This window comes from Microbacterium sp. LWH12-1.2, assembly GCF_040675825.1.
In the GTDB taxonomy this organism is placed as follows: Bacteria; Actinomycetota; Actinomycetes; order Actinomycetales; family Microbacteriaceae; genus Microbacterium.
In genome coordinates this window covers 1,972,209-2,025,661 of record NZ_JBEGIJ010000001.1, presented here as the reverse complement: position 1 = coordinate 2,025,661, position 53,453 = coordinate 1,972,209, and the positions used below count along the sequence as shown (strand labels likewise).

Annotated in this window: 67 protein-coding genes (2 of these 67 cut by a window edge); 61 read left to right on the top strand and 6 right to left on the bottom strand. The window is 67.0% G+C overall.

Annotated features, from left to right (window positions below; all coding sequences use genetic code 11):
• The 46 genes from MRBLWH12_RS09865 to rplQ form a co-directional block, all read left to right on the top strand.
• A protein-coding gene (locus MRBLWH12_RS09865; protein ID WP_363548532.1) for an MFS transporter crosses the window boundary here: on the top strand, positions 1-1,036 show its 3' portion. Its footprint begins 233 nt before the window's first position; 1,036 of the gene's 1,269 nt are visible here — the last part of the coding sequence; its start codon lies off the left edge, out of view; it ends in the stop codon at positions 1,034-1,036.
• Complete coding sequence (locus MRBLWH12_RS09860) at positions 1,033-2,091, top strand: hypothetical protein (protein ID WP_363548530.1); 1,059 nt, start codon at positions 1,033-1,035, stop codon at positions 2,089-2,091. Before MRBLWH12_RS09865 ends, MRBLWH12_RS09860 begins: the two co-directional genes overlap by 4 nt.
• Positions 2,092-2,172: 81 nt before the next feature.
• The gene (locus MRBLWH12_RS09855) at positions 2,173-2,499 is read left to right on the top strand and encodes a PadR family transcriptional regulator (protein WP_363548528.1); all 327 of its coding nucleotides are present in this window, start codon (positions 2,173-2,175) and stop codon (positions 2,497-2,499) included.
• 2 nt (positions 2,500-2,501) lie between these two features.
• Positions 2,502-3,146 (top strand): HAAS signaling domain-containing protein, encoded by a 645-nt coding sequence (locus MRBLWH12_RS09850; protein WP_363548526.1) that lies wholly within the window; start codon positions 2,502-2,504, stop codon positions 3,144-3,146.
• Positions 3,147-3,328: 182 nt separating this feature from the next.
• On the top strand, positions 3,329-3,481 hold the full coding sequence (locus MRBLWH12_RS09845) for a hypothetical protein (RefSeq protein ID WP_341973746.1): 153 nt from the start codon (positions 3,329-3,331) through the stop codon (positions 3,479-3,481).
• Positions 3,482-3,605: 124 nt separating this feature from the next.
• Positions 3,606-4,577 (top strand): ABC transporter, encoded by a 972-nt coding sequence (locus tag MRBLWH12_RS09840; RefSeq protein WP_363548524.1) that lies wholly within the window; start codon positions 3,606-3,608, stop codon positions 4,575-4,577.
• 80 nt (positions 4,578-4,657) lie between these two features.
• On the top strand, positions 4,658-5,077 hold the full coding sequence (locus tag MRBLWH12_RS09835) for a hypothetical protein (RefSeq protein WP_363548522.1): 420 nt from the start codon (positions 4,658-4,660) through the stop codon (positions 5,075-5,077).
• 78 nt (positions 5,078-5,155) lie between these two features.
• Positions 5,156-5,803: a spermidine/putrescine ABC transporter substrate-binding protein gene (locus tag MRBLWH12_RS09830; RefSeq protein ID WP_341973749.1), complete on the top strand. Its 648-nt coding sequence runs from the start codon at positions 5,156-5,158 to the stop codon at positions 5,801-5,803.
• A 126-nt stretch (positions 5,804-5,929) separates the two neighbouring features.
• A complete protein-coding gene (locus MRBLWH12_RS09825; protein ID WP_363548519.1) occupies positions 5,930-6,406 on the top strand; it encodes a DUF2975 domain-containing protein in 477 nt (158 codons plus the stop codon).
• Positions 6,406-6,633: a helix-turn-helix domain-containing protein gene (locus MRBLWH12_RS09820; protein ID WP_341973751.1), complete on the top strand. Its 228-nt coding sequence runs from the start codon at positions 6,406-6,408 to the stop codon at positions 6,631-6,633. Before MRBLWH12_RS09825 ends, MRBLWH12_RS09820 begins: the two co-directional genes overlap by 1 nt.
• Complete coding sequence (locus MRBLWH12_RS09815) at positions 6,633-10,490, top strand: SCO7613 C-terminal domain-containing membrane protein (protein WP_363548517.1); 3,858 nt, start codon at positions 6,633-6,635, stop codon at positions 10,488-10,490. The genes MRBLWH12_RS09820 and MRBLWH12_RS09815 overlap by 1 nt, the downstream gene beginning before the upstream one ends.
• 221 nt (positions 10,491-10,711) lie before the next feature.
• Positions 10,712-11,080 carry a 30S ribosomal protein S12 gene (gene rpsL / locus MRBLWH12_RS09810; protein ID WP_046013400.1) on the top strand — a complete coding sequence of 123 codons (369 nt, stop codon included), beginning with the start codon at positions 10,712-10,714 and terminating at the stop codon, positions 11,078-11,080.
• A gap of 5 nt (positions 11,081-11,085) precedes the next feature.
• Complete coding sequence (rpsG, locus tag MRBLWH12_RS09805) at positions 11,086-11,559, top strand: 30S ribosomal protein S7 (RefSeq protein ID WP_028502477.1); 474 nt, start codon at positions 11,086-11,088, stop codon at positions 11,557-11,559.
• A 96-nt stretch (positions 11,560-11,655) separates the two neighbouring features.
• Complete coding sequence (fusA, locus tag MRBLWH12_RS09800) at positions 11,656-13,770, top strand: elongation factor G (RefSeq protein WP_341973753.1); 2,115 nt, start codon at positions 11,656-11,658, stop codon at positions 13,768-13,770.
• 147 nt (positions 13,771-13,917) lie between these two features.
• The gene (tuf, locus tag MRBLWH12_RS09795; protein WP_102191654.1) at positions 13,918-15,108 is read left to right on the top strand and encodes an elongation factor Tu; all 1,191 of its coding nucleotides are present in this window, start codon (positions 13,918-13,920) and stop codon (positions 15,106-15,108) included.
• A gap of 150 nt (positions 15,109-15,258) precedes the next feature.
• Complete coding sequence (locus tag MRBLWH12_RS09790) at positions 15,259-15,483, top strand: hypothetical protein (RefSeq protein WP_363548513.1); 225 nt, start codon at positions 15,259-15,261, stop codon at positions 15,481-15,483.
• Between the two features lie 837 nt (positions 15,484-16,320).
• Positions 16,321-16,629, top strand: coding sequence for a 30S ribosomal protein S10 (gene rpsJ / locus MRBLWH12_RS09785; protein ID WP_030147986.1), 309 nt, complete (start codon positions 16,321-16,323; stop codon positions 16,627-16,629).
• Positions 16,630-16,637: 8 nt separating this feature from the next.
• Complete coding sequence (rplC, locus tag MRBLWH12_RS09780) at positions 16,638-17,297, top strand: 50S ribosomal protein L3 (RefSeq protein ID WP_341973755.1); 660 nt, start codon at positions 16,638-16,640, stop codon at positions 17,295-17,297.
• Positions 17,298-17,300: 3 nt separating this feature from the next.
• Positions 17,301-17,963, top strand: a complete 663-nt coding sequence (gene rplD, locus MRBLWH12_RS09775) for a 50S ribosomal protein L4 (protein ID WP_341973756.1) — start codon at positions 17,301-17,303, stop codon at positions 17,961-17,963.
• Entirely contained in the window at positions 17,960-18,283 is a 324-nt protein-coding gene (gene rplW, locus MRBLWH12_RS09770; RefSeq protein WP_102191658.1) for a 50S ribosomal protein L23, read from the top strand. The genes rplD and rplW overlap by 4 nt, the downstream gene beginning before the upstream one ends.
• 20 nt (positions 18,284-18,303) lie before the next feature.
• Positions 18,304-19,143: a 50S ribosomal protein L2 gene (gene rplB, locus MRBLWH12_RS09765; RefSeq protein WP_341973757.1), complete on the top strand. Its 840-nt coding sequence runs from the start codon at positions 18,304-18,306 to the stop codon at positions 19,141-19,143.
• 12 nt (positions 19,144-19,155) lie between these two features.
• Positions 19,156-19,437: a 30S ribosomal protein S19 gene (gene rpsS / locus MRBLWH12_RS09760; RefSeq protein WP_102191660.1), complete on the top strand. Its 282-nt coding sequence runs from the start codon at positions 19,156-19,158 to the stop codon at positions 19,435-19,437.
• A 25-nt stretch (positions 19,438-19,462) separates the two neighbouring features.
• A complete protein-coding gene (rplV, locus tag MRBLWH12_RS09755; RefSeq protein WP_341973758.1) occupies positions 19,463-19,861 on the top strand; it encodes a 50S ribosomal protein L22 in 399 nt (132 codons plus the stop codon).
• A complete protein-coding gene (rpsC, locus tag MRBLWH12_RS09750) occupies positions 19,861-20,619 on the top strand; it encodes a 30S ribosomal protein S3 (RefSeq protein ID WP_102191662.1) in 759 nt (252 codons plus the stop codon). Before rplV ends, rpsC begins: the two co-directional genes overlap by 1 nt.
• Positions 20,619-21,038, top strand: coding sequence for a 50S ribosomal protein L16 (gene rplP, locus MRBLWH12_RS09745; RefSeq protein ID WP_053097481.1), 420 nt, complete (start codon positions 20,619-20,621; stop codon positions 21,036-21,038). The genes rpsC and rplP overlap by 1 nt, the downstream gene beginning before the upstream one ends.
• On the top strand, positions 21,038-21,355 hold the full coding sequence (gene rpmC, locus MRBLWH12_RS09740; protein ID WP_270409973.1) for a 50S ribosomal protein L29: 318 nt from the start codon (positions 21,038-21,040) through the stop codon (positions 21,353-21,355). Before rplP ends, rpmC begins: the two co-directional genes overlap by 1 nt.
• Complete coding sequence (gene rpsQ, locus MRBLWH12_RS09735; protein ID WP_341973759.1) at positions 21,355-21,699, top strand: 30S ribosomal protein S17; 345 nt, start codon at positions 21,355-21,357, stop codon at positions 21,697-21,699. Before rpmC ends, rpsQ begins: the two co-directional genes overlap by 1 nt.
• Positions 21,696-22,064, top strand: a complete 369-nt coding sequence (gene rplN / locus MRBLWH12_RS09730) for a 50S ribosomal protein L14 (protein WP_102191664.1) — start codon at positions 21,696-21,698, stop codon at positions 22,062-22,064. The genes rpsQ and rplN overlap by 4 nt, the downstream gene beginning before the upstream one ends.
• Positions 22,065-22,066: 2 nt before the next feature.
• Positions 22,067-22,426: a 50S ribosomal protein L24 gene (rplX, locus tag MRBLWH12_RS09725; RefSeq protein ID WP_102191665.1), complete on the top strand. Its 360-nt coding sequence runs from the start codon at positions 22,067-22,069 to the stop codon at positions 22,424-22,426.
• Positions 22,426-23,016 carry a 50S ribosomal protein L5 gene (rplE, locus tag MRBLWH12_RS09720; RefSeq protein WP_341973760.1) on the top strand — a complete coding sequence of 197 codons (591 nt, stop codon included), beginning with the start codon at positions 22,426-22,428 and terminating at the stop codon, positions 23,014-23,016. Before rplX ends, rplE begins: the two co-directional genes overlap by 1 nt.
• A gap of 154 nt (positions 23,017-23,170) precedes the next feature.
• Positions 23,171-23,569 carry a 30S ribosomal protein S8 gene (gene rpsH / locus MRBLWH12_RS09715; RefSeq protein ID WP_341973761.1) on the top strand — a complete coding sequence of 133 codons (399 nt, stop codon included), beginning with the start codon at positions 23,171-23,173 and terminating at the stop codon, positions 23,567-23,569.
• 6 nt (positions 23,570-23,575) lie between these two features.
• Positions 23,576-24,112: a 50S ribosomal protein L6 gene (rplF, locus tag MRBLWH12_RS09710; protein ID WP_341973762.1), complete on the top strand. Its 537-nt coding sequence runs from the start codon at positions 23,576-23,578 to the stop codon at positions 24,110-24,112.
• Positions 24,113-24,114: 2 nt separating this feature from the next.
• On the top strand, positions 24,115-24,474 hold the full coding sequence (gene rplR / locus MRBLWH12_RS09705) for a 50S ribosomal protein L18 (RefSeq protein ID WP_017201578.1): 360 nt from the start codon (positions 24,115-24,117) through the stop codon (positions 24,472-24,474).
• Positions 24,471-25,187, top strand: coding sequence for a 30S ribosomal protein S5 (gene rpsE, locus MRBLWH12_RS09700; protein ID WP_341973763.1), 717 nt, complete (start codon positions 24,471-24,473; stop codon positions 25,185-25,187). Before rplR ends, rpsE begins: the two co-directional genes overlap by 4 nt.
• On the top strand, positions 25,187-25,372 hold the full coding sequence (rpmD, locus tag MRBLWH12_RS09695) for a 50S ribosomal protein L30 (RefSeq protein ID WP_102191670.1): 186 nt from the start codon (positions 25,187-25,189) through the stop codon (positions 25,370-25,372). The genes rpsE and rpmD overlap by 1 nt, the downstream gene beginning before the upstream one ends.
• A complete protein-coding gene (gene rplO, locus MRBLWH12_RS09690; RefSeq protein WP_363548506.1) occupies positions 25,372-26,025 on the top strand; it encodes a 50S ribosomal protein L15 in 654 nt (217 codons plus the stop codon). The genes rpmD and rplO overlap by 1 nt, the downstream gene beginning before the upstream one ends.
• Before the next feature lie 103 nt (positions 26,026-26,128).
• On the top strand, positions 26,129-27,451 hold the full coding sequence (secY, locus tag MRBLWH12_RS09685) for a preprotein translocase subunit SecY (RefSeq protein WP_341973765.1): 1,323 nt from the start codon (positions 26,129-26,131) through the stop codon (positions 27,449-27,451).
• Positions 27,448-28,044 (top strand): adenylate kinase, encoded by a 597-nt coding sequence (locus MRBLWH12_RS09680; RefSeq protein ID WP_363548503.1) that lies wholly within the window; start codon positions 27,448-27,450, stop codon positions 28,042-28,044. The genes secY and MRBLWH12_RS09680 overlap by 4 nt, the downstream gene beginning before the upstream one ends.
• Positions 28,045-28,053: 9 nt before the next feature.
• Positions 28,054-28,902, top strand: coding sequence for a type I methionyl aminopeptidase (gene map / locus MRBLWH12_RS09675; protein WP_363548501.1), 849 nt, complete (start codon positions 28,054-28,056; stop codon positions 28,900-28,902).
• Positions 28,903-29,035: 133 nt separating this feature from the next.
• Positions 29,036-29,719, top strand: a complete 684-nt coding sequence (locus MRBLWH12_RS09670) for a DsbA family protein (protein WP_363548499.1) — start codon at positions 29,036-29,038, stop codon at positions 29,717-29,719.
• Between the two features lie 204 nt (positions 29,720-29,923).
• The gene (gene infA / locus MRBLWH12_RS09665) at positions 29,924-30,145 is read left to right on the top strand and encodes a translation initiation factor IF-1 (RefSeq protein ID WP_102191677.1); all 222 of its coding nucleotides are present in this window, start codon (positions 29,924-29,926) and stop codon (positions 30,143-30,145) included.
• Positions 30,146-30,213: 68 nt separating this feature from the next.
• Positions 30,214-30,330, top strand: a complete 117-nt coding sequence (gene rpmJ / locus MRBLWH12_RS09660) for a 50S ribosomal protein L36 (RefSeq protein WP_005050492.1) — start codon at positions 30,214-30,216, stop codon at positions 30,328-30,330.
• Between the two features lie 131 nt (positions 30,331-30,461).
• Complete coding sequence (gene rpsM, locus MRBLWH12_RS09655) at positions 30,462-30,836, top strand: 30S ribosomal protein S13 (RefSeq protein ID WP_341973769.1); 375 nt, start codon at positions 30,462-30,464, stop codon at positions 30,834-30,836.
• A 32-nt stretch (positions 30,837-30,868) separates the two neighbouring features.
• Positions 30,869-31,267 (top strand): 30S ribosomal protein S11, encoded by a 399-nt coding sequence (gene rpsK, locus MRBLWH12_RS09650; RefSeq protein ID WP_033106075.1) that lies wholly within the window; start codon positions 30,869-30,871, stop codon positions 31,265-31,267.
• 121 nt (positions 31,268-31,388) lie between these two features.
• Entirely contained in the window at positions 31,389-32,378 is a 990-nt protein-coding gene (locus tag MRBLWH12_RS09645) for a DNA-directed RNA polymerase subunit alpha (RefSeq protein ID WP_341973770.1), read from the top strand.
• Positions 32,379-32,412: 34 nt separating this feature from the next.
• Complete coding sequence (rplQ, locus tag MRBLWH12_RS09640) at positions 32,413-33,090, top strand: 50S ribosomal protein L17 (RefSeq protein ID WP_341973771.1); 678 nt, start codon at positions 32,413-32,415, stop codon at positions 33,088-33,090.
• A gap of 72 nt (positions 33,091-33,162) precedes the next feature.
• On the opposite strand, the gene MRBLWH12_RS09635 is transcribed toward rplQ, so the two are convergent.
• Together MRBLWH12_RS09635 and MRBLWH12_RS09630 are read right to left on the bottom strand one after the other, a co-directional pair.
• Positions 33,163-34,737, bottom strand: a complete 1,575-nt coding sequence (locus tag MRBLWH12_RS09635) for an AMP-binding protein (RefSeq protein WP_363548496.1) — start codon at positions 34,735-34,737, stop codon at positions 33,163-33,165.
• Positions 34,738-34,838: 101 nt separating this feature from the next.
• On the bottom strand, positions 34,839-36,074 hold the full coding sequence (locus tag MRBLWH12_RS09630; RefSeq protein WP_363548494.1) for a hypothetical protein: 1,236 nt from the start codon (positions 36,072-36,074) through the stop codon (positions 34,839-34,841).
• A gap of 161 nt (positions 36,075-36,235) precedes the next feature.
• On the opposite strand from MRBLWH12_RS09630, the gene MRBLWH12_RS09625 reads away from it, so the two are divergent.
• From MRBLWH12_RS09625 to MRBLWH12_RS09565, 13 genes are all read left to right on the top strand, one after another.
• Positions 36,236-37,255, top strand: coding sequence for a Bug family tripartite tricarboxylate transporter substrate binding protein (locus MRBLWH12_RS09625; RefSeq protein ID WP_341973774.1), 1,020 nt, complete (start codon positions 36,236-36,238; stop codon positions 37,253-37,255).
• 1 nt (position 37,256) lies between these two features.
• Positions 37,257-37,820, top strand: coding sequence for a tripartite tricarboxylate transporter TctB family protein (locus MRBLWH12_RS09620; RefSeq protein ID WP_363548492.1), 564 nt, complete (start codon positions 37,257-37,259; stop codon positions 37,818-37,820).
• Complete coding sequence (locus tag MRBLWH12_RS09615) at positions 37,820-39,367, top strand: tripartite tricarboxylate transporter permease (RefSeq protein ID WP_341973776.1); 1,548 nt, start codon at positions 37,820-37,822, stop codon at positions 39,365-39,367. The genes MRBLWH12_RS09620 and MRBLWH12_RS09615 overlap by 1 nt, the downstream gene beginning before the upstream one ends.
• A gap of 63 nt (positions 39,368-39,430) precedes the next feature.
• On the top strand, positions 39,431-40,228 hold the full coding sequence (locus tag MRBLWH12_RS09610; RefSeq protein WP_363551342.1) for a sulfite exporter TauE/SafE family protein: 798 nt from the start codon (positions 39,431-39,433) through the stop codon (positions 40,226-40,228).
• An 80-nt stretch (positions 40,229-40,308) separates the two neighbouring features.
• On the top strand, positions 40,309-40,569 hold the full coding sequence (locus MRBLWH12_RS09605; protein ID WP_363548490.1) for a hypothetical protein: 261 nt from the start codon (positions 40,309-40,311) through the stop codon (positions 40,567-40,569).
• Positions 40,562-42,124, top strand: coding sequence for a sensor histidine kinase (locus MRBLWH12_RS09600; RefSeq protein ID WP_363548488.1), 1,563 nt, complete (start codon positions 40,562-40,564; stop codon positions 42,122-42,124). The genes MRBLWH12_RS09605 and MRBLWH12_RS09600 overlap by 8 nt, the downstream gene beginning before the upstream one ends.
• A 1-nt stretch (position 42,125) precedes the next feature.
• Positions 42,126-42,785 carry a response regulator transcription factor gene (locus tag MRBLWH12_RS09595; protein WP_363548486.1) on the top strand — a complete coding sequence of 220 codons (660 nt, stop codon included), beginning with the start codon at positions 42,126-42,128 and terminating at the stop codon, positions 42,783-42,785.
• Complete coding sequence (locus MRBLWH12_RS09590) at positions 42,782-44,455, top strand: SLC13 family permease (protein WP_363548482.1); 1,674 nt, start codon at positions 42,782-42,784, stop codon at positions 44,453-44,455. The genes MRBLWH12_RS09595 and MRBLWH12_RS09590 overlap by 4 nt, the downstream gene beginning before the upstream one ends.
• Before the next feature lie 99 nt (positions 44,456-44,554).
• A complete protein-coding gene (locus MRBLWH12_RS09585; RefSeq protein ID WP_363548480.1) occupies positions 44,555-45,757 on the top strand; it encodes a glycerate kinase in 1,203 nt (400 codons plus the stop codon).
• 83 nt (positions 45,758-45,840) lie between these two features.
• Positions 45,841-46,302 carry an FAS1-like dehydratase domain-containing protein gene (locus MRBLWH12_RS09580; RefSeq protein WP_341973782.1) on the top strand — a complete coding sequence of 154 codons (462 nt, stop codon included), beginning with the start codon at positions 45,841-45,843 and terminating at the stop codon, positions 46,300-46,302.
• Positions 46,302-46,700: a MaoC/PaaZ C-terminal domain-containing protein gene (locus MRBLWH12_RS09575; protein ID WP_363548478.1), complete on the top strand. Its 399-nt coding sequence runs from the start codon at positions 46,302-46,304 to the stop codon at positions 46,698-46,700. Before MRBLWH12_RS09580 ends, MRBLWH12_RS09575 begins: the two co-directional genes overlap by 1 nt.
• Before the next feature lie 3 nt (positions 46,701-46,703).
• Positions 46,704-47,849 (top strand): UDP-N-acetylmuramate dehydrogenase, encoded by a 1,146-nt coding sequence (locus tag MRBLWH12_RS09570; protein ID WP_363548476.1) that lies wholly within the window; start codon positions 46,704-46,706, stop codon positions 47,847-47,849.
• 33 nt (positions 47,850-47,882) lie between these two features.
• Positions 47,883-48,278, top strand: coding sequence for a VOC family protein (locus MRBLWH12_RS09565; protein ID WP_363548474.1), 396 nt, complete (start codon positions 47,883-47,885; stop codon positions 48,276-48,278).
• A 140-nt stretch (positions 48,279-48,418) separates the two neighbouring features.
• Here the strand turns inward: MRBLWH12_RS09565 and MRBLWH12_RS09560 are convergent, their stop codons facing one another.
• Both MRBLWH12_RS09560 and ald read right to left on the bottom strand, forming a co-directional pair.
• A complete protein-coding gene (locus MRBLWH12_RS09560) occupies positions 48,419-49,618 on the bottom strand; it encodes a pyridoxal phosphate-dependent aminotransferase (RefSeq protein WP_363548472.1) in 1,200 nt (399 codons plus the stop codon).
• Positions 49,619-49,720: 102 nt separating this feature from the next.
• On the bottom strand, positions 49,721-50,815 hold the full coding sequence (gene ald, locus MRBLWH12_RS09555; RefSeq protein WP_363548470.1) for an alanine dehydrogenase: 1,095 nt from the start codon (positions 50,813-50,815) through the stop codon (positions 49,721-49,723).
• Between the two features lie 126 nt (positions 50,816-50,941).
• On the opposite strand from ald, the gene MRBLWH12_RS09550 reads away from it, so the two are divergent.
• Positions 50,942-51,445, top strand: a complete 504-nt coding sequence (locus tag MRBLWH12_RS09550) for an Lrp/AsnC family transcriptional regulator (RefSeq protein ID WP_363551340.1) — start codon at positions 50,942-50,944, stop codon at positions 51,443-51,445.
• Between the two features lie 37 nt (positions 51,446-51,482).
• On the opposite strand, the gene MRBLWH12_RS09545 is transcribed toward MRBLWH12_RS09550, so the two are convergent.
• A complete protein-coding gene (locus MRBLWH12_RS09545) occupies positions 51,483-51,848 on the bottom strand; it encodes a hypothetical protein (RefSeq protein ID WP_363548468.1) in 366 nt (121 codons plus the stop codon).
• Positions 51,849-51,923: 75 nt separating this feature from the next.
• Positions 51,924-53,351: a PLP-dependent aminotransferase family protein gene (locus tag MRBLWH12_RS09540; protein ID WP_363548466.1), complete on the bottom strand. Its 1,428-nt coding sequence runs from the start codon at positions 53,349-53,351 to the stop codon at positions 51,924-51,926.
• A gap of 68 nt (positions 53,352-53,419) precedes the next feature.
• On the opposite strand from MRBLWH12_RS09540, the gene MRBLWH12_RS09535 reads away from it, so the two are divergent.
• Positions 53,420-53,453, top strand: partial view of an aldo/keto reductase gene (locus MRBLWH12_RS09535; protein WP_363548465.1) — the 5' end (the start) only. The gene runs 965 nt beyond the window's last position; the window shows 34 of its 999 coding nt (coding positions 1-34); it begins with the start codon at positions 53,420-53,422; its stop codon lies off the right edge, out of view.

Sequence of the window (53,453 nt, the reverse complement as noted above, 5' to 3'; positions counted from 1 at the left end):
CACCGCCTTCGTGCGGCTTCTCGGCGGGCATCTCGCTGACCGCTGGTCGCAGCACAAGCTCGTCGCCGGCATCGGCTACGGGCTTTCCGCCGTCTGCAAGCCGTTCCTTCTACTTTCTGGTTCCTCGACGACGGCGCTCTCTGCGACGCTGGCGATCGACCGGATCGGCAAGGGCATCCGTACCGCTCCGCGCGACGCGCTGATCTCGCTGTCGGTCGATGACGCGCACCAGGGGCGTGCCTTCGGTGTGCACCGTGCCATGGATACGGCCGGTGCGCTGATGGGTCCGCTCGTCGCGTTCGCCCTGCTGTGGTTCGTGGCGGATGCCTTCGACGCGGTCTTCATGGTGAGCTTCTGCGTCGCCACTCTCGGCGTGATCGTGCTCATCGCGTTCGTGCCGGGGCGCAAGTCGATGCCGGTCGGAGCGCCGCGTCCGACGCTGCGAGAGACGCTCGGCCTCCTGGCGGAGCCGAAGTTCCGTCGGCTCCTGATCGCTGCGACGATCCTCGGGCTCGCGACGATCGGCGACGGTTTCCTGTACCTCGGTCTGCAGGAGCGGCTGCAGCTCGACGTCGCGTTCTTCCCGCTGCTGCCGCTCGGCAGCGCCCTGGTCTACCTTCTGCTCGCGGTGCCGATGGGCAAGCTCGCCGATCGCATCGGTCGTCGACTCCCGTTCCTGCTGGGCAACCTCGCCCTGGTCGGCGCGTACTCGACGCTGCTGCTGCCGATCGAGGGCCCGATCCTGCTCGTGATGCTGCTCGCGCTGCTCGGTATCTTCTACGCAGCGACCGACGGTGTGCTGATGGCCCTCGCCGGCCCCGACATCCCGCGGGAGCGCCGTGCCGGCGGTCTCGCGCTGCTGCAGACAGGGCAGGCCACCGGTCGGCTCTTCGCCGCGGTCATGTTCGGTGCTGCCTGGACCTTCTGGGGCGTGGCGACGGCGCTCGCGGCCGCGGCAGTCGTCCTGCTGCTGGTCCTGATCGCCGCAGCCGTGCTGATCCGGCCCGAGCCGCGCGTGCAGGAGGTCGCCGAATGACCACGGAAACGGATGCTCTCGCGCCCGACGTTACGGAGCCGGCACCGGAGACCGAACCCGACGGGCGCTCGCTGAAGAAGCGGCTGTTGCTCGTCGGTGTCGCGGCGCTCGCGCTCGCGGCCGTCGGCATCGGGTACACCGTATGGGCCGGTGCTCGTCCTTCGGACAGCGCGTACGCGTCGGGGGATGCTGCGCCGGCGAGCGATCCCGGCCTCTACCTGCACGACCAAGGCGGCTATGTCGTGCTCCAGGATGGTGGGGGAAAGGTCAGTGTCGACGACGGTTCGACGACGCCGGCGCGCACCGGCACGGGTGTGGACTGCCTCCGCTTCTACGCGGCTGGAGAGAACGCCGTGTGCGTCCGTCCGCAGGGCGGGCTGAAGCCGATGACGACCGTGGAGATCATGGACAGCGGGCTCAAGGTCAAGGAGACGTTCAAGTTCGAAGGCGTGCCGAGCCGCGCGCGGGTATCGCCGTCCGGGAAGATGGTCGCGTGGACGGTGTTCGTCACCGGCGACAATTACGCCGGGACGAACTTCTCGACGAGGACGGGTCTGTACGACGTCGACTCGAACTATCTCGTCGACTCCATCGAGGAGATTCAGTTGTACATCGACGGCAAGCGTGTGCGCCGACCGGATGTGAACTACTGGGGCATCACCTTCGCCGCCGACGACAACACCTTCTACGCGACGGTTGCGACCGGCGGGAAGACCTATCTCGTCAAGGGCGACTACGAGAACTGGACGGCGACAGCCGTGCGGGAGAAGGTGGAGTGCCCGTCTCTCTCCCCGGATGAGACCCGGTTGGTCTTCAAGAAGCGCGTCAACGAGGGCGTCGAGGATCCCTGGCGTCTGTACGTCCTCGATCTGGAGACGATGCAGGAGAAGCCGCTCGCCGAGGATCGGAACGTCGACGATCAGGCGGCGTGGCTCGATGACGATACGGTCGCATACATGATCGACGGTGACGTCTGGTCGGTGCCGGCCGACGGCAGCGGTGAGCCGAAGCTGATCGCACCCGATGCGACGTCGCCCGTCATGGTCGGCGGCTGACGCGCGTCCGAGAAGGCGGTGTCTTCGGGCACCGCCTTTTCTCGGACCGGCTACCTTGCGTTGCATGCTACCTTGTCATGCATGACAGCGGACGTCGGTGCGCAGATGCGCAAGGGAGTGGTCGAGTACTGTGTGCTCGGACTCCTCGCGCGCGAGCCGATGTACGGCTGGCAGCTCGCCGAAGCGCTCACCGCGGCCCGGCTGATCGCCAGTATCGGCACGCTCTACCCGCTGCTCGGTCGGCTGCGTGACAACGGATGGGTCAGCACGTTCGACCTCCCGTCGGAAAGTGGTCCGGTGCGCAAGTACTACCGGTTGACGGATGCCGGCACCGCCCAGCTCGCGCATTTCCGTGTGCAGTGGACGCCGTTCGCCCGGGTCGTCAGCGGGCTCGTCGGAGAGGGATAGACATGTCTGAGAACGAAGCCGCCCGGCAGCGCGAGGAATTCCTCGCCCGACTCGACGCCGCGATGCGCGACGTGCCGCACGGTGTTGCCATGGACATTCGCCGCGGGATCCTGGACGAGCTCGAGGGGCTTGACGCAGATGCCACAGCGGAGCGCATCGCGCGGCTCGGTGATCCGATGCTGATCGCCAGGGAGGCTCGGATGGGCGGTGCGGATGCTGCGGCCCCCGCGCCCGTTGTCGTAGCGGCGGAGTCAAGGGAGCCGATGACGCAGACCCGCGGGTTCGCGATCATCGCCGCGCTCAGTTTGGGTTTCGGCGGATTCCTCATTCCTGTCGTGGGTTGGGTCATCGGCGCCGTGCTCGTGGGCCTGAGTCCGCTGTGGAGGCGAGGGGAGAAGGTCGTCGCGCTCGTCGCCCCATTCGTGGTCGTCGGGCTCTCGGCGCTGATCATCTCCCTGCTGTCGGGGTTCGGGTCGAGCGGATCCACTAGCGACGCCGCCGGCGCTCTCGCGACGCCTGCTGCCAACAATCCGTTGGTGCCGACCGGGTACGACCTGTGGCACAGCGGCTTCCTCTTCGCGTTTCTGCTTCTCCCAGCATCCGGTCTCTGGCTCCTCTGGCGCCTCCGCGGCCGCGCCGCGCGCTGAACCGGCCGCGCCCTGTTGCACTTGCAGGACAAATGCACGGATGTCGGACGAAAATCGTGAAATCGTCCGACAGGTGTGACAACGTCCTGCAGGTGGCACGCGTGGCCGCCCAGGGAAGACCGGTTCGTCCTGAATCGGCGCGCTGAGTCCGAGGTCGGCCGGCACCGCCGTAGCCTGAGGGCATGTCACGGGTGGGGGGTCGAAATCTCGCAGTGAGCTGGGTGGCCGGCATCCTGTGCGCCGGCGTGATCGGCGGCCTGCTCTGGTTCGCTGTTCCGATCGTGCCCTCGCTCGTGGAGCTCGCCGGCGGACTTCTCCGAGACGCCTTTCCTTGACCGAGGCGCATGGGCCGGATGCCGCGGAATCACGCCGATTGCCGACACGTCGGCACGCCTCCTGGCCCGTGTCTGTCTGCGGCGGTACCCTCACACTGCACACTTCCCACGAGAGGCGCACCCCATGAGTGACCCCGACGTTCCCAAGGACGATAAGCCGAACGACGTGAACGACGTCGTCGACAGCGCGAACGCCGGTCTCGCCGAGGCCGAGGCGGCTCGCGCCGACCTCCCCGACACCACCGCGGACGCTGCTCCCGACGCGCATGCCGACCCCGACCTCGCCGCCTTCGAAGAGGCCGAGCGCGACTATCCCGGCACGTTCGCGGCTGCTCAGGCAGCCGAAGCGGCTCGGGTCGACGCAGAGACATCGGTCGTCGACGACGTCAGAGTCACCGAGACCGAGGTGTACGCCGTTCCGCACGTCCACGAGGAATCGGCGATGGCCGGTGCCGCCTACACGGCACCTGTGGCGAACGACGCCGAGACGCGCGTGGTTCCCTCGGAACCCGTGCTCTCGCCGGTTCTGCAGCAGCCGATCTTCGTCCAGGCGCCAGAAGCGCCTCGCGAACGCGGCAACCGCGGCACCGCGGCCGGAATCGGCCTTCTGGCGACTCTCAGCTTCGCGGTCCTGTATCTCGGTGCCGCCCTCGGCTTGGGCGCGATCGCGGGTGACGTCACCGGTGCGAACATCGGCGAAGCGGCGCTCGCTCCACTGACCACATGGGGCTTCTGGGTGCCCGTCGTCGTCTTCTTCATCGGCTTCTGGTTGCTCGGCGCGATCATCAACCGCGGACGCTGGGGCCTGTGGGTGGTCCTGGGAATCCTCGTCGGACTCTTCGCATACGCCGGGCACATCCTCGGTCAGCTGTTCGAAGCCCCCTTCTGGACCCTCACGGCAGCACAGGGCAACGCGCTCGTGGGGGAGCAGTTGCTCGCCCCGCTCGCGATCGCGGCCTTCGTGTTCGCGCGGGAGCTCACCATCTGGTTCGGCGCCTGGGCTGCACGCAGCGGCGCTCGCAAGACCGAACTCAACGCCGAGGCGCAGCGCGAGTACGAGCGAACCCTCGAAGCCGGTCCCACCCTTTCGAGGTAGTCACGAACATCACGACGCCGAACCCCCGCGGATCCGATTCCGCGGGGGTTTCGGCTGTCCTGGCGCTGACGCTTTCAACGGTGAGCTTCTTCGCGCTGACCGTGTTCGGTCTCGGAGCCATGAGCGTTGCGACGGACACCGACATCATCGCGGTGCCGGGGCTCGGCCAGTCGCCGGGAATCGTGGGGATGCTGGCCGCACTCGTCGTGTTCGCCACGACTCTGAGCACTGCGCTGCGGCGCCAGCATCCGACCTTCCTCGCCGCACCGGTGACGGCGCTGACGACCGCGCTCGTGCACCTGATGGCGGTGTGGTTCGCCACGCTGGTCTCGAGCGGCGACCTCGTGATCGCCACCGTCGTCGCCGGCGGCCTGGTGCAGGGCGGCCCGAGCCTGGTGCTGCTTCTCGCGGCCGCGATCGCGGCCTGGGGCGGCATCGCTCTGCGGCGTACGCGCGCCGAGCATCCGCGCTGGCCGTGGGAGCGCGACGAGGACGAGTGACTGGCGCCCTGAGACCCGCGCCGCGGCGCGATGCGGGAAATCAGGAGGGGGGAGCCCCACGCGCCGTACCCTGGAGACGTGGAGCGCTCATTGGAGACGCAGGTGGATCAGGCCGTCGAGGCCTGGTTGCGCTGGGTGCCGCGCTGGGAGCCGGCGACCCACCGAGGGCGCGTCGCGCCCTGTCGCCGCTGTCTCGGCTCGCCCATCCTCTCTGCGGCCGGTATCGGCGGGAACGTTCCGCACGGTGTGCAGCATGGACTGTCGACGCGCATCAAGACCATCGTCGACCACGCGGTCGCCGATTACACGGCTCGCAACCTCCCGATGCTCCAGCACGAGCTCGACCAGCAGGCGGAGCGCAACCGGGCGCGTAGCTACCGTCCGGCCGAAGACCTTGCGCCCGAATTCGACGGTCTTCCGCTGGATCCGGATCCGGTGCCCGGAGCGCCATTCCTGTTCACGATTGCCGGGATGGCCGACGACGCTGCGGACGAGTTGCCGCCGCTGCCGCCGTTGACCGACGAGGCCAAGGCCGCGCTCCGGCAGGAGGTCGCCCTCGCCGACGAGTACGCGAACATGGTGGGGCGCGAGATCTGCGGCATCCTGCTGCGGCATCGGCTCTACATCCAGGCCGCGATCTCGCAGCACGTCGAGCCCCAGATCGAAGCTCTGCTCGCCGAACTCACCGAGTCGCTCGATTCGCCGTTCGACCCCGACGTCTCGTAGCGCCACTCGCCGAAGAAGTCCGTAAGCCGTGTATCGGCTGTGAGGTGACGGTTTCGGCTAGGTGTGTCCGAATGCCAGTCACTATCGTTTTTCGATAGATATACGTCGATCTTCGATAGGGGCATCATGCAACCGCGCGTCACCTTCCTGCTCAAGGCTCTCATCGCCGTCATGCTGCTTCTGCTGCTGACGAGCCAGGTCGTCGTGATCCCCGAGGTGGCGCGCATCACCGCGATCCGCAACCCTGACGTCGCGCACCTCGAACTCCCCGGCATCGTCGGGTCGGTCGTGTTCCTGCTGCTCATCGAGGTCACCCTCATCTGCGTCTGGCGGCTGCTCTCGCTTGTCCGGGCGGAGCGGATCTTCAGCCCCGATGCGTTCCGCTACGTCGACGTGATCCTCGGGGCGCTCATCGCGGCGGGTGTACTCATCAGCGCCTCGTATGTCGTGATCCTCGCGAACCGTGCCGTCTCCCTTCAGCTCACGCTTCTCGCCGTCCTCGGTGTCGTCGTCAGCGCCGCGCTCGCGCTGCTCGTCGTCGTGCTGCGGGGTCTGTTGCGCAAGGCGCTCGAGCTCGAGCAGGACCTGGCCGAGGTCGTCTGATGCCGATCGTGATCGACCTGGACGTGCAACTCGCGCGCAAGAAGATGAGCGTGCAGGAGTTCGCGGATGCCATCGGCATCACCCCGGCCAACGTCGCCGTGCTCAAGAACGGGCGTGCGAAAGCGGTGCGCTTCACGACGCTCGAGGCCATCTGCCGGGTGCTCGAATGCCAGCCGGGGGACATCCTGCGCTGGGTTCCCGGTGATGACGCGGATGAGGAGAGATGATGACGACGACGATGTCGGTGCCGGCGGCGACCGGCTGGGGGGAGAGCGTCGCCCGGCGGCTGCTCGATGACCACGCGTGTCCGGTGTGCGTGCAGGGACCGCTCTCGGGCGGGTACTGCACCCATTGCGGCGCAGACCTGACAGGGCAGATCGGCACCGAACTGTGGAATGCGTCCGTCGCGGCGGCCGAGCAGATCCGCGCACGGGACGCGCTCCTGCATCGTGTGCCGCGCGTACGGCCGGCCCTTCTGAAAGCGGTGCACGCTGAGTCCGGACTCGTGGTGCCGCCTCCGCCGGTCGCCGCGACTCCCGCCGCTGCCGCCCCGACCCCGCGGAACAGTGCAACCCTCCAGTCGGTCCTGGCGACCGCCGGCGCCGGCCTCTTCGCGGTGGCGGCGATCGTCTTCACCTACTTCAACCCCGACCTCGCCGATCGCGCGGTCCGCGGCGTGGTCACGGGCCTGATCACGCTGCTCTTCCTCGGCGGTGCCTGGTTGCTGGCGCGGCGTCGACTGCAGTTCTCTGCCGAGGCGGTGGGCGGACTCGGCCTGGTTTTCGCCGGCCTGGACGTGCATGCCGCCGTCCAGCTCGCCGCTCCGGGGGCGAACGCCTGGCTGACCGCTGCTCTCGTGACCGCGGCGGCAGCCGGAGTCATCCTGGCAGCGGCGCTGCGCTCGGGGATTCGGATCTGGCTGTGGACAGCTCTGGTCTCGCTGGCGGTCACTCCGGCGATGCTCGGATATGCCGCTGATGCTCCGCTCCTCATCGCGCTCGGTCACGTCGCAGTCGCGTTCGCGGCGGCAGGGATCGTGGAGATGCTTCCGCGGTTGGCGGCGCGATTCCCGCGGGCGGTTAGTACAGATGCGGATACGGATGCGGACGCCGATACGACGGATCCGGATAGGACGGATGCCGACACGACGGATACGACCGCCGTGGCCGGCCGGGGGAGTGGCGGTGCGCCGAGGCGTCCGCTGACGGCAGAGCGCACGACGCTGGTCGCCCTCCAACTGCTCGCCGTGCTCAGCGCGCTGGTGCTGACGCTGCGCCTTCCGTCCGCCGACGCGACGGCCTTCGCGTTCTCGGTGAGCGGGGTGCTCGCCCTCGTCGCCGCGCATGCGCTCGTCGCCTCGCGGCAGGCGCTGACACGACTGTGGAGCTTCGCCGCGGGCGCGACCGCCGCGACCGCCCTGACCGTGGGTGTCTACGGCGCGAACCAACCGGCCGTCGTCGGAGGCGCCTGGTTCCTTGCCATCATCCCGGCAGCTGCGGCCGGCGCGCTGGTTCTCGTCGGAGGCCTGTTTCCTCTGCCGAGACGGACTCGGCGCGGTTTCGTCGCGGGTGGCGCGCTCACCGTACTGGCGGCGGTCGGTGCTCTGCCGCTCCAGTTCTCCGTGTTCACCGGTGGTTTCACCGTGATCGACTTCCTCCGCTTCAGTGGCGGGGACGTAATGGCGGGCGCCGGGACCGACCAATGGGGCTGGGCGCCGTTGGTGGGGCTGACCGCGATGGCCGTCGGCCTCTCCCTGTTCGGCATCGTCGCGCGTCTGCGTCCCGAGATCCGGGGTCTCGCCAGAGGGACGGACACGGTGGCGGTCATGCTGGGCGTCGTCGTCATCCTGACGCTCGGCTGCCTGCGGGTGCTCCCGCTGCCGGCTGCCGTCGGCGTGCTCGCCGGATTCGCCACGATCGTCGGCCTCGCGCTCCGGACTCTCCCTTCGCTGCGCCAGGCCCGCGGGGGCCTGCGGCTGCCTCTCCTGATCGGCGCGCACCTCGCGATCCTGGTCTCGGTCATGATCGCGTGGCGCGATCTCGCGATCGTCACACCCGCCGGGATGGCGAGCATCGTCGCGCTCGCGGCCGTCGGCGCCGCGTGCGCCCGGGGGATCCGCTTCCTGCATGTCGGTCTCGGGTTCGGCTACGCGCTGGTCATCACATCGACCGCTCTCTCGCAGGCCGGTGTCGGCGGCATCGCGCTCCTCTGCCTCACCGCATCCGCCGGGCTCGCCGTGGCGATCGCCGCGACCTACCTGCCGCGCATCGGAGCACGCGCCTGGCAGGCGGTGCTCGTCGTCGCTGCGGTGCCGTTCGGCCTCGGGGTCGTCCAGGTGATGTACGAGCGCAGCGGGTGGACCGCGGTCTCGACCGGGCTGATGTTCGTCCTCGCCGTCTCGCTGCTGCTGACCCGCCGCCCGGGACTCACACCGGTCGTGCGCACTGCGGCCGCAGGAATGCTGGTGCCGACCCTCGCCGTCGTGATCGTCTGTCTCGGCGCGCAGATTCTCGCCGCCAGCGCGTCGCCGGTGACGCTGCCCGTCATCGCCGTGCTGGTCGCAGCGGTGCTGCCGTCGACCACGCTGATCAGCGAGGCGCTGGCGATGCACGGCATCGGTGTGCGGGCATCGGGTGCTGCGCGGGTGGCGATCGAGGCGTCGGCTCTTCTCACGGGGGCGATCGCGGTCGGCCTCGCTCTGGTGCGGGATGCCGCAGGACTGGGGACGACCTTCCTGGTGCTGCTGATCCTCGGCATCGGAGCCGTCGCGAGTGCCGTGTTCACCGGTCGTCGCTACGCGTGGTGGGTCGCGGCGGCTTCCTTCACCGGTGCGCTCTGGTGCGTCTGGGGTCTGATCGGCGTCGATCTGCTCGAGGCCTATCTGCTCCCGCCGGCACTCGGTGCCGCGATCGTGGCGGTCGTGCTCACCGCCCGTGGTCGACGGGCGACCGGCCTGTACGCGGCGGGCCTCGGCGCAGCGATCGCGCCGCTGCTCGCGGCGCTGGTTCTCGCCGACGCGGATGCGGACACGATCCCGTGGCGTGCTGCCGGACTGCTGGCCGCGGCCTGGGTGCTGCTCGGACTCGCCCGATTCCTCGGCTCGGCGTCCGCGAAAGCGATCCGGTTCCGGCGGCTCAGGGTCCTCCGTACGTCGACGTTCGGCGCTGCGGGCCTCGCCGGCCTTGCCGGCACCGTTCAGGGCATTCGTCTCGGACTCGGCGACGACGTCGCCGACCTGCACGGCGCGATCCTGTTCCTCGTCTGCTTCGGCGTCAGCGCCGTCGGCGCTCTGGCGCTCGCCGCCGCCGGGCACGGCATCCGGCTGGCGTCTCCTGAGGGATCGCGGAGACGGACCACGCGCTGGTTGCAGGCTCCCGCGGCATTGGCCCTCGCTGCCGGGACCTGGTGCGCCATCGAACGCGACTGGTTCTCGATCTGGGCGATGTGGGCGCTGATGCTCGCGTACCTGTTCGCCGTCGTCCTCGTCGCCGCGCGCGGAGTGCGCACCGCGATGCCCCCGGTGTGGTTCCTGTTCGCGCTCGCGTTCGTGACGGCGATCGTGGCCTGGAGTCCTCGAGACCTCCGCGTCGAGTGGTTCTCCCTTCCGCTGGGGGCATTCCTGCTGGTCGCGGGCGCATGGGGCATGCGGTCGGATGCCCCGGCGCACGTGGCGGCAGCGGGGATGCCGGGGGACCGGCCGACGTTGAACAGCTGGCCAGGACGCTGGACGGGATCGTGGGCACTGCTGGCGCCAGGGATCGTGACGATGATGATCGCATCCATCGTGTCGACCTTCACCGATCCGCTCACCTGGCGGGCGATCCTGGTGATGGTGCTCGCGCTCGCCGCGATCCTGGTCGGCTCCGGCCGGCGACTGGCGGCGCCCTTCCTGCTGGGGCTGATCGTGCTGCCGATCGAGAACGTGTTCGTGTTCACCGTGCAGATCGGTCGCGGCATCGAGTCGATGCCGTGGTGGATCACGCTCGCCGTCATCGGCGCCGTCCTGCTGATCATCGCCGTGACCGCAGAACGACGCACCGGAACGGAGAACTCGATGGCGGCACGCATCCGGGATCTGCGCTGACGCGTGGACCGCGACCGTCCGCCCATTTGACCGCCAGGTTACGCACCATTACACTTGGCCAGGTGTGTGCACGTCTTGACGTGCGCGCTGGGCGTCGGCACCATGCCGGTCCGCCTCCACGGCATACCCACCACACCAAAAGCTCGCCGATTCCGGCGTGCCGGTGGGGCATGATGTGAAATCCATCACGCTGTCACCGTGCAGCACTATGAGGAGAGAACGTGCCAACCATTCAGCAGTTGGTTCGCAAGGGTCGCTCGCCGAAGGTCACCAAGACCAAGACGCCTGCCCTGAAGTCGAACCCGCAGCAGGCCGGGGTCTGCACCCGCGTCTACACCACCACCCCGAAGAAGCCGAACTCGGCGATGCGCAAGGTCGCTCGTGTGAAGCTCCGCAACGGGGCCGAGGTCACCGCCTACATCCCCGGCGAGGGCCACAACCTGCAGGAGCACTCGCTCGTGCTCGTCCGCGGCGGTCGTGTCAAGGACCTCCCCGGTGTCCGTTACAAGATCGTCCGTGGTGCACTCGACACCCAGGCCGTCAAGAACCGTAAGCAGGCTCGTAGCCGCTACGGCGCGAAGAAGGGTTAAGACCAATGCCTCGTAAGGGTCCAGCCCCCAAGCGCCCCGTCGTCAACGACCCGGTATACGGCGCTCCGATCGTCACCTCGCTGGTGAACAAGATCCTCGTCGACGGCAAGAAGTCGCTCGCCGAGTCGATCGTCTACGGCGCCCTCCGCGGCGTCGAGGCGAAGAACGGCGGCCAGGACGCGGTCGCCACCCTCAAGAAGGCGCTCGACAACGTGCGCCCGACCCTCGAGGTCCGCAGCCGCCGCGTCGGTGGCTCGACCTACCAGGTGCCGATCGAGGTCAAGCCGCACCGTGCGAACACTCTCGCGCTGCGCTGGCTCGTCAGCTACGCCAAGGGCCGCCGTGAGAAGACGATGACCGAGCGTCTCCAGAACGAGATTCTGGATGCCTCGAACGGCCTCGGTGCCGCGGTCAAGCGTCGTGAGGACACTCACAAGATGGCCGAGTCGAACCGCGCGTTCGCTCACTACCGCTGGTAAACCCTTCGGCAGGCTCGGTGACGCACCCGCGACGCCGAGCCTGCCGAACACCCCACTCTTCGCAGTACAACTGCTCACCAAGATAAGGACACTCCTGTGGCACAAGAGGTGCTCACCGACCTGAGTAAGGTCCGCAACATCGGCATCATGGCTCACATCGATGCCGGCAAGACCACGACCACCGAGCGCATCCTGTTCTACACGGGTGTCAACCACAAGCTCGGCGAGACGCACGATGGCGCCTCGACCACCGACTGGATGGAGCAGGAGAAGGAGCGCGGCATCACGATCACGTCTGCCGCCGTGACCTGCTACTGGGACAAGAACCAGATCAACATCATCGACACCCCCGGTCACGTGGACTTCACCGTCGAGGTGGAGCGTTCGCTCCGCGTCCTCGATGGTGCGGTTGCCGTCTTCGACGGCAAGGAGGGCGTCGAGCCCCAGTCCGAGACCGTCTGGCGCCAGGCCGACAAGTACAACGTTCCGCGCATCTGCTTCGTCAACAAGATGGACAAGCTCGGCGCCGACTTCTACTTCACAGTCGACACGATCATCAACCGCCTCGGCGCGAAGCCGCTCGTCATCCAGCTGCCGATCGGCGCGGAGAACGACTTCGTCGGTGTCATCGACCTCGTCGAGATGCGCGCGCTCGTCTGGGCCGGAGATTCCAAGGGTGACGTCACCATGGGTGCCTCCTACGAGATCCAGGAGATCCCTGAGGACCTCAAGGAGAAGGCGGCCGAGTACCGTCAGCAGCTCCTCGAGACCGTCGCCGAGACCGACGACGTGCTGCTCGAGAAGTTCTTCGGTGGCGAAGAGCTGACCGTCGCCGAGATCAAGGGCGCGATCCGCAAGCTGACCGTCGCATCCGAGATCTACCCGGTGCTGTGCGGCTCCGCGTTCAAGAACCGCGGCGTTCAGCCGATGCTTGACGCGGTCGTCGACTACCTGCCGAACCCGCTCGACGTCGGTTCCATCCAGGCGCACGACCCCAAGGACTACGACACGATCATCGAGCGCCACCCCGACGCGAACGACCCGTTCGCGGCGCTGGCGTTCAAGGTCGCGGTGCACCCGTTCTTCGGTCGCCTCACCTACGTTCGCGTGTACTCGGGTCACCTCGACTCCGGCTCTGCGGTCATCAACTCGACCAAGGGCAAGAAGGAGCGCATCGGGAAGATCTTCCAGATGCACGCCAACAAGGAGATCCCGGTTCCCTCGGTCACCGCCGGCAACATCTACGCGGTCATCGGTCTGAAGGACACCACCACCGGTGACACCCTGACCGACCCGGCATCGCCGGTCGTCCTCGAGTCGATGACGTTCCCCGAGCCCGTCATCGAGGTCGCCATCGAGCCGAAGACCAAGGCCGACCAGGAGAAGCTGGGTGTCGCCATCCAGAAGCTCGCTGAGGAGGACCCGACCTTCCGCACGGAACTCAACCCCGAGACCGGTCAGACGACCATCAAGGGCATGGGCGAACTGCACCTCGACATCCTCGTCGACCGCATGAAGCGCGAGTTCAACGTCGAGGCGAACGTCGGCAAGCCGCAGGTGGCGTACCGCGAGACGATCCGCAAGGCCGTCGAGAAGCACGACTACACCCACAAGAAGCAGACCGGTGGATCGGGTCAGTTCGCAAAGATCCAGTTCAACATCGAGCCGCTCGATCTGGATGCCGACAAGACGTACGAGTTCGTCAACGCCGTCACCGGTGGTCGCATCCCGCGCGAGTACATCGGATCGATCGATGCCGGTTTCCAGGACGCGATGAACGTCGGCGTCCTCGCCGGCTACCCGATCGTCGGCGTCAAGGCGACCATCGTCGATGGTGCGGCGCACGACGTCGACTCCTCGGAGATGGCGTTCAAGATCGCCGGATCGATGGGCTTCAAGGAGGCGCTTCGTCGCGCCAGCCCTGTGCTCCTCGAGCCGCTGATGGCCGTCGAGGTCCGTACTCCTGAGGAGTACATGGGCGACGTCATCGGCGACCTGAACTCGCGTCGTGGCCAGATCCAGTCGATGGAGGATGCCGCAGGCGTCAAGGTCGTCCGCGCACAGGTTCCGCTGTCCGAGATGTTCGGATACATCGGCGACCTGCGCTCGAAGACCTCGGGTCGCGCCGTCTACTCGATGGAGTTCCACAGCTACGCTGAGGTTCCCCGCGCGGTGGCCGACGAGATCGTCCAGAAGACCAACGGCGAGTAACACTTCTGGGAGCCGGGTTCGCGCCCGGCTCCCAGGTCCCCTACAACTTCACATTCCCTCTCTACTAAACTGAGAATCAAACCCGTAGAGAACCGGTCACAATCCAGTGCCCGGCACCCTCTACACGAACGTCCTGAGGAGGACCCAGTGGCTAAGGCCAAGTTCGAGCGCACCAAGCCGCACGTCAACATCGGAACCATCGGTCACGTCGACCACGGCAAGACCACGCTCACTGCAGCGATCTCGAAGGTTCTTGCTGACAAGTTCCCGTCGGCGACCAACGTTCAGCGCGACTTCGCGTCGATTGACTCCGCTCCTGAAGAGCGTCAGCGCGGCATCACGATCAACATCTCGCACGTCGAGTACGAGACCCCGAAGCGCCACTACGCACACGTTGACGCTCCTGGTCACGCCGACTACATCAAGAACATGATCACCGGTGCTGCTCAGATGGACGGCGCGATCCTCGTGGTCGCCGCCACCGACGGCCCGATGGCCCAGACCCGTGAGCACGTTCTGCTCGCCAAGCAGGTCGGCGTGCCGTACCTGCTCGTCGCGCTGAACAAGAGCGACATGGTCGACGACGAGGAGATCCTGGAGCTCGTCGAGCTCGAGGTCTCCGAGCTGCTCGCATCGCAGGGCTTCGACGAGAACGCTCCTGTCGTCCGCGTCTCGGGCCTCAAGGCTCTCGAGGGCGACGAGAAGTGGGTCCAGTCGATCCTCGACCTCATGGACGCCGTCGACGCGAGCGTTCCGGACCCGATCCGCGACAAGGACAAGCCGTTCCTGATGCCGATCGAGGACGTCTTCACGATCACCGGTCGTGGCACGGTCGTCACGGGCCGCGCCGAGCGTGGCACGCTCGCGATCAACTCCGAGGTCGAGATCGTCGGCATCCGCAACACCCAGAAGACCACGGTCACGGGTATCGAGATGTTCCACAAGCAGCTCGACGAGGCATGGGCCGGCGAGAACTGTGGTCTCCTGCTCCGTGGCCTCAAGCGTGAGGACGTCGAGCGCGGCCAGGTCGTCGTCAAGCCGGGTTCGGTTACGCCGCACACCGACTTCGAGGGCACCGCGTACATCCTGTCCAAGGATGAGGGTGGGCGTCACAACCCGTTCTACACGAACTACCGCCCGCAGTTCTACTTCCGCACCACCGACGTCACCGGCGTCATCTCGCTGCCCGAGGGCACCGAGATGGTCATGCCCGGCGACACCACCGACATGACGGTCGCGCTGATCCAGCCGATCGCCATGGAGGAGGGCCTCGGCTTCGCCATCCGTGAGGGTGGACGCACCGTCGGCGCCGGTACGGTCACGAAGATCATCAAGTAAGCATCTGCTTCCTCGCAAAGGGGTCGGGCCTTCGGGTCCGGCCCCTTTGTCGTATCCCTGAGCATGGGGGTTCCCTTTTGGGGGCGCGCCCATGCAGAATAAGTGAGAGTTGACGGGACCGTCGGCTGCAGACACCTCATAGGGGGACACATGGGTATCCAGGAATCGTTCAACGGCGCCGTCGACAAGGGCAAGGAACTCTTCGAGCAGAACCGCGACAAGATCGAAGAGGCCGTCAAGAGCGAGCAGGCCGAGGACGTCAGCGACAAGGTCCTCGACGGCGTCGCCGACTTCGCGAAGAAGATCGCACCGGGTGCGGCGGACAAGATCGATGAGATCCGCGACAACGCCGACAAGGCCGTCGGCAACGAGTAGCAGTCGGACCACACGCGTCGAACGGCGGCTCATCCCCTCGGGATGGGCCGCCGTTCTGCTGCGTGTGGCGACACTCGCGGCGAGATACTCGCGCTGAGGGCATGCTGCCCACTAACATGATGCTGACCGCCTGGGGTTCTTGCGGTCACGGATAGTCGAAGGGGTTCGGCAATCCACACTCGCGCGGCTCGCCGCGCACGATCTGGGGACGACGATTTTGGGGATCATCGTACGACGCACGCGCACTCGGCGCTTCGTCGTCTCCATGCCCGCGCAGCGGTTCGCTGCGCCCTCGATCGAGGGTCTCGACGTCCCTTCACGTCTGGATCCTCGCGTTCGATGCCTCCCCCTCGCATCGGACGCTCCCCAGGCAGGGCGAGGCATGGGGATGCCTCGCCCTGCCGTTGGGTGACACCCGGATCCACTGCGCTGCAGCGCTCGGAGGCGGCACCGAAGCGAGTGCGACACGCCCGGGTTTGCGCAAGTGAAATCAGGCATGGCAGAATAGACAGGTTCGACATTTCGGCTGTGCCTCGCGTGCGCCGGATCACCATCATGGCAGTGCATAGGCGGCGTCCTCTCTCACGAGAACGATGCAGGGATCTAGGCCGCGGGTGGCAGGACAACCCCGACACCTCCTCACAGAGGCTCTGCCGTGCGCGGCAGGCTCGGGATCCGCTTGTCGAGAGATCGGCGGGCTGACAGTAGAACAGTGGTGCAGCAGATCGACTCGCGAGTCGTTCGAGTGCCGAGGCGCGAACAGCGTCGACGTGCGTCCAATGCCCCAGGGTCACCCGGCCCAGGACGGTAAGACGCTTTATAGAGAGTGAACAGACAATGGCGGGACAGAAAATCCGCATTCGCCTGAAGTCGTATGACCACGAGGTCATCGACTCGTCGGCGCGCAAGATCGTCGACACCGTGACCCGTGCGGGCGCGACCGTCGTAGGCCCCGTGCCGCTTCCGACCGAGAAGAACGTCGTGTGCGTCATCCGGTCGCCGCACAAGTACAAGGACAGCCGCGAGCACTTCGAGATGCGCACCCACAAGCGTCTGATCGACATCGTCGACCCGACGCCCAAGGCTGTCGACTCGCTGATGCGTCTCGACCTTCCGGCTGACGTCAACATCGAGATCAAGCTCTGAGGATCGAAATGGCTGACATCAACGCAAAGATTTCCAAGGGAATGCTGGGCACGAAGCTCGGCATGACCCAGGTGTGGAACGAGAGCGGCAAGCTCGTTCCCGTCACCGTCATCGAGCTGTCCCCGAACGTGGTCACCCAGCTCCGCACGCCCGAGAAGGACGGCTACAAGGCCGTTCAGATCGCGTACGGACAGATCGACCCGCGCAAGGTGAACAAGCCGCTCACCGCTCACTTCGAGGCTGCCGGCGTCACGCCGCGTCGCCACGTCACCGAGATCCGCACGGCGGATGCTGCTGACTACACGCTTGGTCAGGAGCTCACGGTCGACGGTGTCTTCGAGGCCGGCCAGCTGGTCGACGTCGTCGGCACGAGCAAGGGCAAGGGCACCGCGGGTGTCATGAAGCGCCACAACTTCAAGGGCGTTTCGGCATCCCACGGTTCGCACCGCAACCACCGCAAGCCCGGCTCGATCGGCGCATCGTCGACCCCGAGCCGCGTCTTCAAGGGCATGCGCATGGCCGGCCGTATGGGTGGCGAGCGCGTGACCGTCCTCAACCTCACGGTGCACGCCATCGACATCGAGAAGGGACTCATGCTCGTCAAGGGCGCCGTCCCCGGTGCTCGTGGCCGCATCGTTTACGTCCGCAACGCAGTGAAGGGGGCCTAGTCCATGGCTGACTCGACTCTCGCGCTCGACGTCCTCAACGCAGACGGCAAGAAGGCAGGCTCCATCGAGCTTCCCGCCGCGCTGTTCGACGTCAAGACGAATATCCCGCTCATCCACCAGGTCGTCGTCGCGCAGCGCGCGGCAGCACGCCAGGGCACCCACTCGACCAAGCGTCGCGGTGAGGTCTCCGGTGCCGGCCGCAAGCCCTTCAAGCAGAAGGGCACGGGTAACGCCCGTCAGGGCTCGATCCGCGCGCCGCACATGACCGGCGGTGGTGTCGTGCACGGCCCCAAGCCGCGCGACTACTCGCAGCGCACCCCCAAGAAGATGATCGCGGCCGCCCTGCTGGGCTCGCTGAGCGATCGTTTCCGCGGGAACCGCATCCACGCCATCGAGTCCTTCGGGATCGACGGCACGCCTTCGACCAAGACCGCCGTGAGCTTCCTCACGAACGTCGTGTCGTCGAAGAACGTGCTCGTCGTGATCGAACGCGACGACGACGTGACGCTGAAGAGCATCCGCAACCTGTCGAACCTGCACGTGCTGACGTTCGACCAGCTCAACGCCTACGACGTGCTCGTCTCCGACGACATCGTCTTCACCCAGGCCGCACTCGAGGCGTTCATCGCTTCGAAGTCCGGTGCAACCAAGGAGGTCTCGGCATGAGCGAGCAGGCAACTGTCCTCCAGACGGCCCTGAACAAGGACCCGCGCGACATCATCCTGAAGCCGGTCGTGTCTGAGAAGAGCTACGGTCTGATCGATGAGGGTAAGTACACCTTCCTCGTCGACCCGCGCGCTACGAAGACCGAGATCAAGCTCGCCATCGAGAAGATCTTCGGCGTCAAGGTCGCATCGGTCAACACGATCAACCGGGTCGGCAAGGCCCGCCGCACCCGCTTCGGCACCGGCAAGCGCAAGGACACCAAGCGCGCCATCGTGTCCCTGAAGTCGGGCACCATCGACATCTTCACGGCCGTCGGCTGACCGGGGGATAAGGACTAATAATGGCTATTCGCAAGTACAAGCCCACGACCCCGGGCCGTCGCGGCTCGTCGGTGGCTGACTTCGCCGAGATCACTCGATCGACGCCGGAGAAGTCGCTGCTGCGCCCGCTCTCGAAGACCGGTGGTCGTAACAACCAGGGCCGCATCACGACCCGTCACATCGGTGGTGGCCACAAGCGCCAGTACCGTGTCATCGACTTCCGTCGCAATGACAAGGACGGCGTCAACGCCAAGGTCGCTCACATCGAGTACGACCCCAACCGCACGGCACGCATCGCGCTGCTGCACTACTTCGACGGCGAGAAGCGCTACATCGTGGCGCCGAACAAGCTGAAGCAGGGCGACATCGTCGAGTCGGGTCCCGGGGCTGACATCAAGCCGGGTAACAACCTCCCGCTGAAGAACATCCCCACGGGTACCGTCATCCACATGATCGAGCTCCGCCCCGGCGGCGGCGCGAAGATGGCACGTTCGGCCGGAGCATCCGTCCGTCTCGTCGCCAAGGACGGTCCCTACGCTCAGCTGCGTCTGCCCTCGGGCGAGATCCGCAACGTCGATGTGCGCTGCCGCGCCACCATCGGCGAGGTCGGCAACGCCGAGCAGTCGAACATCAACTGGGGTAAGGCCGGCCGTAAGCGCTGGCTGGGCGTCCGCCCGACCGTTCGTGGTGTTGCGATGAACCCTGTCGACCACCCGCACGGTGGTGGTGAGGGTAAGACCTCTGGTGGCCGTCACCCGGTCACCCCGTGGGGGCAGGCCGAAGGCCGTACCCGTCACGCCAACAAGGAAAGCGACAAGTACATCGTGCGTCGCCGTAACGCCGGCAAGAAGCGCAAGTAGGAGTAGAAGAAGATGCCACGCAGTCTTAAGAAGGGCCCCTTCGTCGACGAGCACCTGCTTCGCAAGGTTGTCGTCCAGAACGAGGCGGGTACGAAGAACGTCATCAAGACCTGGTCACGTCGTTCCATGATCATCCCGGCAATGCTGGGTCACACGATCGCGGTCCACGACGGTCGCAAGCACATTCCTGTGTTCGTGACGGAGACCATGGTCGGTCACAAACTGGGCGAGTTCTCGCCCACCCGCACCTTCCGCGGCCACGAGAAGGACGACAAGAAGGGCCGCCGCCGCTGACGCGGGGGCGATAGAGGAGAGAGAAATGGTGGAGTCCATCGCACGCGTGCGACACATCCGCGTGACCCCTCAGAAGGCTCGTCGTGTCGTCGCGCTCATCAAGGGCAAGCAGGCCCAGGAGGCTCTTGCGATCTTGAAGTTCGCAGCGCAGAGCGCCAGTGAGCCGATCTACAAGCTTGTCGCGTCGGCCATGGCCAACGCGCAGGTCAAGGCGGATCGTGACGGCGAATACCTCGACGAGCAGGACCTGTACGTAGCGAATGCCTACGTAGACGAGGGCGCGACGCTCAAGCGTTTCCGCCCCCGTGCACAGGGTCGCGCTTTCCAGATCAAGAAGCGCACGAGCCACATCACGGTCGTGCTCTCGACGCCGGAGGCTGCCAAGGCAGTTGACGGCGACAGCAACAAGAAGGCGAGCAAGTAATGGGACAGAAGGTAAACCCGTACGGCTTCCGTCTCGGTATCACCACTGACCACGTATCGCGTTGGTTCTCGGATTCGACGAAGAAGGGTCAGCGTTACGCCGACTACGTCGCCGAGGACATCAAGATCCGTCGTCTGCTGCAGACGCAGCTCGACCGCGCCGGCGTCTCGAACATCGAGATCGAGCGCACCCGTGACCGCGTCCGCGTCGACATTCACACCGCCCGTCCGGGCATCGTGATCGGTCGCCGTGGCGCCGAGGCCGAGCGCATCCGCGGCGACCTCGAGAAGCTCTCGGGCAAGCAGATCCAGCTGAACATCCTCGAGGTCAAGAACCCCGAGGCTGACGCTCAGCTCGTCGCGCAGGGTGTCGCCGAGCAGCTCTCTGCTCGTGTGGCGTTCCGTCGTGCGATGCGCAAGGGCATGCAGGGCGCGCAGCGCGCTGGTGCCAAGGGCATCCGCATCCAGGTCTCCGGCCGCCTCGGCGGCGCTGAGATGAGCCGTTCGGAGTTCTACCGCGAGGGTCGTGTGCCGCTGCACACGCTGCGCGCGAACATCGACTACGGCTTCTACGAGGCGAAGACCACCTTCGGCCGCATCGGTGTGAAGGTCTGGATCTACAAGGGCGATCTCACCAACAAGGAGCTCGCACGCGAGCAGGCCAACGCGCCGAAGTCCCGCGGTCGCGATGACCGTGGTGGCGACCGTCGCCGCGGACCTCGCAACGAGGCCCCCGTCGCAGAAGGAGCGTCTGCCTGATGCTTATTCCCCGCAAGGTCAAGTACCGCAAGCAGCATCACCCCAAGCGTGATGGCCAGGCCACCGGTGGCACGAAGGTCTCCTTCGGCGACTTCGGCATCCAGGCACTCACGCCTGCTTATGTGACGAACCGTCAGATCGAGTCCGCTCGTATCGCGATGACCCGTCACATCAAGCGTGGTGGCAAGGTGTGGATCAACATCTACCCCGACCGTCCGCTCACGAAGAAGCCGGCCGAAACCCGCATGGGTTCCGGTAAGGGTTCCCCCGAGTGGTGGGTCGCAAACGTCAAGCCGGGTCGCGTCCTCTTCGAGGTCGCAGGCGTCAACGAGGAACTCGCCCGCGAGGCCCTCACCCGTGCAATTCACAAGCTGCCGCTCAAGGCACGCATCATCAAGCGCGAGGAGGGCGACGCGTAATGGCGATCGGCACCAAGGAGCTCGCTCCGGCAGAGCTCGACACGTTCGAAGACCAGCGCCTCGTTGAGGAGCTGCGTAAGGCCAAGGAGGAGCTGTTCAACCTCCGTTTCCAGTCGGCCACCGGCCAGCTGGAGAGCCACGGCCGCATCCGCGCCGTCAAGCGCGACATCGCGCGCCTCTACACCGTGATCCGCGAACGCGAGCTGGGCATCCGTGCGACGCCCGCTCCGGTCGAGGCTCCGGTCAAGAAGGCGACCAAGTCGAAGGCGAAGAAGGCGGACTCCGCCGACGACGCCGTGAAGGAAGAGGCTGAGTGATGGCCACCGAGAAGAAGGTCGCGGAGAAGCCCGCGACGAAGAAGGCAGAGGCCGTCGTCGAGCATGCAGCTCACGACGTGCGTGACGCCGAAGCGCGTGGGTACCGCAAGTCCCGCCGCGGCTACGTCGTCAGCGACAAGATGGACAAGACCATCGTCGTCGAGGTCGAAGACCGCGTGAAGCACCCGCTGTACGGCAAGGTCATCCGCCGCACCTCCAAGGTCAAGGCGCACGATGAGACGAACTCCGCCGGCATCGGCGACCTCGTCCTCATCAACGAGACCCGGCCGCTGAGCGCCACCAAGAACTGGCGTCTGGTGGAGATTCTGGAGAAGGCCAAGTGATTCAGCAGGAGTCCCGCCTCAAGGTCGCCGACAACACCGGCGCCAAGGAACTGCTCACCATCCGCGTTCTCGGTGGCTCGCGCCGCCGCTACGCAGGTCTCGGTGACACGATCGTCGCCACCGTCAAGGACGCGATCCCCGGTGGCAACGTGAAGAAGGGTGACGTCGTCAAGGCCGTCATCGTTCGCACCAAGAAGGAGGTCCGTCGTCCCGACGGCTCCTACATCAAGTTCGACGAGAACGCCGCCGTCATCCTGAAGAACGACGGGGAGCCCCGCGGCACCCGCATCTTCGGACCGGTCGGCCGTGAGCTTCGCGACAAGAAGTTCATGAAGATCGTCTCGCTCGCGCCGGAGGTTATCTGATCATGGCGAACATCAAGAAGGGTGACCTGGTTCAGGTCATCACGGGCGCCAAGCCCGAGCGCGGCGGCGACCGCGGCAAGCAGGGCAAGGTCCTCGAGATCCTGTCCGGGCAGAACCGCGTCATCGTCGAGGGTGTGAACTACGTCACCAAGCACACGCGTGTCGGTCAGACGCAGCGCGGCACCAAGACGGGCGGCGTCGAGACTGTCGAGGCACCCATCCACATTTCCAACGTCGCTGTCGTCGACCCCTCCACCAAGAAGCCGACTCGTGTCGGCCACCGGGTCGAGGAGCAGGTCAAGGACGGCGTGAAGCGCAACGTTCGCGTTCGCTTCGCGAAGAAGTCAGGTAAGGACCTCTGATGAGCACCGACACTGCCGCGCCGGCTGGCAAGATCCAGCCGCGCCTGAAGCAGAAGTACAAGGCCGAGATCCAGCAGAAGCTGCAGGAAGAATTCGGCTACAGCAACGTGATGCAGATCCCCGGTCTGGTCAAGGTCGTCGTCAACACCGGTGTCGGTGAGGCAGCTCGCGACAGCAAGGTGATCGATGGTGCGGTCGACGACCTCACCAAGATCACCGGCCAGAAGCCGATCGTCACGAAGGCCCGGAAGTCCATCGCGCAGTTCAAGCTGCGCGAGGGCCAGGCCATCGGCGCGCACGTCACCCTCCGTGGTGACCGCGCGTGGGAGTTCCTGGACCGTCTGGTCACGCTGGCGCTTCCCCGTATCCGCGACTTCCGTGGCCTCTCGGCCAAGCAGTTCGACGGCAACGGCAACTACACCTTCGGTCTCCAGGAGCAGAGCGTGTTCCACGAGATCGATCAGGACAAGATCGACCGCGTACGCGGCTTCGACATCACCGTGGTCACCACGGCGAAGACGGATGACGAGGGTCGGGCTCTGCTCCGCCACATCGGATTCCCCTTCAAGACCGACGACGCGCAGGCGTAACCCTTCGACAGGCTCAGGGACCTCACCGGTCACTGAGCCTGTCGTTCGGTCACTGAACATGTCGAAGTGGCCGTACAATTGAAGATTGCGTGCTCATCGCAGGCCGGCTGTCGTGTAACGGCAGTCGGAACCTCATGAACAAAGGAAAACAACAATGACAATGACAGACCCGGTCGCAGACATGCTGACCCGTCTGCGCAACGCGAACTCGGCACACCACGATTCCGTGACGCTGCCGTCGAGCAAGCTGAAGACGCACATCGCCGCGATCCTCCTTCAGGAGGGATACATCGCCAGCTGGGAGACCTCTGAGGCTCGTGTCGGGCAGAGCCTGACCCTGCAGCTGAAGTACGGCCCCAACCGTGAGCGTTCGATCGCGGGCATCAAGCGCGTGTCGAAGCCCGGCCTCCGCGTCTACGCGAAGTCGACGGAACTCCCCAAGGTCCTCGGCGGCCTCGGCGTGGCCATCCTGTCCACCTCCTCCGGTCTCCTCACTGACCGTCAGGCAGAGCAGAAGGGCGTGGGCGGAGAAGTTCTCGCCTACGTGTGGTAATTCATCATGTCGCGTATTGGACGACTTCCCATCGAGGTTCCCGCGGGCGTGACCGTTTCGGTCGACGGCCGTGAGATCGCGGTGAAGGGCCCCAAGGGTGAGCTCACCCTGACGGTCGCCAACCCCATCGAGGTCGCGGTCGAGGAGGGCCAGGTTCTGGTCACCCGTCCCGACGACGAGCGTGAGTCCCGGTCGCTGCACGGCCTGACCCGCACGCTCATCAACAACAACATCATCGGCGTGACCCAGGGTTACACCAAGGGTCTTGAGGTTGTCGGTACCGGTTACCGCGTGGCGCAGAAGGGCAGCTCGGTCGAGTTCGCCCTCGGCTTCTCGCACCCGGTCCTGATCGACCCGCCCGCCGGGATCACCCTCACGGTCGAAGGCACCAACAAGGTCACCGTGAGTGGCATCGACAAGCAGGCTGTCGGCGAGGCAGCTGCGAACATCCGCAAGATCCGCAAGCCCGAGCCGTACAAGGGCAAGGGTGTGCGCTACGCCGGCGAGATCGTGCGTCGCAAGGCCGGAAAGAGTGGTAAGTAACCATGGCTCTCAAGTCAAAGTCTGACGCCCGCGCGCGTCGTCACGCCCGCCTTCGCAAGAAGGTCGTCGGCACCGAGGCGCGTCCGCGTCTCGTCGTCAACCGCTCGGCTCGCCACGTCTTCGTGCAGCTCGTCGACGACAGCAAGGGTCACACCGTGGCGTCGGCATCGACGCTCGAGACCGACCTGCGCTCGCTCGAGGGTGACAAGACCGCCAAGGCCCGCAAGGTCGGCGAGCTTCTCGCCGAGCGTGCGAAGGCTGCCGGCGTTTCCGAGGCGGTGTTCGACCGTGGTGGCAACCGCTACGCAGGTCGTGTCGCTGCCATCGCCGATGGCGCCCGTGAAGGGGGGCTGGCACTGTGAGTGACAACAAGGAGAACGAAGTGACCGAAACGGCTGCTGCCGCTCCCGAGACGGCTGCTGTCGTCTCCGAGACGGCTGCCGGCACGACGCAGGCGGAGCCCGCTCGCGAAGGTCGCCGTGGCGGCGGTCGTGGCGAGCGCAACCAGGGCGGTCGTGACCGCAACTCGCGTGACCGCGGCGACAACCAGTTCCTGGAGCGTGTCGTCACGATCAACCGCGTCTCGAAGGTCGTCAAGGGTGGTCGTCGCTTCAGCTTCACCGCTCTCGTCGTCGTCGGTGACGGCAACGGTCTGGTCGGCGTCGGCTACGGCAAGGCCCGCGAGGTCCCCCTGGCGATCTCGAAGGGTGTCGAAGAGGCCAAGCGCAACTTCTTCCGCGTTCCGCGCGTCGGCAGCACCATCCCGCACCCCGTGCAGGGTGAGGCCGCTGCTGGTGTGGTGCTCCTGCGCCCCGCCTCGGGTGGTACCGGTGTTATCGCCGGTGGCCCCGTTCGCGCCGTCCTCGAGTGCGCCGGTATCCACGACGTGCTCTCGAAGTCGCTCGGTTCGTCGAACACGATCAACATCGTGCACGCGACGGTCGCGGCCCTGAAGCAGCTCGAGGAACCCCGTGCGGTCGCCGCACGTCGTGGCCTCGAGTTCGACCAGGTCGCCCCGGCGCGTCTTGTCCGCGCGGAGGCCGAGGCCATCGCCGCACAGAAGGTAGGTGCCTGATGGCCGCCCGGCTGAAGGTCACACAGATCAAGTCCAAGGTGAGCGAGAAGCAGAACCAGCGTGACACGCTGCGCAGCCTCGGTCTTAAGCGCATCGGTGACAGCACCGTTCGCCCCGACGACGCGCAGAATCGCGGATACGTCAAGACCGTCGCACACCTCGTCAAGGTTGAGGAGATCGACTAATGGCTGAGAAGAACGACGCCGTCGAGGCCGAGAAGGCCCCGAAGAAGGCTGCCGCTCCCAAGGCTGCTGCTGAGAAGAAGCCCGCGGCTAAGAAGCCTGCAGCGAAGAAGGCGCCGGCTACGTCCGCTGCCGCCGACGCTGCGACTGACAAGCCTGCAGCGAAGAAGCCCGCCGCCAAGAAGGCAACGCCGGCGAAGGATGCTCCGGCATCCCGCCCCGGCGTGCTGAAGGTGCACCACCTGCGTCCGGTCCCCGGATCCAACACCGCGAAGACCCGTGTCGGTCGCGGTGAGGGCTCCAAGGGCAAGACCGCCGGTCGCGGCACGAAGGGCACCAAGGCCCGCAACACCGTGCGCGTCGGATTCGAGGGTGGGCAGATGCCGCTGCACATGCGCACCCCGAAGCTGCGCGGCTTCAAGAACCCGTTCCGCGTCGAGTACCAGGTCGTGAACCTGGAGAAGCTCGCGGAACTGTACCCCAAGGGTGGCGACGTCACCATCAGCGACCTGGTCGCCAAGGGTGCTGTTCGCAAGAACGAGAAGGTCAAGGTTCTCGGAGACGGCGACATCGCCGTCAAGCTCACCGTCACGGTCGACAAGGTCTCGGGTTCTGCCGAGCAGAAGATCGTGGCTGCGGGCGGATCCGTCAAGTAGCCAGTGCACAAGAGGGGTCGGAGAATTCTCCGGCCCCTCTTGTGGGTTACCCTGGTCTTTCAGCCGCCCTGCAGGGGCGGCAACCTTTTCAGGAGGAACGCCCTTGTTTAGCGCTATCGCGCGGATCTTCCGCACGCCCGACTTGCGACGGAAGATCGGTTTCACACTGGCGATCATCGCCATCTACCGATTCGGCTCCAACGTCCCGGCCCCGTTCGTGCACTTCCCCAACGTTGAGGAGTGCCTCGCCGAGAACGCCGGCGCCGATGGACTGCTCGGGCTCGTCAACCTCTTCTCGGGTGGCGCGCTGCTGCAGCTCTCGATCTTCGCGCTGGGCGTCATGCCCTACATCACGGCGACGATCATCACGCAGCTCCTTCGCGTGGTCATTCCGCACTTCGAAGCGCTGCACAAAGAGGGCCAGGCCGGTCAGGGCAAGCTGACCCAGTACACCCGCTACCTCACGATCGCGCTCGCGCTGCTCCAGTCGACGACGCTGATCACCGTGGCACGCAGCGGCCAGCTCTTCGGCAACACCGACATCGCGGCGTGCCAGAACCTGCTCACCAACGACGTGTGGTGGGCGCAGCTGCTCATCATCATGACGATGACCGCCGGAACCGGCCTCATCATGTGGTTCGCCGAGCTCGTCACCGAGCGCGGCATCGGCAACGGCATGTCCCTGCTGATCTTCACCTCGATCGCAGCGACGTTCCCGTCCGCGATGTGGCTGATCTGGGAGTCGCGTGGCTTCGAGGTCTTCCTCCTCGTCCTCGCCGTCGGCATCGTGGTGATGGGTCTCGTGGTCTTCGTCGAGCAGTCGCAGCGCCGCATCCCGGTGCAGTACGCCAAGCGAATGGTCGGACGCCGCACCTACGGCGGCACGAACACGTACATCCCGATCAAGGTGAACATGGCGGGTGTGATCCCCGTGATCTTCGCCTCCTCGCTGCTGTACATCCCGATGCTGGTTGCGCAGTTCAACACCCCGCAGGACGGCTCAGCGCCGCCGGCCTGGGTGACCTGGATCTCGACGCACTTCGCCACGGGCGACCAGCCGTTCTACATGGCTGTCTACTTCCTGTTGATCATCGGCTTCACCTACTTCTACGTGGCGATCACGTTCAACCCGGTCGAGGTCGCGGACAACATGAAGAAGTACGGCGGGTTCATCCCGGGCATCCGCGCCGGACGTCCGACCGCCGAGTACCTCGACTACGTGCTCACCCGCATCACGCTGCCTGGCTCCCTCTACCTGGGTCTCATCGCTCTGATCCCGCTCGTGGCCCTGGCCACGGTGGGCGCCAACCAGAACTTCCCGTTCGGCGGCGCATCGATCCTCATCATCGTCGGTGTGGGTCTCGAGACGGTCAAGCAGATCGACGCGCAGCTGCAGCAGCGACACTACGAAGGGCTCCTCCGATGACAGCATCCGCTCGTCTCCTCATCGTCGGCCCGCAGGGTTCCGGCAAGGGCACGCAGGGCGTGCGCATCGCCGAGTCCTACGGAATCCCGGTCGTATCCACCGGCGACATCTTCCGGGCGAACATCAAGGCGGGAACGCCCCTTGGCCAGCAGGTCACGGCCATCCTCGACAAGGGCGACCTCGTCCCGGACGAGCTGACGAGCGAGATCGTCCGTGACCGTCTTTCGCAGGACGATGCTGCGCACGGATTCCTCCTCGACGGCTACCCGCGCAACACGGCGCAGGTGGCGCACCTGGATGCATTCCTGAGCGACCGGGGCGAGTCCCTCGACGCGGTCATCCTGCTGGATGTTCCGCGTGACGAGAGCATGGAGCGCCTGCGGTTGCGGGCGAGCGAGCAGGGGCGTTCGGATGACACGGAAGATGCGATCGCGCATCGTCTGGACATCTACGAGCGCGAGACCGCTCCGATCCTCGAGGCGTACGGCGACAAGAACATCGTCGACCGCATCGATGGTGTCGGGTCGCTCGACGAGATCACCGAGCGCATCGTCGCCGCGCTGGACGCGCGCGGCCTGCGCGTCGCGGTCTGAGCCGACGCGATGTTCCGCCGGTCGATCTACAAGACTCCCACCCAGCTTCGGGCCATGGTGGAGCCTGGACTGATCACGGCAGCAGCGCTGGATGCCATTCGCCCCCTGATCCGCGCCGGGGTGAAGACCCTCGAGCTCGACGCGGCGGCGAACCGTGCGATCCTCGAGCGCGGGGCCGAGTCAAACTTCCAACTGGTCCGCGGATACCATCACACGATCTGCGTCTCCGTGAACGAGCAGGTCGTGCACGGCATCCCGAGCGACCGCGTGCTGCAGCCGGGTGACATCGTCTCGGTCGACTGCGGGGCGCAGTTCCAGGGCTGGAACGGCGACAGCGCGATCACCGTCGTGATCCCCGACCCGTCGCGCGCCGATCTCGTCGCGCAGCGCGAGGAGCTCTCGCGCGTCACCGAGGGGTCGATGTGGGCGGGTATCGCGACGATGGCGACGGCGTCGCACCTCGGCGACGTCGGCGCAGCCATTCAGGACTACATCGAGGCGCAGGGATCCTCTGCGGTGACGGGGGAGCCGTACGGCATCCTCCGCGAGTACGTCGGACACGGCATCGGGCGCAAGATGCACGAGGCGCCGAGCGTGTTCAACTACCGGACGCCGGATCCCGGTGCCGAGGTGAGGCCGGGCCTGGTCGTCGCCATCGAGCCGATGGTCACCGCCGGCGGAGAGATGACGTTCGTCGAGGATGATGACTGGACCGTCTCGACCATCGACGGCACCGACGGCTCGCACTGGGAGCACAGCGTGGCTGTGCACGACGGTGGCATCTGGGTGCTGACGGCGCCTGATGGCGGCGCTGAGGGGCTGGCGCCGTTCGGCGTCACTCCGGTGCCCGTCGCCTAGAACTGCGCAGCTCCAGGCGCTCACAAGAGGCGCATAGGCGCGCCGGGCAAAATAAGATCGTAGGGTGCGCGCTGCGCACGGAGACTTCAGTCGGGTTCGCGCTTCGGGCGAGCCTCGAGAGAAACGGAACGCAATGGCCGCTGCGAAGGGCAACACCACCAACTGGTTCGCCATCTGGATATCGATCGCCGTGGTCGTCGTCCTCGTCGGACTCGGCGGCCTCGTCGTCTTCCTGAACAACATGGCCACCGCTCCTGGTGCCGCTCCGAAGAGCGACATCGTCAACGAGGAGACCGGCGCGATCTCCTTCGGCACCGGCGAGGATGTCGTCGACACGTACGTCGACTTCATGTGCCCCGCCTGCAACGCTTTCGAGGGTCAGTTCGGCGAACAGCTTCAGAGCGCAGCGGCGGACAATGAGATCACCCTCAACATCCACCCGATCTCGATTCTCGACCGCCTGTCGCAGAACACGAACTACTCGACGCGGGCAGCGAATGCGGCGTACTGCGTCGCGGAAGACGCTCCCGACGCCTTCTTGGACTTCTTCAACCTTCTGTACGCGAACCAGCCGGCGGAGAACTCCACCGGTCTGACGGATGACGAACTCGCGGCCTTTGCTGAGCAGGCGGGGTCCGCTGGAGCGGCTGACTGCATCGCGGACGGCACCTTCAGCGACTTCGTCGCGGACCGAACGCCCGAGACGCCTCCGGGCCCGCAGGGCATCAGCACGCCGACGGTCACCATCAACGGAGAGCGTCTCGACCTGCAGGCCGGCGGAGCCGCGGAACTCGCGAAGCTCCTTGGCATCGGCTGATCAACAGACGCGAGGAGGGCGGGCCCGCACAGCGCGGGTCCGCCTTTCCCACGCCGGGGTGTCCGCATTTGCCGGATGCCCCGCCGTCAGATACCATGGATCTTTGGTGCCTTGCGCCTTGATTCGGCGTGTCTGAATCGGCGAAGCATCAATATCCAATCACCCACCGCAGATCGACCGGTCTGCAGAAGCGTCAGCGAGGCTATGGCTAAGAAAGACGGTGTCATCGAGATCGAGGGCGTGATCTCCGAGGCGCTGCCCAACGCGATGTTCCGCGTTGAGCTCGCCAACGGGCACAAGGTCCTTGCAACGATTTCCGGAAAGATGCGGCAGAACTACATCCGCATCATCCCCGAGGACCGCGTGGTCGTGGAGCTCAGCCCCTACGACCTGACGCGCGGTCGTATCGTCTACCGCTACCGCTGATCGGTCGAGAAGTAACGGCCTGATTCCGCGGAGCGGGGTCGGTACGAAGACAGCGAACAGGAAACATCATGAAGGTCAACCCCAGCGTCAAGCCCATCTGCGATCACTGCAAGGTGATCCGCCGTCACGGCCGCGTCATGGTGATCTGCAAGAGCAACCCGCGCCACAAGCAGCGTCAGGGCTGATCTTTCAGATCCCCCAGCACAACTGAATACACAACAGGCAGGATCAGAACCCGCGCAAGCGGGGGACACCTCGGGGCAGAGGCCCGGGCACCGATCCTGCTCCACACCTCTACAACACTCAGGAGAGTCGCATGGCACGTCTTGCCGGCGTTGACATCCCGCGCGATAAGCGCGTGGTGATCGCCCTTACCTACATCTACGGCGTTGGCCGTACCCGTTCTGTCGAGATCCTCAAGGCAACTGAGATCGACGAGAGCATTCGCGTGAAGGACCTCAGCGATGACCAGCTGATCATTCTCCGCGACTACATCGAAGGCAACTACAAGGTGGAGGGTGACCTGCGCCGCGAGGTCGCCGCAGATATCCGCCGCAAGGTCGAGATCGGCTCCTACGAGGGCATCCGCCACCGTCGTGGTCTCCCGGTCCGTGGTCAGCGCACCAAGACCAACGCCCGTACCCGCAAGGGCCCGAAGCGCACCGTCGCAGGCAAGAAGAAGGCCCGCTAAGCAGCGGCCCCAGGGACTAGGAGAACACTTTCATGGCTGCACCCAAGGCCGCCGCGCGCAAGCCGCGCCGCAAGGAAAAGAAGAACATCGCGCTGGGCCAGGCCCACATCAAGTCGACGTTCAACAACACGATCGTCTCGATCACCGACCCGTCCGGCGCTGTCATCAGCTGGGCATCGTCCGGTGGAGTGGGCTTCAAGGGCTCGCGCAAGTCGACCCCGTACGCGGCCGGCATGGCCGCCGAGTCGGCTGCTCGTCAGGCGCAGGAGCACGGCGTCAAGAAGGTCGACGTCTTCGTGAAGGGTCCGGGCTCCGGTCGCGAGACCGCGATCCGCTCGCTGACCGCTGCCGGCCTCGAGGTCGGCTCGATCCAGGACGTGACGCCGCAGGCTCACAACGGCTGCCGTCCGCCGAAGCGCCGCCGCGTCTGATCCGGCAATGACGAGGGATGCTTCGGCATCCCTCGTCATGCCCGCGTGCGGGCACTGATTCAACTAAAGACCTCACCCACCACATGTCATATAGCGGTCATGTGATCGAAAGGAACACAGAGTGCTTATTGCACAGCGTCCCACACTCATCGAGGAAAAGATCGTCGAGAACCGGAGCCGGTTCATCATCGAGCCTCTGGAGCCCGGCTTCGGATACACGATCGGCAACTCGCTGCGTCGCAGCCTGCTGTCGTCGATCCCCGGTGCCGCTGTCACCAGCGTTCGCCTCGACGGTGTGCTGCACGAGTTCAGCACCATCCCCGGCGTGAAGGAGGATGTCACCGAGATCATCCTCAACATCAAGCAGCTCGTCGTCTCGAGCGAGCGCGATGAGCCCATCACGGCATACCTGCGCAAGACCGGTTCTGGCGAAGTGACCGCTGCAGACATCTCGGCTCCGGCCGGTGTCGAGGTGCACAACCCCGAGCTCGTCATCGCGACCCTGAACGACACCGCGAAGTTCGAACTCGAGCTCACGATCGAGCGCGGCCGTGGCTATGTCTCGGCGACGCAGAACCGCAACGAGTACGCCGAGGCCGGTCAGATCCCGATCGACTCGATCTACTCGCCGGTCCTGAAGGTCAGCTACCGGGTCGAGGCGACTCGTGCCGGTGAGCGCACCGACTTCGACAAGCTCATCCTCGACGTCGAGACCAAGTCCTCGATGCTTCCGCGCGACGCTGTCGCGTCGGCCGCGAAGACGCTCACCGAGCTGTTCGGTCTCGCCCGCGAGCTGAACGTCGAGGCCGAGGGCATCGAGATCGGCCCGGCGCCGGTCGAGGCGGTGAGCTCCAGCGAGCTCTCCATGCCGATCGAAGACCTCGACCTGTCGGTCCGCTCGTACAACTGCCTCAAGCGTGAAGGCATCAACACGGTGTCCGAGCTCGTCGCCCTCTCGGAGACGCAGCTCATGAACATCCGCAACTTCGGCCAGAAGTCGGTCGACGAGGTGCGCGACAAGCTCATCTCGCTCGGTCTGTCGCTCAAGGATTCGGTGCCCGGTTTCGACGGCGCCCACTTCTACGGCGGCAGCGAAGACGAGTCCTTCTGACCTTCCCGAAATTCTGACCAGGAGTTAGTCAACTATGCCTAAGCCCACCAAGGGTCCCCGCCTCGGAGGCGGCCCCGCACACGAGCGCCTGATGCTTGCCAACCTCGCGGCGGCGCTCTACACCCACAAGTCGATCAAGACGACCGAGACCAAGGCCAAGCGCCTTCGTCCGCTCGCCGAGCGACTCATCACCTTCGCCAAGCGCGGCGACCTGCACGCACGCCGTCGCGTGCTGTCGGTCATCGGTGACAAGGAAGTCGTACACATCCTTTTCGCTGAGATCGCGCCGCTGGTTGCAGACCGTGAGGGCGGCTACACCCGCATCACGAAGGTCGGCAACCGTAAGGGCGACAACGCTCCGATGGCTGTGATCGAGCTCGTTCTCGAGCCCGTCACCCCGAAGGCGAAGTCGACCAAGAAGGCTGCTGCTGCCCCGAAGGCTGCGGAGAAGCCGGCCGAGGAGGCCCCCGTCGAGGAGGCCGCCGAGGAGACCGCTGCTCCTGCCGCGTTCGCCGCCGCGGAGTTCGGTGACGACTCGGCAGAGCCGCTCGAAGACGGTTCCGCTCCCGAGGGCTTCGACATCAAGGGCAACAAGGACTCGATGAAGTTCCACCGCCCCGATGGCCAGTGGTACGACGCCACCGTCGCCGAGGTGTGGTTCCGCACCGCTGAGGCCGCTGAAGCCGCAGGTTTCGTCGAGGCCGGCAAGTAAGCCACCGCTTCACAACGGAGAAGCCCGCCCACCCTTCGGGGTCGGCGGGCTTCTTCGCGTTCGTGGCGCGAGTCAGCGGGCGCGAAGGTCCTTGCGCAGGATCTTCCCGGCAGCGGACTTCGGGATCGCATCGATGAACTCCACCTGGCGTACCTTCTCGTGCGGTGCGACCTTCGCCGTGACGTGAGCCATCACCGCATCCGCGTCGATCTCCGCGCCCTGCTGCACGACGACGAATGCCTTCGGCACTTCCTGCCCGTCGCTGTCGAGTGCCCCGATGACGGCGGCATCGGCGATGGCCGGATGCTCGAGGAGCACGGCTTCCAGAACCGCAGGCGCGACCTGGTACCCCTTGTACTTGATGAGCTCCTTCAGGCGGTCGACGATCCGGAAGATGCCGTCGGCGGACACCGTCGCCACGTCGCCCGTGTGCAGCCAGCCGTCGGCGTCGAGCATCTCGGCTGTGGCCTCGGGGCGATTGAGGTAACCGCTCATCACCTGCGGCCCGCGCACCCACAGCTCGCCGGGTGCGCTGACTCCGTCGGCAGAGGCTGGGACGTCTGCTCCCGATTCGGGATCGACGAGCCGCGCCTCTGTGTTCGGGACGAGCGGGCCGATCGACGACTTGTCGACGTCGTGGCGTTCTGCGGGGATTAGGGTGACCGCCGGGCTGGTCTCGGTCATGCCGTAGCCCTGGACGACCGTGCAGCCGAGTCTGTTCGCCACGGCAGCAGCCAGGGCGCCGTCCAGCGGCGCGGCGCCCGAGAAGATCACATCGACGGCGGAGAGATCGTACTGGTCGATGATCGGATGCTTCGCGAGGGCCACGGCGATCGGAGGGGCGACGAAGACCCAGGTCGTGCGATGCTCGCTGATGATGCGGAGGAACTCGGGCAGATCGAACTTCGGCATCGTCACCAGGGACGCGCGCTGCCGCAGCGCGAAGTTCAGAAGTACGGTCATCCCGTAGATGTGGAAGAAGGGGAGCACGGCGAGTAGTCGGTCGGTCTCATCCACGCTCAGGACGGGGCGGCACTGCGCGACGTTCGCCACGAGATTGCGGTGCGTGAGCATGACGCCCTTGGGCCTGCCGGTCGTTCCCGAGGAGTACGGCAGAACGGCGAGATGCGTGGCCGGATCGAAGGTCACCTCCGGTGCGCCCTGGCCCTCACCGAGAAGGGCAGGGAGAGACGGATGGCCCTCGGCGCCATCGAGCACGATCACGTGATCCGCATCCATGCCCACCTTCTCGGCCGCTGCCTTCGCGCCGGCCAGTAGTGGCGAGACGGTGACAAGCCAGGTCGCCTCTGCGTCGACGAGCTGATTGGCGATCTCCTCCGGCGTGTAGAGCGAGTTGATGGTCGTCGCGGTTGCGCCGGACCGCAGGATGCCGTGGAAGACGGTGGCGAAGGCGGGGATGTTCGGGCAGAGCAGGCCGATCGTGGTGCCCACTCCGACTCCGCGAGCAGCGAGTGCACCCGCGAAGAGGTCGATCTGACCGATCAGCTGACGATAGGAGGTCTCCCCGCCACTGGTTCCGTCGACGATGGCGACAGCATCCAGTCGCGACTCCTCCAGGTCTCCGAAGAGATAGTCGTACACGGAGACATCGGGGATGTCCACGTCGGGGAACGAACTGCGATGCATGTGATCTCCTTTGACCGAACCGAACGACGGACCTCTCCGACGATGCGATTCAGTGTCGCATAGATCGACACTGCGTCCCAAGGGTCATTCCGGCGACCCGATCAGAGGGGGCGGACGTCCGTTGCCTCATGCGCGCGGTAGCGCGTGCTCGGACGCCCCTTGGTCGTGTAGTCGAGCGCACGGAGCGCGCGGCCGGAGCCGGCGAGATGCTCCAGGTAGCGACGGGCGCTCACTCGGGAGATCTGCACGTCCTCGCCGATTTCGCTGGCCGAGGCATTCGGCCGAGCGGAGAGCGCAGACACGACCCGCTCCAGCGTCTCGGCGCTGAGTCCCTTGGGCACCCCGAACCGCTGACGGAACGCGATGATCGCGTCGGCCGTCTCGACCCTGCGCACGACATCGTGCAGTTCGGTGTGGTCGCGCAGCAGCAGCGTCGCCTCGACGCCCTCGCCGTCGACGATGCTGCCGGTGCTGCGGGCGACGAGTACATGCGAGCCGACGATCACAGGCCGTCCTGCGGGCTCGCCTTCGCGGAGAACCGCCATCAGTTCGTCGCCCAGCACGCTGTCGGCATCCGCATCGGTGATGTCCACGGCATCCCTGCCGAGGAACCTCGCGGCCGCATCGTTGACGAGCGTGACGCGGCCCTCAGCGCTGACCGTGATCACGCCCTCGCTGAGGCGGTGCAGGGTGGTCTCCTGATTCTTCACGAGCGCGGCGATCTGGTGGGGTTCCAGACTGTAGATCCGGCGCCGGATGACGGAGGTCACCCATGCCGATCCCAATACGCCGAGCACGGCGGCGGCGAGCATCGCCGAGATCAGCCACGTGAGGTTGCTCAGGAACTCGGCGTTCAACTCCGATTCGAGGATGCCGACCGATGCCGTGCCGATGACGTCGCCGTCCTCATCGCGGATCGGCACCTTCACGCGCCACGACGTGCCGAGCGTGCCGGTCTGGGTGCCGACGTAGATCTCACCGGAGAGCGGAACGGACGCATCGGTCGACACCTCCTCGCCGATGCGGTCGGGATTCGGGTGGGAATAGCGGATGCCGTCGGCATTGGCCACGACGACGTACGCGAGATCGGACGCCTCACGGATGACCTCGGCGACGGGCTGGATGGCGGCCGACGGGTCGATGTCATCGAACGCATCGAGAACGGTCGGCAGCGAGGCGACCGATTGCGCCACCGCCTGCATCCGCTCCTTGTAGGCCTCCCGGAGCGCATTCTCCTGGAAGGCTCCGGCCACGATGCCGGTCGCCAGGGTCACCAGGAACACGATCAGCGCCTGGAGCAGGAGCAGCTGTACGCGGAGCGTCATCTTCGAAGCCACCTGACCATTGTCGCGCGGTGCCGGGGCGCTCGCGAGGTCTGGAGATGTCCGTCGATGACCAATAGTTCCGAAAGCGGGACCAATGGTTTCCGAAGCTTGAGCAGCAGCATCCGCCCTCTTACGGTTGCGGACAGCAATCACGAACGCTCAAGGAGGAGCGCATGAAGAAGACACGCACCGGCATCCTGGCCGCACTCGCCACAGCCACAGCCCTGGTATTGACCTCTTGTGCCGGCGGGACGACACCTGCCGCCGATGAAGAAGGACCCGAAGAGGCGGTATCGATCACCGACGTCTCCATCGTGGTCCCCGCAGATCCGGGCGGAGGCTGGGACCAGACCGGCCGCGCCATGTCGGAGCTGCTGACGGGCGAGAAGATCGTCGACTCGGCACCGGTCACGAACGTCGGCGGCGCCGGCGGTACCGTCGGACTCGCACAGCTCGCCAACCAGAAGGACCCGAACACGCTCATGGTGATGGGCCTGGTCATGGTCGGCGCCGTGGAGACGAACGCCTCTGCGGTGCGGATCGAGGACATGACGCCCATCGCCCGGCTGACCGATGAGCCACTGGTCGTCGTCGTACCAGCCGACTCGAAATACGACACGCTCGAGGACCTGGTCGAGGACATCGTCGACAAGGGGCAGGCGATCACCATCACGGGCGGCTCCGCCGGCGGCGCCGACCACATCCTCGCCGGACTCATGCTGGAGGCGGCCGGGCTCGATGGAGCCGAGATCGCTGAGAAGCTCAACTACACGCCGAACTCCGGCGGTGGCGAGGCGACGACGCTGATCCTCGGTGGGAAGGTCGCGGCCGGCATCTCCGGCGTCGGCGAGTTCCTGCAGCACATCGAGGCCGGCACCATGAAGGCGCTCGCGGTCTCATCCGAGAAGCCCGTCGAGCAGCTCCCAGACGTGGACACCATCACGGATGCCGGCTACGACGTCGTGCTCACCAACTGGCGCGGAGTGATCGCACCCGGAGGAATCGACGACGCCAGCCGCGCCGAACTCGAGCGGATCGTCACCGAGCTGCACGACTCCGAGGCATGGGCCGCAGAGCTGGAGACCCGTGGATGGGCCGACGCCTTCCTCACCGGGGCGGAGTTCGATGACTTCCTGACCGGCAACATCGAGGAAGTCACGGCGACCCTGAAGAACATCGGATTGGTCGGCTGACATGACCACGGGGTCTCCGGGAACGGGACCCGACAGCGTACGGGCCGGTACGAACCGGCCCGTACGGCTCGTCGCCTCCCTCCCGATCGGCGAACTCGTCTTCGCCGCACTCATGGTCGCGCTCGGCGTCTTCGCCCTCGTGGGCGTCTTCGCGATCCACGTCCCGGTCGGCGCGCACGTCGGGCCGCGGGTCTTTCCGATCTTCGTCGCCGTGATCCTGCTCGGTTCCGCGGTGGCGGTGCTCGTCGGCATCCTCCGCGGACAGCGCGGCGTGCCGGAAGGCGGTGAGGACATCGATCAGAGCCTGCCGACCGACTGGCTCACCCTGCTCAAGATCGCCGGTCTGGTCGTGGCGCACCTGCTGCTCATCGAACCCATCGGCTGGGTTCCGGCAGCCGCTCTGCTCTTCGGCGGGGTCGCGTGGTCGCTCGGGGCCAAGCGCTGGTGGATGGCGCTCCTCATCGGGACCGGGCTCGCCCTCGTCATCCAGATCGTGTTCGGTGGCCTGCTCGGGCTGTCGCTGCCCTGGGGCCCGGCGCTCGAGTGGCTGGGAAGGATGTTCTGATGGACAGCTGGACTCTGCTCCTCGAGGGCTTCGCGACCGCTCTGCAGCCGCAGTACCTCGCCTTCGCCTTCTTCGGCGTGCTCGTCGGCACCGCCGTCGGCGTGCTCCCCGGTATCGGTCCCGCCATGACGGTGGCGCTGCTGCTGCCGCTGACCAACACTCTCGATCCGGCGGCCGCCCTGATCACCTTCGCCGGCATCTACTACGGCGGAATGTACGGCGGTTCGACCACCAGCATCCTGCTGAACACCCCAGGGGAATCGGCCTCGATCGTCACCGCGATCGAGGGGAACAAGATGGCGAAGCTGGGGCGGGGCGCCGCGGCGCTCGCCACGGCCGCCCTCGGATCCTTCGTGGCCGGCACGCTCGCGACCGTCGGGCTGACGCTGCTGGCACCGGTCCTTGCACAGTTCGCGGTGAACCTCGGGCCTGCGGATTATGTCGCCCTGATCGTGATCGCGTTCATCACGGTCGGCGCACTGATCGGATCGTCGGTGTCGCGTGGAATGCTGTCGCTCGGCGTCGGCCTCTTCCTCGGCCTCGTCGGCACGGACACGCTGTCCGGTCAGCAGCGCTACACGCTGGGGCTGCTTCCGCTGTCGGACGGCATCGATGTCGTGCTCATCGCGGTCGGCCTGTTCGCGGTGGGGGAGACGCTGTACATCGCCGCGCGCTTGCGCCACGGCGGCGTCTCCGTCATTCCCGTCACCCGCGGCCGGAGCAACAGGATGACCAGGGATGACTGGCGCCGCTCGTGGAAGCCGTGGTTGCGCGGAACCGCGATCGGCTTCCCGATCGGCACGATCCCCGCGGGTGGTGCGGATGTGGCGACCTTCCTCTCGTACGCGACGGAGCGCAAGCTCTCTCGCCACAAGGAGGAGTTCGGTCATGGGGCGATCGAGGGCGTCGCAGGTCCCGAGTCGGCGAACAACGCGGCGGCCGCCGGCGTGCTCGTCCCCCTGCTGACGCTCGGCCTGCCGACGACGGCGACGGCCGCGATCATCCTCACCGCGTTCCAGTCCTACGGGCTGCAGCCGGGGCCGATGCTCTTCCAGAGCCAGTCCACCCTGGTGTGGGCGCTGATCGCGAGCCTCTACATCGGCAACGTCATCCTGATCGTGCTCAACCTGCCGCTCGTGGGCATGTGGGTGAAGCTGCTGCAGATCCCGCGGCCGTATCTCTACGCCGGCATCCTGATGTTCGCCGCTTTCGGGGCATTCGCGCTGAACTTCTCGGTCGTGGACATCCTGATCCTGCTGGTCATCGGCGTGCTCGGCTATTTCATGCGACGCTACGGGTTCCCGGTCGCGCCGCTCGTGGTGGGCACGATCCTCGGCCCGATGGGGGAGGAACAGCTGCGCAAGGCGCTGCAGTTGAGTCAGGGCGACGTGACGACGCTGATCGCGCAGCCGTTCGCGGCGATCGCGTATGCGCTGCTCGCGTTGCTGATCGTGGGCGGGCTGTGGCTGCGCCGGCGGCAGCGCCGGTACGAACAGGCGCTGACCGAGTCGATCGCCGTGCCGATCAAAGCCGATTCAGAAGTCTGAATCGTCGCGCGTCCTGCCCTCCCGACGGGAGGGCAGGACGCGCGGGGCTAGGCTGGAGACGTGATGGATGCCGCAGCTTCGCCGCGCCGCGGGGCTCGGGCCTACGCGGCTTTCGTGGTCATCGGGCTGCTCGCCGGTCTTCTCTCCGGACTCTTCGGCGTCGGCGGCGGCACCGTCATCGTGCCTCTGCTGGTGCTGCTTCTGCAGTTCGATCAGCGCATCGCGGCCGGCACCTCGCTCGCAGCGATCGTGCCGACGGCTACGGTCGGCGTGGTCTCTTATGCGGTGTCGGGCTCGGTGGCCTGGGTCCCCGCGATCATCCTCGCGGCCGGTGCGGTGGTGGGTGCCCAGATCGGCACCTGGCTGCTGCCGCGGATCTCGCAGACGGCGCTGCGGTGGGGCTTCTTCGGGTTCCTGGTCGTCGTCATCGCGAGCCTGTTCCTGGTGATCCCTTCTCGAGACGCCGCCTTCGCGCTCACCTGGTGGAGCGGAATCGCACTCGTCGCCGTCGGCGTCGGCGCCGGGCTCCTCGCCGGCCTCATCGGTGTCGGCGGCGGTGTGATCGTCGTTCCGGTGCTCATGCTGGCGTTCGGGACCAGCGACCTGGTCGCCAAGGGCACGTCGCTGCTGATGATGATCCCGACGGCCGTCTCCGGCACCGTCGGCAACATCCGGCATCGAAACGTCGACCTGATCGCCGCGGCAGTGATCGGCGCCTCCGCCTGCACGACGACCGCACTCGGTGCGTGGTTGGCGACGATCATCGATCCGGCGGTGGGCAACATGCTGTTCGCGGCATATCTCGTCGTGATCGCGGCGCAGATGGCGATGAAGGCCATCCGCGGACGCAAGCGGGGCTGAGCGCGCACTCGGGCTCGAGGATGAAGGAATCTTCATCCTCACCTCATGCAGGCATCATGATCGCCCAGCAGGATGATCGTATGACCTCCGCACGACGCATCCTGATCCCGGGCGCTCTGATCGCACTTCCGGTGGCCTTCGCCGTGGGCATCGTGGCGCACGCGCAGATGCCCGCAGCTCCGCGGCTGCCGGACGCGCCGGTCACGGTGCAGCTGGCTTCGCCGACGCCGGTCACTCCGGCCCCGTCGGCGCCGCAGGTAGAACCCGCGCCTGCACCACCGGCCGCTCCGGCGCCGGGCGTTCCCGGCGACGACGACGATGACGAGGGCGACGATGACTGATCCGCTGGTCGACCTGCACCAGGTCGCCGAGACCGACGAAGTCCGCGTCGGCCGACCGGGCACTCCGCTGCGCACCCTGCGTGCCCGGTCGATGCCCGCCCGCTGGAGGATCACCGCCTGGATCATCCTCAGCACGATGGTCACGCTCGTCGCGGTGGGCATGATCGGCCGCAGCATCTTCGTGGCCGGCGTGGAGCGGGCGGCGAACACCGAGATCGAACAGGAAGCCGATGAGTTCATCCGGTTCTCGGAGAAGGCCGGTGCGGAGGGGCTCTCCACGCCGGAGCAGCTCCTGCAGGAATACGTGGCGCGGCAGGTGCTGCACGACGAGGTCGTCGTCGGAATCGTCGACGGGTCGATCGTCGCGGTGGCGAACGGCCTCACGGGAGCGAACTCGGTGAGCGGCGGTTCCGCAGAGGTGCCGGGCGGTGACGGACTCGTCGACCGGCTACTGGACTCGAATGCGGCATCCGGTGTCGTCGAGACCGGAGACACCGGACCCGCGCGATGGGGACGGCTGGAGTTCACGTCGGGCGACAGCGGCGGGACGCTGATGATCCTGCAGTTCACGCAGGATGCTCGAGCTCAGGTCGACGAGAGCTTCACCGGGATCGCCTGGGCCGCCCTCCTCGGCCTGCTGCTCAGCTCGGGAGTCGCATGGCTCGTCGCCGGTCAGATCCTCGCGCCGGTGCGCGACGTCTACCGCGTCGCGCGCGACATCGGCGAGCATGATCTCACCGCCCGCGTGCCGGTGGACGGCAGCGACGACATCGCGGCCGTCGCGACGACTTTCAACCAGATGCTCGATCGCCTCGAGGCCGTCCATGCCACGCAGCAGAGATTCGTCGACGATGCGGGTCACGAACTGCGCACCCCGATCACGATCGTTCGCGGCCACCTGGAACTGCTCAGCGACGACCCTGAGGAGCGTAAGGCCACGCTGCGGCTGATCAGCGACGAACTCGATCGGATGAGCCGCATCGTCACCGACCTGCTCGTCCTCGCCCGCGCGCAGCAACCGGACTTCGTCCGCGTCGCATCGTGTGATGTGACCGCGCTCACGCTCGACATCGAGGCGAAGGCGCAGGCGCTCGGTGCTCGACGATGGCAACTGATGGAGGTCGCCGAGGGCAGCGTCCGCCTCGATCCGCAGCGCGTCACCCAAGCCGTTCTGCAGTTCGCGGCCAACGCGGTGCAGGTGACCGATGAGGACGACCGCATTCGGATGGGCTCCCGCTTCGAAGGAGACGGCACCGAGCGGCTGCTGCGGCTCTGGGTGCAGGACACCGGCCCTGGCGTGCTCGCGGAGGATGCGGAGCGGATCTTCGAGCGCTTCGTCCGCGGCTCCGCTCGCGGCGACACGGTCGGGCGGCATGGCTCGGGCCTCGGGCTCGCCATTGTGCGCGCGATCACGGACGGTCACGGCGGATCGGCCTGGGTCGACAGCGTCCCGGGCGAGGGCGCCACCTTCGGAATCGACATCCCGGCGCCGATCGACGCACGGGAATCGGCTGGCGGCGAACGGTCGCCGGCGCTCATCGCAGAGAGGAACTGAGATGCGGACCATCCTCATCGCGGAAGACGACCCGCACATCGTTTCGTTCGTGCGGCGTGGTCTGCGTGCGGCCGGATACGACACCGCCGAGGCCGCGGATGGCGAGACGGCCCTCATCCTCGCGCGCGGCGGGACGTTCGATCTGGTGCTGCTGGACATCGGCCTGGGCGGAATGGACGGCTTCGACGTGCTCGCTCACCTCCGAGGGGAGGGCGTCAGCACTCCCGTAATCGTGCTGACGGCGCGTGACTCGGTGATCGACACCGTCCGTGGTCTGGAGAGCGGAGCCAACGACTACGTCACCAAGCCCTTCCAGTTCGCGGAGCTTCTCGCTCGGGTGCGACTGCGCATCGGAGACGGAGAAGGCCGAGCATCCGGTCCCGTGCTCGCACACGGCGATGTGCACGTGGATGTGCGAGCGCGTCGTGTGACAGTGGGCGGCGAGATGCGGGAGCTCACCTCGCGCGAGTTCGCGCTGCTGGAGGTGTTCATCGAGAACGCGGGGCAGGTGCTCTCCCGCGACCAGCTGATCGGTCACGTCTGGGGTATGGATTTCGACCCCGCGTCGAACGTCGTGGACGTGTACGTGCGGGCGTTGCGGGGCAAGATCGGCGCAGACCGCATCGAGACCGTGCGCGGGGCGGGATATCGACTGCGATGAGCACCCTGATCGACTCCCGAACCGGCGTGGGCTCGACGACTCCCGAGATCCTGGAGTCGCCGGCCGAGCGTCCGAAGCATGTGCGTTTCGCGACCATCCCTCCGGTCAGGATGCCCGGCGCCGGCCGCTCCCTGCCCGAGCGCGCACCGCGGCTCCGCGATCGCCCGGCACCGCCGCGTTCCCGGGCGATCGGCGGGCGGGACCGGATGCGTCGCGTCATCGCACTCGTGGCGCTCGCCGCCGTACTGGCTGCCGGTGCCGCGATGGCCCTGTCGGCGGCCGGGGCGCCCGTGTCCACCGCTGCCGGTGCTGCGGGCGGCCTCACGGTGCCGGTCGCCATCACCGTGACCGTGTTCCTCCTCGCCGTCTGGGCGTGGACCGAGACCCGACTGGACGACACCCTGGTCGCCCTCCTCGCAGCGCTCGCCTTGATCGCCACCGGAGTGCTCCCGGTCGACACGTTCTTCGCCTCCCTCGGGGACCCGACGATCTGGCTGCTGATCGGCGCGTTCGTGATCGCGGCAGGAGTGACGTCGTCCGGCCTCGCGATGCGCGGCGCCGCCCACCTGCTGCGTCGGGGGCGCAGTCCGCGAGCGCTGTTCCACCTCACGACCGTCGCCCTCACCCTCACGGCGTTCGCAGTACCGGCGACATCCGGTCGGGCCGCTCTCGCCATCCCGGTCTTCACTGCAGTGGCAGCAGTCCTCGCGGGCCGCGAGAAGCTGGTGAAGGCGCTCGCGCTGCTCTTCCCGACGGTCATCCTGCTTTCGGCCGCGGCATCCCTCCTCGGGGCCGGCGCGCACATCATCACCAACCAGCTGCTGGTCGCCGCCGGCGGTGAAGGGTTCACCTTCCTCAGCTGGTTGTGGTTCGGGCTGCCGGTGGCGGTGATCTCCTCGCACCTCGCCTGCGAGATCATCCTGTGGCGGTTCACCGATCGCCCCGATCGCGCCGGCCGGCTGCGGATCGGCCTCGCCGATTTCGAACGCACCGCGCCGATGCCGGTGACCGGGCCGCTGCGGGCCGATGAATGGCGGGCGACGGCGCTGCTGGCCGGCGTGATCGTGCTCTGGAGCACAGAGCCGCTGCATCAGCTCTCCCCGGCACTCGTCGCTCTGCTGGGCGCGGTCGCCGCGGTCTCGCCGGTGATCGGCTGCACGCGTCTTCCCGCGGCTGTGGCGAAGGTGCCGTGGGGGCTGCTCCTCTTCCTCGCCGCGACGCTCGCGCTGGCATCCGCGCTCACCGAGACGGGTGCGGCGGTCTGGCTGAGCGGGTCCGCCCTCGCCCCGCTCGCGGGATTGGGTGCGGGCGGGGGCATCGCCTTCATCCTCGTGGTGATCGGACTCTCGATCGCCGCGCATCTGCTCATCCCGTCGCGGTCGGCGCGTTCGGCCGCGGTCATCCCGGTGGTGATCGCGCTCGCGCCAGGTCTCGGCATCGAGCCCATGGCGGCCGCGTTCGCGTCGACGGTGGCTGCGGGCTTCTGCCATACCCTGCCGAGTTCGGCCAAACCGGTGGCGATGTTCGCCGATCCCGCCGCCGTCCCCGGCGGGTTCGCACCGCGCGACCTGCGACGGCTCTCCGTCGTCCTGGCGCCGATGATGTTCGCCCTGGTCGCGGTCTGCGCGTTCTGGATCTGGCCGGCGATGGGAATGCCGCTCATGCGCTGAGCATCCGCGCCTCACCCGGGTCCGCACCGCGTACCCGTTGTTCGTCGTGCCCGTCGAAGGGCACTCCGCCCCTGCCCACGTCGTATCGAAGGAGAACACATGTCCATCCACATCCCGCAACGCATCCTCGTCGCACCGAGCGGATTCAAGGAGAGCCTCAGCGCCGAGACCGTCGCACATGCCATCGCATCCGGCATCCGCCGGGTCATCCCCGGCGTGCAGGTGGACGAGTTCCCGGTTCCGGACGGAGGTGAAGGCACCGCACTGGCGCTCGCCGCGGCGACCGGCGGCGACGTCGTGCCGGCGCGAGTCACCGGTCCGGTCGGAGTCGCCGTCGATGCGCACTGGGCGCGACTCGGAGGCGCCGCCACCGGGACCGCGGTCGTCGAGATGGCAGCGGCGGCCGGCCTGCGCCTGGTGCCCCGCGATCGCCGCGACCCCGGCGAGACCACGACCTACGGGGTCGGTGAGCTGATCGTCGCCGCCCTTGACGACGGTGCAGAGCGCATCGTGATCGGATGCGGCGACTCGGGTACCAGCGACGGCGGTGCGGGTGCGCTGCAGGCACTCGGAGCGCGGATCCTCGACCGCGACGGGATTCCGCTCGCACGCGGCGGCCGGCACTTGATCGAGGCGGCCGCACTCGATCTCACAGGGTTGCATCCGCGTCTCGGCGACGTCGAGATCGTGCTCGCCTGCAACATCCACAACGTGCTCTGCGGGCCGAGGGGCGTCGCGCGGGTGTTCGGGCCGCAGAAGGGCGCGACTCCGATCCAGGTCGAACTGCTGTCGACGGCGCTGGACGCCTGGGCTGCCCTCCTCGAGGCGCAGTCGCCTTTCGGGGGTGCGATGGATGTCCGCACCGGCGCCGGAACGGGCGCGTCAGGTGGACTCGGCGTCGGTCTCGCCGCAGTGCTCGGTGCCCGGCTCGCGCCGCGTTTCGAGGTGCTGCTCGACAGTGGACTTCTGCCGACGTCGCTCGACGACTTGATCGCGAAGGCCGACCTGGTCATCACGGCGGAGGGCGCCATCGACTTCCAGACTCCGCGCGGCAAGGTCCCCGCCGAGGTGGCGATGCGGGCGCGGGTGGAGGGCGTTCCGGTACTGGGAATCGCCGGATCCCTCGGCGCAGGAGCGCCGGCCGTGCACGACATCGGCATCGGCGCGATCGCCTCGATCCTGACCGTCCCGATGGAGCTCGAGCAGGCTGTCGAACAGGGGGAGGAACTGCTGCGCGATGCCGCAGAGCGATGCATGCGGCTCGTGATGCTCGGATCGGCACTGTCGGCGAGGGCGGCGTGAGATCAGGGCGGGGTCGGCGTGAGGTCAGCGTGAGGTCAGCGTGCAGGGAACCCCGCGAGTCACCGTCTCGATAGACTCGAACGGTGCCCGTGAACTCAGAATTGGTCGGCCGGGAGTTTCCGCCGACAGCCCCGTACCTCGTCGGACGTGAGAAGGTGCGCGAGTTCGCGCGCGCCGTCTTCGCCGATGCGCCGCAGCACACCGACGTGAGCGCGGCACGCGCCGCGGGCTTCGCCGACGTAGTCGCCCCGCCCACGTTCGCGATGGTGGTCCAGGATCACACCCTGCAGCAGCTGCTGGCCGAACCCGATTCGGGAATCGTTCTCGCACGGACCATCCATGCCGAGCAGCGCTTCACCTACTCGCGCCCGATCGTGGCCGGCGACGAGCTGACCGCACAGTTGAAGGTCACCGGCATCCGGATGATGGCCGGCAACGCGTTGATCACCAGCGACGCCGAGATCACGGATGCCGAGGGCTCGCACGTCGTGACGGCGACCAGCGTTCTGCTGGTCGGCTCCGATGAAGAAGGAGAGGGGCAGTGATGACCTACACCGTCGGAGACATCATCGCCGAGCGCACCGTGCACCTCACCCGTGAGTCGCTGGTCCGCTACGCCGGAGCATCCGGAGACTTCAACCCGATCCACTATCGCGATGACGTCGCGGCATCCGTCGGGCTTCCCGGGGTGCTCGCGCACGGCATGCTGACCATGGGCATCGGATCCTCGGTCGTGCTCGCCGCACTCGAGCCGGGCACCCGCATCCTCGATTACGGTGTGCGTTTCACCAAACCGGTGGTCGTCGACCCCGTCACCGGCGCGGACGTGCACGTGCTGGCCACCGTCGGAGCGGTCGACGAGGCGTCCACGCGGATCGACCTGAAGGTGACCTTCAACGACGCGACCGTACTGGTCAAGGCGCAGCTGCGCGTCGCGGTCTGACGCATGGTCTTCTCGAACCCCGTGGAGATCGCCCCGATCTCGCTGTCAGAGCTCACGACGCTGCGCACCGGGGCTGCCCCCGAGCGGATGCTGCAGGTGTCGACGTCCGCAGAACTGGTCGAGGCGCTGCGGGAGACGTGGGCGCGCGGCGACGAATGGTTCGTGCTCGGCGGCGGCTCCAACCTCTTCGTCGGGGATGAGCCGTTCGAGGGCACCGTCATCCGGGTGCTCACCCGCGGCATCGACGAGCTCCCGTCACCGCACCAGGGGCGTGTCCGGCTGCGGGCTCAGGCCGGTCACAGCTGGGATGCTCTCGTGGCGCATGCGGTCGAGCGCGGCTATGCCGGGCTGGAGGCGATGTCGGGGATCCCGGGCACGGTCGGCGCCGCTCCCGTGCAGAACATCGGAGCGTACGGCCAGGAGATCCAGGAGACCCTGGTCGAGGTCGAACTCATCGACGAGTCGACTGGCGAGATCTCGGTGGTTCCTGCGGCAGAGCTCGGACTCGGCTTCCGCACGTCGGTGCTCAAGCACCACTACGGCGGCGAGCCGCTGCGGCGCGCTGTCATCCTGTCCGTCACCGTCGACCTGCATGTCGCGAACGAGCGGGTGGTGCGCGGCGACCAGTTGCGACGGGCGCTCGGACTCCAGGACGATGCCCCGGTGCCCCTCACCTGGGTGCGCGAGCGGATCCTCGCCACTCGCGCCTCGAAGGGCATGCTGCTCGACGAGCATGACCCCGACACGCACGGCGTCGGCTCGTTCTTCCAGAACGCCGTCGTCCCGGAAGCGGTCGCGCGTGCCCTCCCGGCGGAGTGCCCGCAGTGGCCGGTCGCTCCCGACCTCGACGCGGTCACCGTCATCCCGCTCGCGTCGTACGACGGACTGCTCCCGACGCCGCGGCATGAGGCATCCGATGTGAAGGTGAGCGCCGCGTGGCTCATCGAGCAGGCCGGTATCGGCAAGGGATTCAAGCTTCCGCGCTCGCGCGCCTCGGTGTCGACCAAGCACGCTCTCGCGCTGACCAATCGCGGTGGTGCGACGGCCGGTGAGGTCGCCGAACTCGCCCGCTTCATCCAGAGTCGGGTTCATGCCGAGTTCGGCCTCGTGCTCCAGCCCGAGCCGGTGCTGGTGGGCGTGGAGCTCTAGGTCGATCTCGCCGACGGAAGGTACGCTCGGCGCATGGCCGGACTCGTCCCGTATCTCTTCCTTCCCGGAACCGCCGCCGAGGCGCTGACGTTCTATCACGGCATCTTCGGCGGCGAACTGATCCTGCACACCTACGCCGATTTCGGGCGCGCCGACGGGCCAGGCGACGCGATCGCACACGGCGAGATCCGGGGGCCGGTCGAACTCTTCGCAGCGGATGCCGGACCCGACCAGGACGCCGCGCACATCGTCGGTGCTGTCTTCTCCCTGCTCGGGACGACGGATGCGTCCGTGCTCACGGGCTGGTTCGACGCGCTCGGCGAAGGCGGGACGGTGACCGACCCGCTGCAGAAACGGCTGTGGGGCGACTACGACGGTCAGGTCACCGATCGCTACGGCATCCGCTGGCTCATCGGCTTCGAGGAATAGCGTTCGCGCGCGCGACCTCAGGTGCCCTGGGGATTGCCGAGACCCACATCTCTCGCCGAGACCCCCTGCTGCAACTGTGGGTCTCGGCGACAACTGTGGGTCTCAGCGACTAAGGTCACAGCGACCCACAGTGCCGCGCTTCAGGCGAACAGGCGCTGCAGGCGCTGCACGCCCTCGAGTAGTGCCTCGTCGCCGAGCGCGTACGACATGCGGATGTAGCCGCTCGGCCCGAACGCCTCACCAGGCACGACGGCGACCTCGGCCTGATCGAGGATGAGGTCGGCGAGTTCGAGCGAGGTGCTCGGCGTCACGCCGCCCCAGGTGCGGCCGAGCAGGCCCTGCACGTCGGGGTAGACGTAGAACGCGCCGAGCGGGTTCGGCACCCGCATCCCGTCGATCTTCGACAGTTCGGCGACGATGAGCTTGCGGCGGCGGTCGAACGCCTCGCGCATCTGCTCGGCCTCCGTCTGCGGGCCGTTGAGTGCGGCGATCGCGGCCTTCTGCGCCACGTTGTTCACGTTGCTGGACAGGTGCGACTGCAGGTTGCCCGCGATCTTGATCGCATCCGCGGGTCCGACCATCCAGCCCACCCGCCATCCGGTCATCGCGTAGGTCTTGGCGACGCCGTTGACCAGGATCGTCTGGCCGGCGGCAGCCGGGACCGCCTCGACGATGGAGGTCGCCTTGACACCCTCGTAGGTGAGGTTCTGGTAGATCTCGTCCGAGATGATCCAGATGCCGTGCTCGACGGCCCACTCGCCGATCGCCTTCGTCTCTTCTGCGGTGTACACCGAACCGGTCGGGTTCGAGGGCGAGACGAAGACGAGCGCCGTGGTGCGGTCGGTGCGTGCGGCTTCGAGCTGCTCGACGGTCACCTTGTAGTCCTGGTCGGCACCCGCGAACACCTCGACCGGGGTGCCGTCGGCGAGACGGATGGCTTCGGGGTACGTGGTCCAGTACGGCGCGGGCAGCAGCACCTCGTCGCCGGGGTTCACCACGGCCTGGAAGGCCTGGTAGACGGACTGCTTGCCGCCGTTGGTGACGATGACCTGGCTGGGGGAGACCTCGAGCCCGGAGTCGCGCAGCGTCTTCGCGGCGATCGCTTCCCGCAGGGCGGGCAGGCCAGGAGCCGGGGTGTACCGGTAGCTCGCCGGGTCGGCGAGAGCCGTGGCCGCGGCATCCACGATGAACTGCGGCGTCGAGAAGTCCGGCTCGCCGGCCGCGTAGGAGATGATCGGCTTGCCCTCGGCCTTGAGGGCCTTGGCCTTGGCATCCACCTTGAGGGTGGCGGATTCGGCGATGGCGGACAGCTTGCGGGAGAGAGGTGCGCGTTCGGTCACGCCTTCGAGCGTACTCGGGTCGGCGGATGGCGGAAGGCTGCAGCAGACACGAAGATCACCAGTTCTTTAGACGATTGACAAGTCTGGTGCTGCGGTGCCCGCTCAGGCGAAGGCGAGACCGTGCGCCTGAGCGACGGCCTCCAGCGTGATGCGTCCGCCCTGGATGTTGAGCCCCTTGGCCAGCGCCGCATCCTCTGCCGCGGCGCGCTCCCAGCCCTTGCCGGCGATCGCCGAGACGTAGGGGAGGGTGGCGTTCGTGAGGGCGCGGGTCGCCGTCTCCGGGACAGCTCCCGGCATGTTCGCGACGCAGTAGTAGATGGAGTCGTGCACGGCGAAGGTGGGGTCGTCATGCGTGGTCGGGCGGGAGCCCTCGAAGCATCCGCCCTGATCGATCGCGATGTCCACCAGCACGGAGCCCGGCTTCATCGAGGCGACCATCTCGTCGGTGACGAGCTTCGGAGCCGCGGCCCCGGGAATGAGGACCGAGCCGATGACGAGATCGGCGGTCGCGAGCTCCTCCGCGATGTCATAGCGGCTGGAGGCGCGCGTTTCGAGTGCTCCGCCGTAGCGATGCTCCAGCTCGCGAAGGCGCGGCAGCGAGATGTCGATCACGGTGACCTTCGAGCCGAGTCCGAGGGCGTTGGCCGCGGCATGCTCTCCGGCGACGCCACCGCCGATGACGACGGTCTTCGCGCGAGGGGTCCCGGCGATGCCGCCGAGCAGGATGCCTCGTCCGCCCGCGGACCGCATCAGCGAGTACGAGCCCATCGTGACCGAGAGGCGGCCGGCGATCTCGCTCATCGGCACGAGCAGCGGCAGGCTGCGGTCGGGCAGCTGCACAGTCTCGTAGGCGACGGCCGTGGTGCCGGCGTCGACGAGCGCCGTCGTCAGGGCCCGGTCGGCAGCGAGGTGCAGGTAGGTGAAGAGCGTCAGATCGGGGCGAAGGAATCCGTACTCCTGGGCGATCGGCTCCTTGACCTTGATCAGCAGGTCGGCTTCGCCCCATGCCTCGGCGGCGGATGAGACGATCTCCGCGCCGGCTGCCCGGTACGCGTCATCATCGATGCGCGATCCCAGCCCGGCACCCGACTGCACGAGGACGCGGTGCCCCTCGTGGACGAGGCGGTCGGCGCCGGCCGGGGTGAGGGCGACACGGCTCTCATTGTTCTTGACCTCTGTGGGTACGCCGATCTTCATCGATCCTCCATGTGCTGAGTATGCGCGTAGTACTTCTAGAACGATCGCAGAAACATCGGTTCAGCAACAGATTCAGTGAAGAACATTCGCTGGAGCCGGAGATCCTGAATAATCATTCACATGAACATGCTTTCTGGGGCGGCAGCGCCGAATGGTATTCAGGGCGCGCCCCTCGACGCGATCGACGCGCAGATCGTGAAGCTCCTCGCGGCGGACGGGCGGATGACGAACGCCGAGCTCGCCGGGCGTCTCGGTGTCGCGCCATCGACGGCGCACGCCCGGTTGCGCGCCCTCATCGACCGCGGAGTGATCACAGGATTCCACGCCAGCGTCGACGAGCGGATGCTCGGCGCCGGCCTCCAGGCGATCATCGGCGTTGTATTGCGCCCGAGTGGGAGACGGGAGAGCATCGTCGAGTTCGCCGAACGGGTGCGGGTACTGCCGCAGGTCATCCAGGTGTTCTTCCTCGGCGGTGACGACGACTTCCTCCTGCACATCGCCGTCGCCGACTCGTCGCAGATGCGCGAGTTCGTCCTCGAGCACCTCTCTGCCCAGAGCAGCGTCGCATCGACGCGCACCAGCATCGTCTTCGACTATCACCGCAATTCGGTCGCCGCATCCTTCGAGTGACGCGGTGACGCTCGGATGCCTGACCGGGAGCGGAGCGTCACGGTGACAACGGGAACGGGAGCGGTTCGCCGGAGATGATCGCGGGCATGAGGTGGCAGAGCGCCACCAGGCCGAGCGCAACCGCACCGAAAGCGGCCGGGAGTATGTGGAGGTCGCTCTGCCGGGGGAGCCGCCCGATCAGCAGGAGGGCGACGACAGGCGGGATCAACCAGTACGACGAAGAACGCTCGAAGAGCCGCATCAGCGCGCTGGCCGCGCCCGCCCCCGCGGGATCGGTGCCGGGCAAGAGCGTCTGGACGGCGAGGACCAGTATCGAGGCCACGATCGTCAGGGAGCTCAACATGATCGACACGGCGCGGCGAACTCTGATCGCCTCCGGCGACGGTGCAGCGGTGCTCGACATGCCGCGAGAGTAGCGCGCACCGCGAAGCGGCGTCGCAGTTATCCACAGGTGATGCGGTCGCCTTCGGCGACGGACTCAGGATGCGGGTGCCGCCGCTGCTCTGATCAATGCGCCGAGTCGGGCGACGGTTTCTTCGACGAGGGCATCATCGAGATTCCCGTAGCCGAGGACGAGGGCCTCGGGCGCACGCGCGCCTGCCGCATAGCGATGAAGCGGAGTGATGGCGAGATCCGCGGTCGCCATCGCCACGACATCGGCCGCTGCGCACCCCGCGGGGAGAGGGAGCAGGAGATGCATCCCGGCGGCTATCCCGGAAGGAGTGAGGTCGGGCAGCTCGGTGCGCAGCGCGTCGAGCAGGCGAGCGCGACGGCGCCGGAACCGGATCCGTGAGGCGCGCAGATGTCGTTCCAGGTCACCGTTCACGATGAAATGCGCCAGCGCGGCCTGATCGACGAGCGAAGGCGCCGAGGTCGATGGCGGCGGGTCGATGCCTGGGGGCAGGAGCGCCCACCCGATTCCCAGAGCGGGAGAGACGGATTTCGACAGCGACCCGAACAGCGCGATGCGGTCGGGGGCGAGGCGTTGCAGCGCGGCGATCGGTCGACGGTCGTAGCGGAATTCTGCGTCGTAGTCGTCCTCGACGACGAACGCATCGTGGTCCCGCGCCCAGTGCACGACCTGCTCCCGCCGCGCGGCCGACAGGGCGGCGCCGAGGGGGAACTGGTGGGCCGGGGTCAGGAGCGCCGCGCGGGCTCCGGTGCGGGCGGCGGCCTCCGCAAGCACGGAGGCGTCGACCCCTTCCTCGTCGACCGGAACGGGGATCGGCCGCAGGCCGGCCCGTGCCGCGATGTCACGCAGCCGAGGCCAACTGGGATCCTCGACCAGGATCGCGCGGTGGCCGCGACGGTGCAGCTCGGTGGCCAGGATGCTCATTCCGTCGCTCGCGCCGTGGGTGAGCAGCACGCGCTCCGGGTCGGCGACGGCATGTCGAGAGCGGCTCAGATGCTCTGCGACGGCGACGCGGGCCGGCAGATAACCGGAGGGATGCGCCCTCGCGAGATCGCTGTCGGGCAGTGTCGAAAGCGCCGAACGCAGCGCGGATGCCCAGCGGGACCTCGGTGTGGCACGGAGATCCGGGATCCCAGGGCGAAGGTCGAAGCGGGGTGCCGGGGTCGATGTGATGCCGGCCACCGACGATGGGAGAGCGGATGGATGCGCGGACGCCGCCACGCGGGTGGCGGAGCCGGTTCGAGCATCGAGGACCCCTTCGGCGACCAGTTGACCGTACGCCTCGGTCACCACCCAGCGTGATACTCCGATCGTGTCGGCCAGGACGCGGCTGGGTGGCAGCGCGGCATCCGCCGGGAGCCGCCCCTCGGCGACCGCAGCCCGCAGTGCGCGCTCGAGACGGTTCCGCAACGAAGTGCGCGCGGCGCGGGGTTCCGACGCGGCGTCGAGATCGAGGAGCGTCTCCCACGCGAGAAGTGGTCTGGTCTTCTTCATCGTGATTGGAGTGTATCTCCGGGCCGATTTTTTCCTAGCGTGGAACCGCCGATCGAAAGGACCACCCCATGCACTACCGCACCGTCTCCGACGGCGTCACCT

Excerpts from the sequence above, each read along its gene's own strand:
- MRBLWH12_RS09790 (WP_363548513.1), top strand. The coding sequence starts at position 15,259 with ATGGGTATCCAGGAATCGTTCAACGGCGCCGTCGACAAGGGCAAGGAA.
- rplB (WP_341973757.1), top strand. The coding sequence starts at position 18,304 with ATGGCTATTCGCAAGTACAAGCCCACGACCCCGGGCCGTCGCGGCTCG.
- rpsM (WP_341973769.1), top strand. The coding sequence starts at position 30,462 with ATGGCACGTCTTGCCGGCGTTGACATCCCGCGCGATAAGCGCGTGGTG.
- rpsK (WP_033106075.1), top strand. The coding sequence starts at position 30,869 with ATGGCTGCACCCAAGGCCGCCGCGCGCAAGCCGCGCCGCAAGGAAAAG.
- MRBLWH12_RS09670 (WP_363548499.1), top strand. The coding sequence starts at position 29,036 with ATGGCCGCTGCGAAGGGCAACACCACCAACTGGTTCGCCATCTGGATA.
- rplD (WP_341973756.1), top strand. The coding sequence starts at position 17,301 with ATGGCTGACTCGACTCTCGCGCTCGACGTCCTCAACGCAGACGGCAAG.
- rplW (WP_102191658.1), top strand. The coding sequence starts at position 17,960 with ATGAGCGAGCAGGCAACTGTCCTCCAGACGGCCCTGAACAAGGACCCG.
- rplC (WP_341973755.1), top strand. The coding sequence starts at position 16,638 with ATGGCTGACATCAACGCAAAGATTTCCAAGGGAATGCTGGGCACGAAG.
- rplO (WP_363548506.1), top strand. The coding sequence starts at position 25,372 with ATGGCTGAGAAGAACGACGCCGTCGAGGCCGAGAAGGCCCCGAAGAAG.
- MRBLWH12_RS09575 (WP_363548478.1), top strand. The coding sequence starts at position 46,302 with ATGACCTACACCGTCGGAGACATCATCGCCGAGCGCACCGTGCACCTC.
- MRBLWH12_RS09860 (WP_363548530.1), top strand. The coding sequence starts at position 1,033 with ATGACCACGGAAACGGATGCTCTCGCGCCCGACGTTACGGAGCCGGCA.
- rplP (WP_053097481.1), top strand. The coding sequence starts at position 20,619 with ATGCTTATTCCCCGCAAGGTCAAGTACCGCAAGCAGCATCACCCCAAG.
- rpsJ (WP_030147986.1), top strand. The coding sequence starts at position 16,321 with ATGGCGGGACAGAAAATCCGCATTCGCCTGAAGTCGTATGACCACGAG.
- MRBLWH12_RS09620 (WP_363548492.1), top strand. The coding sequence starts at position 37,257 with ATGACCACGGGGTCTCCGGGAACGGGACCCGACAGCGTACGGGCCGGT.
- MRBLWH12_RS09600 (WP_363548488.1), top strand. The coding sequence starts at position 40,562 with ATGACTGATCCGCTGGTCGACCTGCACCAGGTCGCCGAGACCGACGAA.
- MRBLWH12_RS09635 (WP_363548496.1), bottom strand. The coding sequence starts at position 34,737 with ATGCATCGCAGTTCGTTCCCCGACGTGGACATCCCCGATGTCTCCGTG.
- rplF (WP_341973762.1), top strand. The coding sequence starts at position 23,576 with ATGTCGCGTATTGGACGACTTCCCATCGAGGTTCCCGCGGGCGTGACC.
- rpsS (WP_102191660.1), top strand. The coding sequence starts at position 19,156 with ATGCCACGCAGTCTTAAGAAGGGCCCCTTCGTCGACGAGCACCTGCTT.
- MRBLWH12_RS09565 (WP_363548474.1), top strand. The coding sequence starts at position 47,883 with ATGGCCGGACTCGTCCCGTATCTCTTCCTTCCCGGAACCGCCGCCGAG.
- MRBLWH12_RS09855 (WP_363548528.1), top strand. The coding sequence starts at position 2,173 with ATGACAGCGGACGTCGGTGCGCAGATGCGCAAGGGAGTGGTCGAGTAC.
- MRBLWH12_RS09815 (WP_363548517.1), top strand. The coding sequence starts at position 6,633 with ATGACGACGACGATGTCGGTGCCGGCGGCGACCGGCTGGGGGGAGAGC.
- MRBLWH12_RS09845 (WP_341973746.1), top strand. The coding sequence starts at position 3,329 with ATGTCACGGGTGGGGGGTCGAAATCTCGCAGTGAGCTGGGTGGCCGGC.
- MRBLWH12_RS09605 (WP_363548490.1), top strand. The coding sequence starts at position 40,309 with ATGACCTCCGCACGACGCATCCTGATCCCGGGCGCTCTGATCGCACTT.
- MRBLWH12_RS09585 (WP_363548480.1), top strand. The coding sequence starts at position 44,555 with ATGTCCATCCACATCCCGCAACGCATCCTCGTCGCACCGAGCGGATTC.
- MRBLWH12_RS09590 (WP_363548482.1), top strand. The coding sequence starts at position 42,782 with ATGAGCACCCTGATCGACTCCCGAACCGGCGTGGGCTCGACGACTCCC.
- rpmD (WP_102191670.1), top strand. The coding sequence starts at position 25,187 with ATGGCCGCCCGGCTGAAGGTCACACAGATCAAGTCCAAGGTGAGCGAG.
- rpsC (WP_102191662.1), top strand. The coding sequence starts at position 19,861 with ATGGGACAGAAGGTAAACCCGTACGGCTTCCGTCTCGGTATCACCACT.
- rplR (WP_017201578.1), top strand. The coding sequence starts at position 24,115 with ATGGCTCTCAAGTCAAAGTCTGACGCCCGCGCGCGTCGTCACGCCCGC.
- MRBLWH12_RS09615 (WP_341973776.1), top strand. The coding sequence starts at position 37,820 with ATGGACAGCTGGACTCTGCTCCTCGAGGGCTTCGCGACCGCTCTGCAG.
- MRBLWH12_RS09680 (WP_363548503.1), top strand. The coding sequence starts at position 27,448 with ATGACAGCATCCGCTCGTCTCCTCATCGTCGGCCCGCAGGGTTCCGGC.
- rpmC (WP_270409973.1), top strand. The coding sequence starts at position 21,038 with ATGGCGATCGGCACCAAGGAGCTCGCTCCGGCAGAGCTCGACACGTTC.
- rplQ (WP_341973771.1), top strand. The coding sequence starts at position 32,413 with ATGCCTAAGCCCACCAAGGGTCCCCGCCTCGGAGGCGGCCCCGCACAC.
- MRBLWH12_RS09625 (WP_341973774.1), top strand. The coding sequence starts at position 36,236 with ATGAAGAAGACACGCACCGGCATCCTGGCCGCACTCGCCACAGCCACA.
- MRBLWH12_RS09820 (WP_341973751.1), top strand. The coding sequence starts at position 6,406 with ATGCCGATCGTGATCGACCTGGACGTGCAACTCGCGCGCAAGAAGATG.
- MRBLWH12_RS09570 (WP_363548476.1), top strand. The coding sequence starts at position 46,704 with ATGGTCTTCTCGAACCCCGTGGAGATCGCCCCGATCTCGCTGTCAGAG.
- MRBLWH12_RS09545 (WP_363548468.1), bottom strand. The coding sequence starts at position 51,848 with ATGTCGAGCACCGCTGCACCGTCGCCGGAGGCGATCAGAGTTCGCCGC.
- MRBLWH12_RS09595 (WP_363548486.1), top strand. The coding sequence starts at position 42,126 with ATGCGGACCATCCTCATCGCGGAAGACGACCCGCACATCGTTTCGTTC.
- rplV (WP_341973758.1), top strand. The coding sequence starts at position 19,463 with ATGGTGGAGTCCATCGCACGCGTGCGACACATCCGCGTGACCCCTCAG.
- MRBLWH12_RS09610 (WP_363551342.1), top strand. The coding sequence starts at position 39,431 with ATGGATGCCGCAGCTTCGCCGCGCCGCGGGGCTCGGGCCTACGCGGCT.
- rpsQ (WP_341973759.1), top strand. The coding sequence starts at position 21,355 with ATGGCCACCGAGAAGAAGGTCGCGGAGAAGCCCGCGACGAAGAAGGCA.
- MRBLWH12_RS09540 (WP_363548466.1), bottom strand. The coding sequence starts at position 53,351 with ATGAAGAAGACCAGACCACTTCTCGCGTGGGAGACGCTCCTCGATCTC.
- MRBLWH12_RS09825 (WP_363548519.1), top strand. The coding sequence starts at position 5,930 with ATGCAACCGCGCGTCACCTTCCTGCTCAAGGCTCTCATCGCCGTCATG.
- infA (WP_102191677.1), top strand. The coding sequence starts at position 29,924 with ATGGCTAAGAAAGACGGTGTCATCGAGATCGAGGGCGTGATCTCCGAG.
- rpmJ (WP_005050492.1), top strand. The coding sequence starts at position 30,214 with ATGAAGGTCAACCCCAGCGTCAAGCCCATCTGCGATCACTGCAAGGTG.
- MRBLWH12_RS09840 (WP_363548524.1), top strand. The coding sequence starts at position 3,606 with ATGAGTGACCCCGACGTTCCCAAGGACGATAAGCCGAACGACGTGAAC.
- rplX (WP_102191665.1), top strand. The coding sequence starts at position 22,067 with ATGGCGAACATCAAGAAGGGTGACCTGGTTCAGGTCATCACGGGCGCC.
- MRBLWH12_RS09850 (WP_363548526.1), top strand. The coding sequence starts at position 2,502 with ATGTCTGAGAACGAAGCCGCCCGGCAGCGCGAGGAATTCCTCGCCCGA.
- rpsG (WP_028502477.1), top strand. The coding sequence starts at position 11,086 with ATGCCTCGTAAGGGTCCAGCCCCCAAGCGCCCCGTCGTCAACGACCCG.
- MRBLWH12_RS09550 (WP_363551340.1), top strand. The coding sequence starts at position 50,942 with ATGCTTTCTGGGGCGGCAGCGCCGAATGGTATTCAGGGCGCGCCCCTC.
- rpsH (WP_341973761.1), top strand. The coding sequence starts at position 23,171 with ATGACAATGACAGACCCGGTCGCAGACATGCTGACCCGTCTGCGCAAC.
- map (WP_363548501.1), top strand. The coding sequence starts at position 28,054 with ATGTTCCGCCGGTCGATCTACAAGACTCCCACCCAGCTTCGGGCCATG.
- ald (WP_363548470.1), bottom strand. The coding sequence starts at position 50,815 with ATGAAGATCGGCGTACCCACAGAGGTCAAGAACAATGAGAGCCGTGTC.
- rplE (WP_341973760.1), top strand. The coding sequence starts at position 22,426 with ATGAGCACCGACACTGCCGCGCCGGCTGGCAAGATCCAGCCGCGCCTG.